The following is a 56,756-nucleotide window of genomic DNA, read 5'->3' on the forward strand; positions in this document are numbered from 1 at the left end:
AAGAGGCGCTTATTGCGCAGGCCAATGTCTTTGCCACGGTGGGTCTCTCAGAAGCTCGTGAATTTGACGAGCATTAGAGACCGGAAATATGACAATAGAATTACCTGCCGGCCAATTTCTCAAGCGCCTTGCCCGTGGCGGTTGGGGTAGACAAAATAGTTACCGCCATAAGAAAAAAAGGGGTAAAAATACGCTTTGCACCCTGCCCAGGCCACAGTGGCGTTTAGCCGATAAACTTCACCACTCCTTCCTCCGGGTCGCGACGCTTGCCCTCCGCGCGCAGGCGTTTCAGATAGCGGTCCCAGTTATTGGTAAAATTTTGCGCCAATTCACGCAGGTATTCCCAGGTATAGATGCCGCTGTCATGGCCGTCATCAAACGCGATTTTCAGCGCATAGCGCCCGGCGGCCGCAATCTGCTCGATGCCTACATGGAGTTTTCCACTGACCAGTACCGGCTCACCGGCACCGTGGCCCCGCACTTCCGCACTGGGGGAAAAGACGCGCAGGTATTCCGCCGGCAGGGTGAACTCGGCATCGCCGAATACCAACTGCAGGCTTTTGTCGGCACGATTTAAACGGACTTTTTGCGGCTTCATTTACAGGATAAAACGCGAGAGATCCTCGTTCTGGCTGAGTTCGCCCAGGTGGCTGTCCACATAGGCGGCATCCACGGTCAGGCTCTGGCTGCCATCATCACCGGCATTGAAGGAAATCTCCTCCAGCAGGCGCTCCAGCACCGTGTGCAGGCGGCGCGCACCGATATTTTCCGTGCGCTCGTTGACCTCGTAGGCCACCTCGGCGATACGGCGGATACCATCCTCGCTAAACTGCAGCGCCAGCCCTTCGGTGGCGAGCAGGGCCCTCTGCTGCTCGGTAAGCGAGGCGGACGGCTCGGTGAGGATCCGCTCGAAATCCGCAGAGGAAAGCGAACCCAATTCCACACGAATTGGCAGGCGCCCCTGCAACTCAGGAATCAGGTCCGAGGGTTTGGACAGATGGAAGGCACCGGAGGCGATAAACAGGATATGGTCTGTCTTGATCATGCCGTACTTGGTGTTGACGGTGCTGCCCTCAATCAGCGGTAGCAGGTCGCGCTGCACACCCTCGCGGGACACATCGGCACCACCACTCTCCTGGCGCTTGGCCACTTTGTCGATCTCGTCGATAAAGACAATCCCGTTTTGTTCCGCGGCGCGGATCGCACGGCCTTTCACATCCTCATCATTGACCAGTTTTGCGGCCTCCTCGTCGGTCAGTTGCTTGAGCGCTTGCCTGACCGGCAGCTTGCGCTTGCGCGTCTTGCCCTGGGACATATTCGAGAACATTCCCTGCAGTTGGCTGGTCATCTCCTCCATACCCGGAGGGGCCATGATCTCCACCCCTATAGGCGCTGCGGCCATATCGAGTTCAACCTCCTTATCGTCCAACTCGCCTTCGCGCAACTTCTTGCGAAACAGCTGGCGTGTGCTGCTGTCCTTTTCGCCGGGTTCTGTGCTGCGCGCCGGCGGCAGCAGGGCGTCGAGGATGCGCTCCTCCGCCGCATCCATCGCGCGCTGTTGGACCCCGACCATGGCCAGTTCGCGTTCCTGTTTCACCGCCATCTCCACCAGGTCGCGTACGATGGATTCCACATCGCGGCCCACATACCCCACTTCGGTGAATTTGGTTGCCTCCACCTTGATAAAGGGGGCATTGGCCAGCTTTGCCAGACGGCGGGCGATCTCAGTTTTTCCCACCCCGGTAGGGCCGATCATCAGGATATTTTTGGGAGTGATTTCGACACGCAGTTCCTCGTTCACCTGCATACGGCGCCAGCGGTTGCGCAGCGCAATGGCGACAGCGCGCTTGGCATCCTGCTGACCGACGATATGGCGATCGAGTTCATGGACGATTTCACGGGGGGTCATCTGGGACATACGGATTCCTGCAAAACATTCGGGCGGGCCGGGCGCGCTTGCAACAGGCGCGCGGCATTTAAAAGGTTAATTCTTCGATGGTGTGGCTCTGATTGGTGTAAACGCAGATATCACCAGCAATTTTCAGGCCCTGTTCAACGATCGCACGCGCGTCCATTTCGGTATTGTCGAGCAGCGCCCGTGCAGCAGACTGGGCAAAGGGGCCACCGGAACCGATGGCGATCAGGTCGTCTTCCGGTTGAATGACATCGCCGTTGCCAGTCACAATCAGGCTGGCACTGGCATCGGCCACGGCCAGCAGGGCCTCGAGGCGACGCAGGGCGCGGTCGGTGCGCCAGTCTTTGGCCAGCTCCACGGCGGCGCGGGTCAAGTGGCCACCGTGGGCCTCCAGCTTGGCCTCGAAGCGCTCAAACAAGGTGAAGGCATCTGCCGTACCGCCGGCAAAGCCGGCGATAACCTTGTCTTTGTACAGGCGGCGCACCTTGCGGGCATTGCCCTTCATGATGGTGTTTCCCAGGGATACCTGGCCGTCGCCGCCGATCACCACTTTGTTGTTGCGGCGACAGGATAAAATAGTGGTTCCGCGATACTGTTCCAATGGAGACCTCTCGGGTTACGCGTGGGCTTCAGCGGCGGGCGCTAGGTGCCACCGGTGCCGGAAATTGCCTTAAAGCTAGGTAAATGAGGACGCAACGGGTTGATTTCAACAACCACAAGTGCAATTGCGATACCGGGAGCCCGCCATCCAAAGCGGTTTCATTTGGCGGGGCGCTTCAATACCAGCGGCATCAGGCTGTGCTCTGCCAGCACCTGGCGCGCCTTGGCCATGCGCGAGCGATTACTGAAAGGCCCGACCAGCACCCGGTGCCAGGTGCCGCGGTTGTCGCTGGCGGACTCCACCTTGACATCCAGGTTGGCCAAAGTCAGCTGTGCACGCAGGCGCTCGGCCTCTGCCGCCTCGCGGAAAGAGGCCGCCTGCAGGATATAGACCTGTTGGCGAGACGCACTGGCTGCAGCCTGCGCCGAACCGGGGGCCGCCTGGTGGCGCGCAGGCCTGGCCACCTTGGGCGGCGGCACCGACACCTCGTTTTCCTTTAACAGGGTGTAGAAATCAAAGCGCGGCTGGGAGGGCGCCTCCGCCGCCGGCTTGGCCATCTGTGGCTTGCCGCCGCCAACGCCTTTACCTGCCCCGGCAATACCATATTGGAGGAGCAAAAATACCGCGAAGCCGCCCACAATATTGCCCAGGGCAAACCACCCCCAGGCGGGTTTGCCCGTGGAATGTTGACTGCGGCGGTTGGTTTTGCGACGGCTCATTGAAGGTCTCTTCCCCAGCTGGTCTGCCCGATCAGCGCATTGTACCGTCAATTCCGGCGGGAGCCCTGTACTCCGGCAACATTCAGGACAAATCCTGCGCATCCATATCCACCGCCCAGCGCAGGCGACGATTTTTGTTCCCTTCGGCCCAGGTGCTTACCCGTGCCAGGAGAGGTTGTAATTGCGCGCGGTGCTGTGCAACCACCTGTACATAAAAGCGGAAGCGCCCGGACTTGCGCTCCAGCAGAGCCGGCACCGGCCCCAGATAGAGCAGTTGCGGAGAGGGCGGCGCCAGGGATTGCATATACCGGCGCGCGCTTTGCAGAAACGCCTCTGCCCAGGCGGGTTCCTCGCACTCTGCGCGCACCAGCGCCATGGTCCTTACCGGGGGCAACTGTGCCGCGGTGCGATCCTCCAGCAACTGGCGCGCAAAATCGCCATAGCCTTTGTCTAGCAACCGCTGCAGCAGCGGGTGCTCGGGGTAACGGCTCTGCACCAGCACGCGCCCGTGCAGACTGCCGCGCCCAGCGCGGCCCGCCACCTGCGCCAGCAATTGCCCGGTGCGCTCCGGTGCGCGGAAATCGGCACTGAACAGGCCGCCGTCGGCATCCTGAATCACCACCAGGGTCACCCTCGGCAGATGGTGCCCCTTCGCCAGCATCTGTGTCCCCAGCAGCAGGCAGGGCTGTCCGTCGCGGGCCGGCGCCAGCAGTCTGTCCAGCGCCTGTTTGCTGCCGGTGGTGTCCCGGTCGATTCGGATCACCGGGTAGCTGGCAAAGCGCTGTAGCAACAGTTCCTCGCTGCGCTCGGTGCCACCTCCGAGGGCGGAGATCGAATGGCTGTGGCACTGGGGGCAACTGTTCACCAGCGGGCGGCGATGGTCACAGTGATGACAGCGCAGCTGGCCTTGACGCCGGTGCAGGGTCAGCTTGCTGGAGCAGTGCGCACAGTCGGCGATCCAGCCGCAGTCGTCACAGGTCAGTGCCGGCGCGAAGCCGCGCCGGTTGATAAACACCAGAGCCTGTTCACCCCGCGCCAGGACATCGCCGATATGGCGCAGTACCTGGGGGACAAAGCCCGCCTCCAGAGGCTCGCGCAGAGTCGGCACCACATGGATTTGCGGCGGGTGCGCGTCGCCGGCACGCTGGTATAGATGCAGGTGCCGGTAGCGGCCGGTCAAGGCATTGTGCAGGGTTTCCAGAGCGGGTGTGGCAGAGCCCAGCAATACCGGCACATTGGTATTGCGCCCCAACACCACTGCCAGATCGCGGGCCGAATAGCGCACACCATCCTGCTGCTTAAAGGAAGCGTCGTGTTCCTCGTCGACGATCACCACCCCGAGCCTCGGCAGCGGGGTCATAATGGCTGAGCGGGTGCCGATAACGATATCCGCCTGGCCTGCGGCAGCGGCGAGCCAGGATTGGGCGCGCTCGCCCTCGGCCAGGCCGGAGTGCAGGGCGGCAATACTGTGATCGGGAAACCGGGCCGCGATACGCCTCAGGGTCTGTGGGGTGAGTCCTATTTCCGGCACCAACAGCAATGCCTGGCGCCCCGCAGCCAATACCCGCTCTATCAGGCGCAGATAAATTTCCGTCTTGCCGCTGCCGGTCACCCCCTCCAGCAAACTGGCGGAGAAACGGCTGCAATCCATCACATCCAACACCTGCTGCTGCTCGCTGTTCAACGCCGGGGCCAAAGAGGCATCCGCCCCAGGCAATGGCGGCGGCACTGTGGGACCGGCAACCCATTCCACCAGCCCGCGCTCCTGCAACCCGCGCCCCGCTGCCATGGAATGGCCCTGTGCTTTCAAGTGCGCACGACTCAGCCTGCCATCGCGCAACAGCTTCTGCAGCAGGGCCTGCTGCTTAGGGGCCCGCGCCAGCGCCGTCTGTGGCAGGCCCTTACCCTCTGTGGTGAGTTGCAGCCATTGCTCGGCCCAATGGTAGGCGGGCTTGCCCTTGCGCAGGGCAGCGGGCATGGCGGCCGCATACACCTCTCCCACGGGTGCCTGGTAGTAATCGGCGATCCAGGCGAGGAATCTGCGGCTGTGCGCGTCAAACAATACCGTACTGTCAATCTGCTCCAGCGCGGGCTTCAGTTCCGCCAGTGGCGACTCCCCCACAATAGCCACCAGCACCGCCACCAGTTTGCGCCCGGCAAAGGGCACCCACAGGCGCTGGCCCGGGGCCAGCGCCTGTGGTGAGAGCCCCTCGGGGGGCAGATAATCGAACAGGCGCCGCAGCGGTACGGGTACCGCCAATTGTAAAATCACCCTTTGCTGAACCGCCTCTTGCACCCTGCCCCCGGTGACTATTGCAAAAGCCCTTAGTGTACCGGCTGGTTCGGTGAGGTACAGGACAGTTATTTTTACTTGCAGACTCTAATTTTTAGAGTAAACTGACAAAACTCTAAATTTTAGAGTTCTCTCAAATAACCGGAGTGATTTTCATGACTGACCTGGATAATATCAGGGACAATCTGGATTATGTCAGCAGCGCCGTACGCAGCGGCACATCGCGGGACGGCATACCCGCGCTGTACTTTCTCTGGGGCCTGTTGATTTTTATCGGCTTTGCCTTACCAGACTTAGCACCGCGCTTTGCTGCAATCTACTGGCTGCCGGCCTCGATTGGAGGGGGACTTGTCAGCTGGTGGCTAGGCGAGCGAGCGGAGCGTCGTCAGGGCATTAACAACACCGCCTTCGGACGCAGATATGGCTTGCACTGGCTGGTGAGCGGCGCAGCCTTCCTGTTGGTCTTTATCTCCCTGATTAGTGGGCAGGGTGAGGCAGGGCCTGAACTATTCCTGCTGGTTGCCGGACTGTCCTACAGCCTGGCTGGTGTGCATCTGGAACGCCCATTACTCTACAGCGGTCTTCTGATGCTGGCCTGTTACGGGGGTATGGTACTTATATCCCCCCCTTATGCCTGGACGCTGACAGGTTTGGTTGTGGGCATCTCGCTTCTGTGGGCCGGCTTCGCACAGCGCACAAAACACAACCGCGGGGACCCACAGTGAAAGCCCTGGGGGCCTTAAACCCTGTTCTGGAGCATCGGATACGCCTCGCCATCTGCGTGCTGTTGGCCAAGTACGGGGAAATCAGCTTTTCCCGCTTTAAGCAGCAATTGGCGGTCACAGATGGCAACCTCGGCGCCCAGCTGCGGCGGCTGGAGGAACAGGGCTTTATCGATCCGCGCAAGGCCCTTATGGAACGCAAACCCGTCACCTGGTACCGCCTCACCACGGAAGGTAGACAGGCACTGGAACAACACCTGGGGGCCCTGCAACAATTGATTTCGACATTGGACTAGGCCCTGCGCCGGGAGAGGGTCCCTGGACTTGAATACCGGCGCTAATCTGGTAGTATGCGCCGACTTTTTAAACGGTCTGGAACCGCACAGGTTCCTGTTCCAACGCCGATGCCGTGCCCGGCAATGATCGGGTGGCGGTATCGAAATGAGGCAATCATGAAAGCAAATATCCACCCGAAATACACCGACATCTCTGCCACCTGCTCCTGCGGCAATGTGATCAAAACCCGCTCCACCCTGGGCAAGGACCTGCAGATCGATGTGTGTTCCCAGTGCCACCCCTTCTACACCGGCAAGCAGAAACAGGCGACCACCGGTGGCCGCGTGGACCGCTTCAAGCAGCGTTTTGGCAGCCGCATCAGCAAATAATACGTACAGCGGATCAAGGCGCTCACCGACTCAAGTGGCGAACGCTGTGAAAAAAAGCACCCAGGGGCCTCCCGGGTGCTTTTTTTCTGTCCGGGTGTTTTTCGTCTGTGCAACTGCACAACGGGGAAAATGATTCGGACCCCTTAAGGTTGTGGGCATTGATGATATGCCTATCCTTAAAAATGGCGTATTTGACGGCTGAGCATTCCAGCTTTGGCCGACTAGTACAGGCCAAATAGTAGGGATTAGCGGTCTAACGTGCCCCCGGCGCTTGTCGCCACAAGCGCCCCCGGTTATTCTCTGATTCCCCGCAGTAACCGGGATAACACAGCGGTGTTGCCCCGACAGTTTTCGAGAGAACAGCCCTCAAATGACGGATTCATTGCGCCAGGCAGCACTGGACTACCACGCACTGCCCAGTCCCGGCAAACTATCAGTTGAACTGACCACCGCCGCCGAAACCCAGGAAGACCTGTCTTTGGCCTACAGTCCCGGCGTGGCCGAACCGGTGCGCGAAATTGCCAAAAACCCCGAGGCAGCCTACCTCTACACCGGCAAAAGCAATCTGGTGGCTGTGATTACCAACGGCAGTGCCATTCTCGGTCTCGGCAACCTGGGGCCGCTCGCCTCCAAGCCGGTAATGGAGGGCAAATCACTGTTGTTTAAGCGCTTTGCCGGTATCAACTCGGTGGACATCGAGGTGGACGCCAACAGCCCGGAACAGTTTATTCAGACCGTTGCCGCCATTGCCAATACCTTCGGCGGTATCAACCTGGAGGATATCAAGGCTCCGGAATGCTTTCATATTGAGGAGGCGTTGATCGAACGCTGTCCGGTGCCGGTTTTCCATGATGATCAGCACGGCACTGCCATAGTGACGGTGGCGGCAATGCTCAATGCGCTGGAGATCCAGGACAAAAAAATCAATGCGGTACGCATGGTCTGCCTCGGTGCCGGCGCCGCTGCAACCGCCTGCTGCAAACTGCTGCTGGCCGCCGGAGCGCGCAAAGAGCAGATCACCATGCTCGACAGCCGCGGGGTGATCCACTCCGGGCGCACCGACATTAATGCCTATAAGGGCGAGTGGGCACGGGATACACAAATGCGCACTCTCGACGATGCCATCACCGGCGCCGACGTATTCCTCGGGGTATCCGGCTCAGACCTGCTCTCCGCCGAGCAGTTGCAGCGCATGGCGCCCAAACCGGTGGTTTTCGCCTGCTCCAACCCGAACCCCGAAATCAAACCGGAACTGGCCCACAGTGTGCGCAGCGACCTGATCATGGCCACCGGGCGCTCCGACTACCCCAACCAGGTCAACAACGTGCTCTGCTTCCCCTTTATTTTTCGCGGGGCACTGGACGTGCGCGCGGCGCGCATCAATGAACAGATGAAGCTGGCGGCGATCGAGGCCATTCGCAAAATTGCCCACCTGCCGGTACCGGACTCCGTACGCGAGGGCTTCGGCGGTGTGGAGCTTACCTTCGGCCCCGGCTATATCCTGCCCAAGCCCACAGACCCACGCCTGCTGCCGGAAGTGGCCGCCGCCGTGGCCCGCGCCGCCGTGGATAGCGGTTGCGCATGCCTGCCCTATCCGCAACACTACCCTCTGGAAACCCTCTAGCAGGCTGTTGAAAAAGGCCTTTCATGGCCTTTTTCAATCCGGGTTTGCGGCGCACAGAAATCCTCCTCTCAACCCGTTGGAACAGGCATTTGCCGCACCCGCGCCAACGGACTTCTTGAGCCACACCGCGCCCGTCGATAAACTGCCTCTCTGTTACAGCATCAAAGTTGCCCAACATAATGATTCACGTGTATGTGCTGACCAATCAGCACCAGCAGTTCCTGAGTAAAAGTGGCGAATGGCTGGACGGCCGTGAGCCGAATAAACTGTTCCGCAGTGAGCACAAGGATGTCACCATCAACCAGATGTTCGAGGCCAATACCCGTGATGTCAGCCTGCGCATTGAGTTATTGCAGTGCGACCTGAACAATAAGGGCCAGCCCCTGATTCCGACAGAGGCGCTGGCAGATGCCTCAGGCGCCGACCCCCAGGACGAGCCGGAAATTCCACCGGCGGCGCCGGAGGAAGTGCCCCCGCAGCACAATCCGGAACTGAACCCACAACCAGCGCCCGAGGTCGCTCCGGAGCAGACACCCGAAGTCGTACCAGAGCCAACCCCGGTGGAAACGCCCGCACAACCCGACGAACATGTATCCAAGTCGGAATCGACCGCCTGAACAGCTGCGCTTTCAGCTCCGGCAAAAGCCACCTGACACAGCAACGAAAGAGCGCGTCCCGGAAGTACCAAGGAGATTCGAGTGCCTATTCCCCACCTAGCCGCCCTGGCACAGGCCCAGCCTGTGCAACTGCTCAAGGGCATACGCCGCGGCCTGGAAAAAGAAAGCCTGCGGGTTGCCCGCGACGGTACCCTGGCACAGACGCCGCACGCGCAGACACTGGGCTCGGCGCTCACCCACGAGAGCATCACCACCGATTTTTCCGAAGCGCTGCTGGAGTTCATCACGCCGCCGGTAGCCACCCCGGAAGAGGCCCTGCGCATTCTTGATCGCATTCACCGATATACCTATAGTCAGATCGGCGATGAGCGTCTGTGGGTCAACAGCATGCCCTGTGCCATCGGCGCGGATAAGGATATTCCGGTGGCGCGCTACGGCGACTCTCACAGCGGCACCATGAAAACCATCTACCGCCTGGGCCTGGGGCTGCGCTATGGTCGTGCCATGCAGACCATCGCCGGCATTCACTACAATTTCTCCCTGCCCGACGGATTCTGGCTGTGGCTGCACGAGTTTGAAAACAGCAGCGAATCCCTGCGCAGCTTCAAAACCCGCCGCTACTTCGACCTGATTCGCAATTTCCGCCGCAACTACTGGCTGCTGATCTATCTGTTCGGCGCAGCTCCAGCGGTATGCTCTTCGTTTGTGGAGGGACGCCAGCACAAACTGGCGCCGTTCAACGAGGACAACCACACCCTGCATGCCCCTCACGCCACCTCGCTGCGCATGGGGGACCTGGGTTACAACAGTGATGTACAACAATCCCTGATTGTTTGCTACAACGACCTGCCAAGCTATCTATCCACCCTGTGCTCGGCCATCAGCTGCCCCTACGATCCCTACCGGGCACTGGGTATAAAGGATGCAGAAGGCCACTACCAACAGCTATCCGCCGGCATACTGCAGATCGAAAATGAATTCTACTCGCCCATCCGTCCCAAAAACCCGACCCAACGCGGCGAGACGGCGCTGTCTGCACTGAACAATCGCGGCGTCGAATATGTCGAGGTGCGCTGCCTTGACCTGAATCCCTTTACCCCTCTCGGCATCGATGCTCAGCAAATGCGCTTTCTCGACAGTTTCCTGTTGCACTGCCTGCTGACACACAGCCCCAAAGCCAGCGATGCCGACTACCGAGCCACCCAGGAAAACCAACAGCGCATCGTCTATCGCGGCAACGAGACGCAATTGCCGTTAAACCACAATGGAAATACACGCGCCCTCGGCGATTGGGCTCTCCAACTGCTCGGGGAAATAGACACCGTTGCCGGGCTGCTCGACAGCGCCTGGGACGGCGATCAGCACCGCAGCGCCGTGGGTATACAGCGCGCCAAGGTCCTTGGCGAGACGCCCACGCCGTCACAACAGATACTGGCGGAATTGGAGACGCAGCAGCTGAATTTCTTCCAGTGGGCCATGGAAAAAGCCGAACAGCACCGCCGCTATTTTCTCGACCGCCCACTCAATAGCGACGCAGTACGCGAGTTCTCCCGCTTGGCAGAGGACTCTTTGCTCAGGCAGAAGCAGGTGGAAATAGACGATAAAGGTTCTTTTGAAGACTTTCTCAGCCACTACTACGCGCAATACCTCTGTTGCCAGGACTAGTGGCGACTGGCACCGGGTGAGGCGCCAATGAGCCACTTGCGGATAGCGCCATGAACTATCTGGCACACCTGCTGCTCTCCGGACCCGAGGCGCGCTGGCGCCTTGGCGGCCTGCTGGGCGACTTTGTCAAAGGCCCGTTAAATGGCGAGCGGCCAGCAGCCATTGAAGCGGGAATACGGCTGCACCGCCGTATCGATGCCGCGACCGGAACCCACGCCGCCTATCGCGATGCGCTGAAGGTGTCGGACCCCGGGTGGCGCCGCTACGCCGGCATTGCCCTGGATATCTGGTTCGACCACCTGCTGGCACAGAACTGGCGCCAGTGGCACCCTCTTGATTTGGAGGACTTCTGCGCCGGGTGCTGGAGAGACTTTCGCAGCGACAGCCGGTATATTCCCCCCCATGCAAGGGCATTTATGGCGCGTGCGGAGCAATTTAAACTCCTGCAGAGCTACCGCGAGGAGCGGGTGGTCGGCCTTACCCTGGAGCGTGTCGGGCAACGCCTGCGCCACCCGGTCGCCCTGCAGGAGATGCTGCCCGAGCTGAACGCCGGGCGGGAACAACTGGAACACAATTTCAACGCATTACTGACCGACTTGAATCTCGAAGCCGCCCGGTTTCGGCAGCACTATTCAGGACCTGATAAGCCATGATATTACCCAACCCGCGCATTACTTTTCTGCTGGTTTTCCTATTCGTTGTTTTTCTACTCGGCTTCGCCTTTTACCTGGAATACGCGCACGGCCTGGAGCCGTGCAAGCTGTGTATCACCCAAAGGGTGATGCTGCTCGGTGTTGGGCTGGTCTCTCTGATCGCCTTTCTACACAATCCCGATACCATCGGCAGGCGCGTTTACGGGCTTTTGGTCTCCATCTGGGCGCTGGGTGGGCTCTACTTCGCCGGCCGCCAGCTGTGGCTGCAGTCCCTGCCGGAAGACCAGGTGCCCGCCTGTGGTCCCGGTATCAGCTATATGCTCGAAGCCTTCCCTGTGGCCGATGTACTCGGGGCGCTGCTCACCGGTGACGGTAACTGCGCCGAGGTGCTGTGGACCATGATGGGGCTGAGTATTCCAGGCTGGTCCGCCCTTGGCTTTACCGGGCTGGTCCTGTTTGGCGCCTGGCAGGCATTTCGTAAACCCTGACAACAACCGGTGGCAAGCGAGCCGTCCCAGGGAGATGGCTCCACTCGCTCCGTGCAACAAAAACCCAATGGCTGGGCGGCGCCGTCATCCTGTTTGGATGTAAGCGCCCCGGCTGCCTCCTCAGCGACACGTCTTCCCTGCCCTTACCCGGCGCAGTCGCGGGCTTGCTGCGCCTGCTGTTTGGTTTAATGCTCTATGACCGCCCCCCCCAGACTGGCCGGGATCAGCACACCGCTACCCTACCTGTTACCCCTGTTATTTTTGCCTGCTACAGTGGGCGTTTTTCTCTGCATAACCTGAGGATCTCGGACAGGTTCACCCTGATCAGCCTGACCCTGGGGGCCCTGCTGCTGCAAAAATGTCTGCCGGCGGGGCGGGACAGGCGTGACTGAGCTTTTACACGGCCCCCTATTTGCCCTGAGCCTGGGGGCATTTTTACTCGGCGTGGCCCTGTACCGGCATATTACCACGGTACTTTTGCACCCCATTGTTACCGCCAGCCTGGCCGTGGTGGCGGTGCTGGATATTCTGGACATCAACGCTCACGCTGTCGACACTGCGCGCGCTGGAGATCAGTGCGCGGTGCGGTGGCTTTGCCGCACTCGCCACAGGACTCTGCGGCGCAATCACTGCCATAATACTGCCACTGATTATCGGTTTTAATTAGCCCAGTGCTGCGCGCAGACAATGACCTGCCTGCGTGTCCGTCTTCTGGCGTGGTTTGTGCTCTTCGCCTTGCTGCCGGCGGAGGAATCCCTTATCTTGGCGGGGCCTTCGGAACCGGCAATAAAGCTGGTTACAGCGGCAAGAGTGACAAAAGGATATCCTGGAAATGCTGGAAAATTGTAAATCGGCGCGCGAACGCTGGGGCGGTGTCAGCGAAATTATCGACCGATGGCTTCAATCGCGGCAAACTCTGCTGGTGAGCTTTTACCACCTTTTGGAAAAAAAGGAATTCAGTGAGCGTGACCTGGACACCGAAGGCAAGGTGCGCCAGCTGTGCCAACTGTTGGTGGATTACGTTTCAGCCGGTCACTTTGAAGTCTACGAACAATTGATGCGCGAAGGGCAGGCGTTTGACGACAAGCAGGGACTGCAGAAAGCGCATGAACTCTATCGGGATATAGATGCCACAACGGATATCGCTGTCGACTTCAATGACAAGTATCTGGAGACCGACGACCTGTCCAGCCTGGACCCGGATCTGTCTCAACTGGGCGAGGCCCTGGAAACCCGCTTCAGTTCAGAAGACCGGATGATCGCCCTGCTGCACACCGCACACAAAAACTAGCCTGTCCCAGACCGGAGCACCGTGATCGCACGGTGTTTGCCCTTTTCTCGCATTTACCCCACTCCCAGGCAGCCACAAATAGCCGTGGCTGTCATCCAGGCCATATCGATTAATCCACCGCCAGCGAAAAGGGGCGCCCTATGGACGCCCCTGTTAAGTAAAGTCCCGATAGTCAGATCACTCAGACTGCGGTTCACTTTTTTTGTTTTCTTCGCTTTTCTCGGACGCCTCATCACCTGCAACATTGGCTTTGTGGAGCTCCACCTCAAAAATCAAAGTCGCATTGGGGCCAATCTTGCCACCGGCACCGCCCGGGCCATAGGCGAGTTCAGAGGGAATATAAAGCTCCCACTTAGAACCCTCTTTCATCAGCTGCAGGGCTTCGGTCCACCCTTTGATCACACCGTTGACCGGGAACTGAACCGGCTCACCGCGGGCATAAGAGCTGTCGAATTCCTCACCATTGAGCAGGGTGCCCTTGTAGTCCACCTCAACCGTACTGTCGGCGCTGGGGGTATTGCCAGAGCCTTCGGTAATCACTTTGTACTGAAGGCCGGAATCGGTGGTGGTAACACCGTCCTTCTTGGCGTTCTCAGCAAGGAAAACCTCGCCTTCTTTCAGGTTTTTCTCTGCAGTTTCTTTAAATTCTTTCTCTTGTTGAGCCAGCATTTCCTGCTGCTTCTTTTGCATTTTTTCCTGGAAGGCGGCGATGGTCTGCTGCTTCTCTTCATCGGATAGGCGCGGTTCGCGGTCACTGGCGGCATCCTCGAGCGCCATCAACACCACCTGCGGGTCCAGCTTTACATCCTGGGACTGAAGGCGCTTGGCCATATCCTCGGCAATGATATAGCTGACCTTCTTCTCCTGGGTGTCCAGGGCAACTTCTTTTTCTTGCTTGGCCCCCTGCTTGTCACAGCCGGTCAGCACCAGGCCAAGGGCAATTGCTGCAGCCAAAGGGTATTTATTCATGGGTGTTGTCTCTTTGTCCGTATTGCGTTTATGGATTCGCGCTTGACCTTGGCCCAACGCCATCGGCGGTTTCCCAAGCGTCCCTGTATCGGCCCGAAGCCGCTAGGCGCACCTTTTCCACCGGTGCGCACAAGTCTAACCCAAGGCGACTCCCAGTGCATACCGCAGACGCGCACACTGTGCTGGACACCACACCCCCCCGAGGGTTCCGGTTGCGCCTGCCCACCGGGTTATGCTTGCCAAAATGAAAGGCCTGCGCTTTTTTCACTGCGTTCGGCATACATTTTTTTTATAAACAGCGCTATTATCAGTCACTCACCGGTAGTTGTTCCGGACTGTTAGAGATTCTTTCCGGTTTCGGAGCGATGCACAGTGCGCACGCCGCTACTTGAGCGACGTCGTTCGTGTTTAGGCAAGGCAAGTGCACTGCCCGGATGTGCCAATCGATAATAAACGTCAGGACATTTACTCATGGCTGCCAAACGAAAAGCTGTCAATCCGGTCGCAGAACTGGAAGCTCAAATTTCCAAACTCACTGTAAAGCTGGATAAAGCCCGCAACAAAAAGGTTACCGATGCCGAAAAAGCGGTTTTAAAGGCCGGAAAGGCTTTGACCACGGCAAAAGACAAACTGGCCGGGGCCAAGGCCAAACTCACCGGCGCCCGCACCGCGGCCAGGGCTACCAAGACCGCCGCTACGCAAAAGCGGCTCGATAGCGCCAAAGCCAATGTCGAGAAGTTCAGCGAAGCGCTGCGACTCGCCAGGGCCTCTATGGCGGAAGCAAAAGCGTTGCAAACCCGGGCGAAAGCTGAGCGCAAGGCAGCCGAGACCGTGCGCAAAGCCGCAGCCACAGCGGAGAAACAGCTTGGCAAGGCCCGGCCTAAGGGCAAGGCCAAGCAATCCACGCCGGTGAAGAAAGCCACGGCAAAAACCACCGTCAAAGCCGCTAAAACCACTGGCGCAAAGCCCGCCAAAAAAGCCGTCGCCAAAAAACCCGTTGAGAAAAACACCGGAGCGCGCAAGGCTGTGGCAAAGAGTGCGGCGCCCAAAGCGAAAAAGCCGGTAACCAAGACCGAAAAGTCAGCACCACCGGTGAAAAAAGTTACCAAACCCACCGCCAGCAAAGCGGCTGCCCCCAAACCCAAAGCACCGGCAAAGCCCGCGAAAGTAGAAAAATCGCCGAGTGAAAAGCCCAAGCCGACCGAACCCGGTCAAGCGTCGGTACTGCAAAAGGCCAAGCCCGATGTGGAAGCTATCGCTACCCCCAAGCAGGAAATGCCGTTGGAATCCACTCCCCCGACGCCAGGCATTACGCCAGCTACTCCTGCCAACAGCCTGTTTTCCGCTGAAGAGCGCAGCAGTGAGTAATTTATCCGCATAGGTCAACCCGGCCCTGTTGGTCAATTGAACGCCACCTCAGAGAGGACGCAAACGCCAAACAACTGTTGCGCTTGTGCGCCTCCCCGGGGTGCTGGCCGGCGGCGGACTATCCCGACGCTTTGTAATATTCCGGCAATCCTTTTATTCAACCGCTCTGATTGCCCAAGGCACATCCCACACACTGCTTTGGCAGCCAGGGAGAAGAGGGCTCACCCAGCATCCAGGTCTTCCGAGCTTGCCAGATAGCTTTCTATCAGGCTCGCCCAGCGGGCCTGTTCTTTTTCTAGCAGACCGTATTGATGAGCGGCCAACTCCAGAGCCGGGCGATCACCAGGCCAATCCCCGACGCAGTTTGTCCACAGCATTGCCAGTTGCAAGCGCTCCAGTTTGAGTTCGTAGCGCTTGCACATCCCATAGAGCCCCAGAGTATAGGGGCGCAGATGGCCCAGCAGACGGCGCAAATGACGCAGGCTGCGAATCATTGATCGCCTCGGTGCCAAACTGCGATCGACCACACACCAGCGCTCATCACTCAACTGGTGCCCACAGACAGCGGCATAGCTCGCCCATAACATCATACATATGTCAGCACCCCGCCTGTCCTGACAATCGAGCAGGAAGCTTTCCACATCATTGTGGCGATAAAATACCAGGCTGAACTGCCATAGGGGATTTTTCTGCAGGGGAGATGGAGGTGCGGTTTGTGTCACGTTAAAATCCCCACTTCTTTTCGACTGGCGCCTTCTTAAGAGGGCAGCGGTTATGCCCGATTCCGCCGAATAGGCTAGCATCCATCGGCCTGTTTCCATGAGGTTTTTCAGTGATCAATTTGCAAGGTGTCTCCCTACAGCGAGGTGCACGAGAACTGTTGCACAGCGCGGATTGTCGCATTTTCCCCGGCCACAAGGTGGGGATTATCGGCGCGAATGGCTGTGGTAAGTCCACCCTGTTCAAGCTATTGCTCGGCCAGTTGGAAAGTGATGCCGGCCAGGTGGATTTGCCGAGCACCTGGCGTATCGCCCATATGGCCCAGGAGGTCGAGGCCAGTGACCAGCCCGCCCTCGATTATGTCCTCGATGGCGACAGAGCACTGCGCCAGTTACAAAATCAGCTGGCGGCAGCGGAGAGCTGCAGTGATACCAGTGGTCACAAGTTGGCAGAACTGCACGAGCGTATGGCGGGTATTGATGGCTACAGCGGCCCAGCGCGGGCAGCGCAATTGCTCAGCGGTCTGGGTTTCTCCCACAGCGAGCAACAACGGCCAGTACACAGTTTTTCCGGTGGCTGGCGCATACGACTCAACCTCGGGCGCGCCCTGATGTGCCCGGCTGATCTGATGCTGCTGGACGAGCCCACCAACCACCTGGACCTCGATGCCACCCTGTGGCTGGAGCAGTGGCTGCAGCGCTTCCCCGGTACACTGTTGATTATTTCCCACGACCGGGATTTCCTCGATGCGGTGGTCGACGGCATTGTCAGTTTCGAGCAACAAAAACTGGTGTTCTACAGCGGCAACTACAGCGCTTTTGAGCGCGCTCGCGCCGAGCGTCTGGCCCAGCAGCAACTACAGTACGAAAAGCAGCAGGCCGAGCGTGTGCATATGGAGGATTTCGTGCGGCGCTTTCGCGCCAAGGCCAGCAAAGCCAAACAGGCCCAGAGCCGTTTAAAGGCGCTGGAGCGCATGGCCCGGATCGCTCCCGCGCATGTGGACTCCCCCTTCCACTTCACCCTGCCGTCGGCGGAGAAAACCTCCAATCCCCTGATCGATCTGCGTGAAACAGACATCGGCTACACCGGTAAGGTAGTGATCAATAAAGTGCAGCTGGGTATCCAGCCGGGCCGTCGTATTGGCCTGCTCGGCCCCAACGGCGCAGGCAAATCCTCGCTGATCAAGACCCTTGCCGGACAACTTTCCCCCCTGAGTGGCGAGCGCCAGTGCGGGGAGCATCTGGCGATTGGCTATTTTGCCCAACACCAACTGGAAGCCCTCGACACTGCCGCCTCCCCGCTACTACACCTGCAGAGGCTCAGTGCCGATGCCAGCGAACAGTCCCTGCGCGATTTTCTCGGAGGCTATGGTTTTATTGGCGATCGGGTGTTTGAGACCGTGGCCGGTTTTTCTGGTGGAGAAAAGGCACGACTGGCCCTGGCGATCCTGGCCTGGCAAAAACCCAATCTTCTGCTGCTCGATGAGCCCACCAACCACCTGGACCTGGAAATGCGCCACGCCCTGACCCTGGCGCTGACGGAGTTTCCCGGCGCTGTGGTGCTGGTTTCCCATGATCGCCATCTGCTCGCCAACACCGCCGATGAATTTATTCTGGTGGCAGATGGGCGCGCCGAACTCTATAGCGGTAACCTGGAAGATTATAAGCAGTGGTTATTGGGCTATAATCGCGAGAAAAAACGCCGCGGGGAAAAAACACCGGACACTGCCGGGGACAACACCGTCCCGGTCGGGGACAAAAAAACCCAGCGGCGCACCGCCGCTGCACTGCGCGAGCAATTGAAACCCCTGGCAAAAAAACTGAAAACCCTCGAACGCCAACTGTCTTCGGCAGAGAGGCAACTCTCTCTAACCCGGGAAAAACTTGCCGACGAAAGCCTCTATAACGGCGGGCAGCATGAAGAAATCGCCCGACTCAATAAGGTGCAAGCCGAACAAAGTGAGAAGCTCGCTGCACTTGAACTGGAATGGCTGGAAATTTCCGAGCAATTGGACGAATTACGCGGTGAATAACTTTCGCCAGAAAAGGGTGTCCATACGCACTAAAATAAGAGCAGACCGGTACAGACCACATCCTGCCAGCCAACTCCGTGAAAGTTATTCACTGGCCCAGCGCGCCGATTTGCTCCTCTATGGAAACTCAGGCTATCGGATACATCCATACTCATCCACGGCGATACCAATCGGGGTATTCGGACATTGATCCAGATAGGTGGGCACCCCATCAAAATCTGAATCCAAAGGGCATCCATCGAGGTGCACATCGATTCCAACAGGCGTTTGCGGACACTGATCGGTTGCATCGATAACGCCATCGGCATCCTCGTCATACCAGAAGTCCGGATATTCAACCCATTGGTAGCCTATCGCAATACTGGCAAATCCATCCACTCCACCCTCTTCTATGCCTTGAAAAAGACGCACGTCCGCACGCGCCTGCCAGCGCGGCCCCAAGCTGTATTTAATGCCGAGACCGAGATTAAACATCGTCTGGCGATCATGCCAATTGCAATCGTCTCCCGGATATTCAAGTTCGTAGCGGCAAACATCCGGATATTCATCCTCCCTGTCCCCGTAGTAGCGATCCGGTGCATCATCGAACTCTATACGGATCTCACCGATACCAAAGGCAACATAGGGTTGCCAGCAAAAGTTACCGCAGAACTGTCCGGCGAACTGGTAGAGCAAATCCAGGTGATAATTGTATACTTCCACCTTCTCGGGAATTTCCTTAATATTTACCGTAAAGTAGTCAACGACGCCCTCCATAGCCCAGTAATTAGTCATATTGAACCCAAGGCCAACTCCAACGCCGGTGGAATCGCGCAGTGTCAAATCCCGAGTGGTATCGCCCAGGGTTAAATCCTGAAATGGTGTACCGTCGAGACGATCCTCGTTGAACCAGTATTTACCGCCTTTCGCATAGAGATTTAGTGTTCCCACAAAGTCAGCATAAACTTCCACACTCAATACAGTAAAAAAAAATACAACATAGCGGAGCTTTGCAGCTACCATTTGATCATTTTCCATCCGCGGCACCAAATTCTATTTTAAATCAGCATCTGCCAAAATGACTCGACAATTTATTGATGCAAATGACAGCAAATTGCACTCACTCCATCAAACGTGAGTTTCACTCCCTGCCCAGCTCGAACCTCTATTGATCAAACTGAGTAATAAACTGCCAAGTTTGTAATGTATCAAGTAATTTTCCGCCATCGACTGTAGATCGATACAGATCAAAAAATAAATTTTGGTGACACATCACGCCTGGATTGCTCAGGAGGAAATTAACGAACCGGAAATCCCTGTCTCATTATCAGCTTGATAGAACTGTGATCAGTATTAGCATCATAGACTGGAAAAAGCGAATAACAGTTGCAAACAGGGCCAGCGCAAACAATCCCGGCGCCAGATATAGGTACCCGGCCAGGGACACTTCAATTGATCCCATATGACAGATAATAGATACGACGCATACACTGGAAACATCTCTTTGCGCTGGAAGAAAATAGAAAGAGGACTACCAAACTATGGTAATATTATTTTACGATGCAAAACAAATGATAAAATAAATATTGAAGCGACAAAATTCTATCACACATCTTACTGAGGCAAAGAAAAGCTGCAATAAGTGTGATCGTCAGATACGCACTAAAAACTTCTCTTCTGAAAATCCAGATGAATACAAAAGGGTCTAGTGATCTCATCACGGTGCAAGTTGACCCCTATGCATTCCCGCCCCTAGTCACCCAACCCCTAAGAAAGTCTAAATAATAGACTATCCGGCCTTCCATTTTTGAATAGCATAGTATCCCGTTTTCCTGGCACCGGAAAAATAGATAAGCCTTAATCGAATGAGGTGTGAAATATCTCTTCTCGCAGTGGCGATACCAACACCCCAAAAAGATGACAAGCTCTGGGCTGTTGGTTTATTTTCCTTTTTTACCTCAGCATAAAGCCACATCTGCCGATGATTAAGACTTTGTATAACTTTTAAGCCTCCAGGAATATTTTCAGTATCAAAAGTGACTCCATAAAATCGAAACTCAATCTCCTTCATTGCCGGTGCCCCTCCCTCCATCTTCAGATCAAGCCACCGCGCCAGATCCAAATAGCCCGTTATCCGCAAAAACCAACACATCAATGCTGGTGACATACTGGCCAGACTGATGAAATGCGATAAATTTGGAGCGCTTGTCCCCTGGTACCAATTTTTGACCCCTCTGGGGTTGGCATGAATATGTTTTGCAATAATTTTTATTGCAGAGTTGGTTTCTGAGAACCCTTCCCGTAGAATTCTGGCAATAGAGATTCTTATTTTCTCGTCTCGTTGAGATGGAATAAACTGGTCCTTTTTTTCATATGACATACCAAGTTACCTGTGCCTATTATTATTGAATATGCAATTTATATAAACCCTCAGTCAAATATACAGGTCTCTAAGATTAAATAAACCGACCGCGGTGGATAGGAATGCATGAGAAACAGAATTCGCACAGCTATAAGAAAAATTATCCCTCGATTTTCGCAGCTATGTATATTCGCATGTCTACAGATCATCAGAAATACTCAACCGAAAATCAAGAGAATGCCATACGAAAATACGCTAAGCGGCATAATCTCCAGATAGTTTCCCATTATGCTGATGAAGGAAAAAGTGGCCTGGACATCAATGGTCGTAAGGGGTTGCAACAACTCATTGCAGATGTGGAATCAGGTCAGAGCAAATTTGACACTATTCTCGTTCTGGATGTAACCCGCTGGGGTCGATTCCAGGACGCTGATGAAAGTGCTTATTATGAATATCGCTGCAGAAAATCTGGTATTGAAGTTCGATACATTGCTGAGCAATTTGAGAATGATGGCAGCCCTATCTCAGACATTATCAAAGGAGTTAAACGGGCAATGGCTGGCGAGTACAGCCGCGAATTATCAGCCAAAGTCTTTGCGGGTCAATGCAACCTGATTGAAAAAGGCTTCCGCCAGGGCGGACCCGCCGGTTATGGTATCCGTCGCATGCTGACAGACGAACATGGCAATTCAAAGGGCTTGCTGAAACAAGGGGAGTATAAGTGTTTACAGACTGATAGAGTCATACTGGTACCTGGTCCCGATGCAGAAATCCAAGTCGTTTACTCCATCTATCAAGAATTTGTGGATGATCAGATGAGTGAGCGGGAGATTGCGGATCACCTTAACCAGCAGGGAATCACTACTGACCTGGGTCGCCAGTGGACGCGTGCAACTGTCCATCAGATCCTCACCAATGAAAAGTACATCGGTAACAACGTTTACAACCGCACCTCTTGCAAGTTGAAAAAGCAACGTGTCAAAAACGACCCTGATATGTGGGTTCGATCAGATGGAGCTTTCGAGCCTATCATTGATCCACGCTATTTCTATATGGCCCAGGGTATTATCACTGAGAGAAGCCGAAAACTCTCTAGTGAGGTGTTGCTGGCCAAGCTACGTGAGCTTCATACTCAAAAGGGCTGGCTATCGGGCATTCTGATTGACGAAACTGATGATATGCCCCCCAGTAGTGCCTATCGATACCGCTTTGGAAGCTTGATTCGGGCCTATACCATAATTGGCTATATCCCAGAACGAGATTATCGGTTTATAGAAATCAACCGCCATCTTCGAAAGATGCATCCCGATATAGTTGAGCACACCATGCAACATATCGAAAAGGTTGGTGGTTCTGTCTATCGAGAAGAGACCACGGATCTCGTGATGGTGAATAATGAAATTAGTGTTTCCATCGTTATTTGCCGGTGCTTACAAACGGTCACAGGGAGAAATCTCTGGAAAATCCGCTTAGATAAATCCCTAAAGCCTGATATTACCATTGCCGTCAGGATGGACACCAACAATGCAGATATCCTCGACTATTATCTGCTACCCAGCCTCGATATCCAAAATCCCCTCTTCAAGCTTCGCAACATTAATGGCTTAGCTCTGGATGCTTATCATTTTAATAACCTTGAATACTTCTTCTATATGGCCAAGCGTGCCAATATTCAGGAGGCCGCATGAACCAGGGAATTCGCAAATCTAAAATAAAAAATATCCGGATTCAGGATATACATATCTTGAATCCTAGATTCAGAAACAAGAAAGTTTTTGAAGAGATCACCGAGAATATCACCAAAGTAGGCTTGAAAAGACCAATCACTGTCACGCAATACACCTGGGCAAACGATAAGCCATATGTATTGGTTTGTGGCCAGGGGCGCCTTGAGGCGTATATGGCCTGTGGCCAATCGAAGATACCCGCTATGATCATCAAGGTTGAAGAGGAAGAGGCCTTAACCATGGGCTTGGTAGAGAATTTGGCGCGCCGCAAGCACACTTCCCTCGATCTCTTGAAAGGTATTCGGGTCCTAATGGAAAAGAGATATACCCCCAAGCAAATTGCACAAAAGACTGGGCTTACTGTGGAGTATGTGAAACCTATTGTTAAACTACTCAAAATGGGCGAAGAGAGGCTGCTCGCAGCCGTAGAGTCTAGTCAACTCCCCCTTGACATAGCAGTGAAGATCTCCGCCTCACCTGGAGAAGAGCAATTGGCACTACAAGAAGCCTATGAAAATGGCCAGCTAAGAGGAAAAAAATTCTATATCGCCCGCAAGATTATCGAAGCCAGACGCAACAGAGGAAAGACTTTAGTTGATAATTCAGGACGCCAGAATACAGCAAAAAAAACCATGTCTGGCCGCGATGTCCTGAAACTCTATAAAAAGGAAGCAGACCGAAGGCGTTTACTCATCAAGAAAGCAGAATTCGTTAACGGCCAACTTCATTTTATCGTTGAAGCACTACGGACTCTCTTCCGTGAGGAAGAATTTGTCAATCTTCTTGAAATCGAAGCGCTGATGACATTGCCGAAATCCATATCCGATATAATAGAAAGGAAGGCGCTGGGGAATGACTGAAAATAGTATAATTAGCATTGATGATGGCGGTGTTAAAATGGCTTTTATAAATTCAACCGTTGACTTGAGGATAGAACAACTGATTCCCACCAAGCCTATTCCAAAAACGTTACTTACCAGTAAAAAATATTTACAAATTCTCACATCAATAAAAGCAGTAGGTATTATTGAGCCCCCAGCCGTAATTGCAGAATCAAATGCCAGTGATTTATACATCATTCTCGACGGCCACTTAAGAATTGAAGCCCTTAAAGAAATCAATGAATCCAAGGTTACCTGCCTGATCTCCATCGATGATGAGTCTTTCACCTACAATAAACACATTAATCGGCTTACCGCTATTCAGGAACATCAGATGATTTTGAAGGCGATCAAACGCGGTGTTCCTGAAGATAAGATCGCCCGAGCACTCGGTGTTGACGTTAAAAGTATCATCCAAAAGAGAGACCTTCTGACCGGAATATGTCCAGAGGCAGTGAATCTATTGAAAGATAAACACGCACCAGCGGGTACTTTTCATATCCTGAAAAAAATGAAATCCATTCGCCAGATACAGGCTGCCACTCTAATGAATGATGCAGGGACGTATTCAGTTTCCTATGCCAGAGTGCTCTGGACAGCCACACCGAAAAGCCAGCTTGTTAATCCGGACAGACCCAAGAAAATCAAAGGCCTAACCGAAGCGCAAATAGACCGTATGGAAAGCGAGATGGCCAACCTGGAGAAGGAATACCAGCTGGTAGAGGAGAGCTATGGCACTGATGTCCTGAACCTGACGCTCGCCAAGGGATATCTCACAAAACTGCTCGATAACGCCCAGATAGTCAACTATCTGGCACACCGGCAAACGGATATTTTTAATCAGCTCCAACGCATATCAGAGATCAATTTTCTGGATGAATCTCTCTTGGGAAACCGGCAGTGATATGTAATTAACCAATTCCAGTATTATTTACGGAAAAAAAGCCCTGTGAGCGGCATTTACCAATAAGGCAGGAGGAAAGAATACCCCTCTGCCAGAATCGCATAAGGAGTGGATGCCGATTATGAGCCTACAGGGATGTGTTCATAGCGCGTCCTGGGAGAGGGGTATTCCCCCCTTCTGATTTGGCAGTAGATTTGTGCGCGACCCTCCTGTTATATCAGCGCTCTACTTTTACAGTGCCGATACCGACGTGAAACTTAAGGGGGTTGGGCTTGAGGCCACTGGCGAGGCTCCGGGAAAAGGCTGCCTCGCCGCAATAAGTCCCAGTATTGCGGGTTTAGTCAAATGAAAGAAAGCTGGCCCGCTCGGAGGGATTCGAACCCCCGACTTCCACCTCCGGAGGGTGGCGCTCTATCCAGCTGAGCTACGAGCGGGTAGTGTGGGGCCTGGACCATCAACCCCTCTGGCCTTAATGGTAAGGCCAATACCCCGTAATCCGCCTCCCGCCTTCAGAAAAACATACTGTCCACGGCTGGGGTAGGAAGTGACTGCCAATACAGGGTGGGCGGAGTATACAGAAGCGCTGCGGGGTGTGGAAGGCATTGTGTCGGGTCAACCGGCCTTTGGCAAGGACTGGTGGTGTGCTTATAATGCGCGGCGTGGAATTATGCCGCGGTATGGGCTCAATTCAATTCAGTCCTTTGAGGGGGTAGTATGAAGAGTATTTTGGGTATCGTGGCGGCACTGACCGTCAGTGCGGCTGCGGCAGTAGCCCAGTCTGTTGATCAGGAGATTGCCGAGCGTATTGCTCCGGCAGGCAAAACCTGTATGAAGGGGGAGGAATGTGCAGCAGCGGTAGCGGCGGCACCGGAGAGCGCCAGTACCGCTGGGCGCAGTGGCGAGGAGATCTACAACGCGAGCTGCTTCACCTGCCACGCCGCAGGCGTAGCGGGCGCACCCAAGCTTGGCGATGTGGCCGCTTGGGCTCCGCGTATCGCCAAGGGTATGGATACGCTCTACACCAACGCCATCAACGGTATCAATGCCATGCCGCCTAAAGGTCTGTGTATGGATTGTAGCGACGACGAAATCAAAGCCACCGTTGACTATATGGTGGAAAAAAGCAAGTAACCGTACGCGCTGCCTGGAGGCCGCCCCTTAAGCGGCCTTTTTTCACCGGTATCGGCCAGATAGGCACTGTCTATTGGCATGGGGCCCTTTCCCTGTGAGGATACCAAGTGCTGGTGGCGGAACATGGATAAAGGTATCGCGTTGCCCGCACTTCAATCAAACATACGCAACAGCGACCCCAGGGTCTCCTCTCCCTTTGTCTGGTTCTGTTGCGGCGTGGTTTTACTGAACCCTTCCCGTATCACATCCTCCTCGGGCAGTTCATCCAAAAAACGGCTGGGCGTTGTGTCCTGGGTTTCACCAAACTGCTTGCGCTTGCCCGCCAGGGTCATGGTGAGGGTGCGCTGAGCGCGGGTGATACCGACGTAGGTGAGACGGCGCTCCTCTTCAATATTGTCGTCCTCGATACTGTTGCGATGCGGCAGCAGGTTTTCCTCCATGCCGATCATAAACACATGGGGGAATTCCAGGCCCTTGGCGGCGTGCAGCGTCATCAGGCTGACCTTATCGGTGGCTTCCTCTTCCTCCTGACGCTCCAGCATATCCCGCAGGATCAGCTTGGAGATAGCTTGTTCCAGGCGGATATCCTGCTCCAGTTCATCATCGGTGCCCTCCATGATCTTATTGAGGGATTCCAGCAGCCAGTACACATTCTCCATACGCTTCTCGGCCACTTTCTCGCTGCTGGCGTTTTGCGCCAACCAGCCGGCGTAGTCGATATCCTCAAGCATCTCGCGCAGGGCATCGCTGACCGAGCGTTCATGGCAGTTGCGCTGCACACCTTCGAGCCATAGCGCGAAGCGGTTGAGGCGTTCGTAGCCCTGTCCACTGATATGTTCCTTGAAGCCCAGCTCGGAACAGGCTTTGAACATAGAGACCTCGCGATCCCTGGCATAATGGCCCAGGGTTTCCAGGCTGCTGGTGCCTATCTGGCGGCGCGGGGTATTGATAATGCGCAGGAAAGCGTTATCGTCATCGGGATTCACCAGTAACCTGAGGTAGGCCATCACGTCTTTGATCTCGGCGCGGGCGAAAAACGACGTGCCCCCGGACATCTGGTAAGGGATTTGGTGTTCCTGGAGCTTCAGCTCCACAAGGCGCGCCTGGTGGTTGCCACGATAGAGCACGGCGAAGTCCATAAATTTGCAGCCGCGACGGCTTTTTTGCAGATAAATCTCGTTGGCGATGCGCTCGGCCTCGTCATTTTCGTTGATCAACTTGATCACGCGGATCTCTTCCCCCAGGCCGCGGTCGGACCACAGCGCCTTGTCAAACTCATGGGGATTATGGGCGATCAGCTGGTTGGCCACTTTGAGTATACGACTGGTGGAGCGGTAGTTTTGCTCCAGCTTGATCAGGCGCAGACCGGGAAAGTCAGTCTTGAGGGCCGTCATATTCTCCGGGCGCGCGCCGCGCCAGGCGTAGATGGACTGGTCGTCGTCCCCCACCACCGTGAGGCTGCTGCGCCCCCCCAGCAGCAGTTTCACCAGCAGGTACTGAGCATTGTTGGTGTCCTGGTATTCGTCCACCAGCAGGTAGCGGATCTTCCTGCGCCAGCGCTGGAGCAGCTCCGGGTCCCTGTCGAACAGCTGCACCGGCAGCAGGATCAGGTCGTCGAAGTCCACTGCGTTGTAGGCCTTGAGGGCTTCGCAGTAGCGATCATAGGCGATGGCAATGGCCTGCTCGCCGGGGCTCTGCGCCTGCTCCAGGGCGCGGCGCGGTGTACGCATATCGTTCTTCCAGTTGGAGATCTGGTTCTGCACCCGCTCAAGCAGATCTGTATCCAGGTCGCCATCGCGCAGCATCAGCTCCTTGATCAGCGCGCGGGCGTCTTCGGCGTCGAAGATGGAGAAGCCCGGCTTAAAGCCAGCGGCGCGGTACTCCTTGCGCAGGATATTCAGGCCCAGGTTGTGGAAGGTGGATACGACGAGACCATGACTCGCCTTGGAGCGCTTGCCATTCGGCCCCGCCAGCAGCTTACCCACCCGCTCTTTCATCTCCCGGGCAGCCTTGTTGGTAAAGGTGAGGGCGGCGATATTGCGCGCGGCGTAGCCACACTGCTCGATCAGGTAGACGATCTTGCGGGTGATGACGCTGGTCTTGCCAGAGCCGGCACCGGCCAGTACCAGACAGGGGCCGTCGACATATTTCACCGCTTCAGACTGGCGGGGATTAAGTTGGGTCATATAGGGGGCTACATCATTATTGCACGACGGAAAAGCAGGGGATTCTATCAGCCTTGGCTCGAATCCTCCCAGCGCCAGTAAGAACGTTCGCCTCGGCGTGTACTTTGACAGTGGGATTAGCTATAACTGCGCCCTATTCTCTGCTTGTGTAATCCCATGCAACAACCCATTGCCGGTTATCACCTGGATGAAGAAGATCACTGGGTGGCCGAGCTTGCCTGTGGCCACTGCCAGCATGTGCGCCACAACCCGCCCTGGACCAACCGGCCCTGGGTGATCACTGAGGCGGGGCGCGCGTCCAGGTTGGGCATTCAACTCAATTGCAGGAAATGCGATGCGGGGCTGCCGCCCGATACGCTCAAAAAGGCGATACAACCATGACAAGAATCTGGGTCGATGCCGATGCCTGCCCGGTGGTCATCAAGGAAATTCTGTTCCGCGCTGCAGAGCGCACTGCAACAGAAATGACCCTGGTAGCAAACCAGGCAGTCAGAGTGCCGCCGTCCCGTTATATCCGCTCTCTACAGGTGACTGCGGGCTTCGATGTGGCCGATAACGAAATTGTGCAGCGCTGTGGAGCGGGGGACCTGGTGATTACCAGCGATATCCCCCTGGCAGCAGAGGTGATCGATAAAGGCGCCGAGGCCCTAAACCCCCGCGGGGAACGCTACACCAAGGCCAATATCCGCGCGCGCCTGAATATGCGCGATTTTATGGATACCTTGCGTTCCAGCGGCGTGCATACCGGTGGCCCACCGGCGCTCAATCAGGCGGATCGCAAAGCCTTTGCGGACCAATTGGACCGGTGGCTGGCGAAAATCCGTCAGTAAAAAACAAGTATAGTGGGCCCAGGGTTTGAGCGAGCCCGGATGCTGTAGTTTAAGTTGTCGGCCCTTGGAGGAGGGCTACAATGAGTGAAACAAAGAGTTTCGGCCAACACTAATTTAAAAAATTTCAGCAATAAGTACCGTTAAATCGATCTTACTAATACTGCCTCTCTTCAAAACTTCAATGGGGGGGTGAAAGGGGAACAGGTCGGGGGGGAGAATGGGTATATAGGTTTCTGTGTGCGGTGCGATAAGATCAATTTTTAGCCGTTTACATTCCCCTTGGGTTGAAAGTCGCTTGTTGACTAACAATTTTACTTCTCGATATTTATTGGCAATTTCTATATCGGACAATTGATTTTTATTATCCATATCAGACCCTATGGCCCTTCCACTGCATGTCACTTGGATTTCAGCAATATAGCGGAACTTCTTCGAAAAACGCTGATCAGCTCCCCAGATGTGACAAACACCAGGGCCGGGAGGGTGATGCGGAGAGAAACACACCGGGAACGAGAGTACATTCTGATCACCTTGACCTCCAATAGTTCCGTTGATACTAAATACCAAATCCTGACCAAAATCGCCAATCACATCGACGAAAGCAGTAAATTTGGTATCTCCAGAAGGCTGAAAATCTGACCTATTCAATGTGTGTAATGTCCCACCGACATAAACAACCTCTGCGAGCGTTTTTCCTGCAAATACGGTGAGGAACAAGGCCAGTAGAATTTTGTCAACTTTCATTAATGGTAGTCCTTTAAGTTGATCTAATAGGCTAACAGCTCGTTGGGCTATGAGGTATTTTTATAATCGCTTTAGAATATATGGTGCACAAACCACGAGTTACTGCCAACTCTAGTGTTCAACAAGCCTGATCAAGCAGCGCACTGGTCGGCTGTTGGCAGCTCCTCTCTATCCCTGTCTCGATTGGTTGACTGTTTGCCGACAACAAATCAACCAGATACGCTGCTTTCTTTCAAACCCTCAAACACCAGATTCGGTTATCACTCTCGGAGGAGGGTTGCAATGTGTGAAACAAAGAGTTTCGGCTAACACTAACTTAAAAAATTTCAGCAATAAGTACTGTTAAATCGATCTTACTAACACTGCCTCTCTCCAAAACTTCAATTCCGGGCCAAAAGGGGTCGGGGTGAGTGCGTGTGGGTATATAAGTTTCTGTGTGCGGTGCGATAAGATCAATTTTTAGCTGTTTACATTTCCCTTGGGTTGAAAGTCGCCTGTTGACTAACAATTTTACTTCTCGATATTTATTGGCAATTTCTATATCGGACAATTGGTTTTTATTATCCATATCGGACCCTATGGCCCTTCCACTACATATCACTTGGATTTCAGCAATATAACGGAACTCCTTTGAAAAACGTCTAGCGCCTATCCAGACTTGACAACCACGAAAGTAGGGATCAGGGTTACCCCGATCATGGCACACCGGGATCGAGAGTACCTTCTGGTTACCTTGACCTCCAATAGTTCCGTTGATATTAAATACCAAATCCTGGCCAAAATCGCCAATCACATCAACGAAAGCAGTAAATTTGGTATCTCCAGAAGGTTGAAAATCTGACCTATTCAACGTGTGTAATGCCCCACCGACATAAACAACCTCTGCAAGTGTTTTTCCTGTAAATACGATAAGGAACAAGGCCAGTAAAATCTTGCCAACTTTCATTAATGTTAGTCCTTTAAGTGGATCTAATAGGTTAACAGTTTGTTAGCCTATTAGGTATTTTTATAATCGCTTTAGAATAGATGATGTGCAAACCACGAGTTACTGTCAACTCTAGTGTTCAACAAGCCTGATCAAGCAGCGCACTGGTCGGCTGTTGACAACTCCTCTCTATCACTGTCTCGATAGGTTGGTTGACTGTTTGCGGACAACAAATCAACCAGATACGCTGCTTGCTTTTAAACCCTCAAACACCAGATTCGGTTATCACTCTCGGAGGAAGGTTGCAATGTGTGAAACAAAGAGTTTCAGCTAACACTAACTTAAAAAATTTCAGCAATAAGCACTGTTAAATCGAACTTACTAATGCTGCCTCTCTCCAAAACCTCAGGGAAGAAACCGAAAGATGGAGCCCAGATTTCAGGGACTGTGGTGGGAGGAGGGGGTATATAGGTTTCTGTGTGCGGTGCGATAAGATCAATTTTTAACTGTTTACATTCCCCTTGGGTTGAAAGTCGTTTGTCGACTAACAATTTTACTTCTCGATATTTATTGGCAATTTCTATATCGGACAATTGATTCTTATTATCCATATCAGACCCTATGGCCCTGCCACTGCATGTCACTTGGATTTCAGCAATGTAGCGGAACTCCTTTGAAAAACGTCTACGATATGCCCATGAAGAACGACATCGGTCGGTGTAGTAGGTACTTAAACATACCGGGGTATTGACTACACGCTGATCACCTTGACCTCCAATAGTTCCGTTGATACTAAATACCAAATCCTGGCCAAAATCGCCAATCACATCGACGAAAGCAGTAAATTTGGTATCTCCAGAACGTTGAAAATCTGACCTATTCAACGTGTGTAATGCCCCACCGACATAAACAACCTCTGCGAGTGTTTTTCCTGCAAATACGGTGAGGAACAAGGCCAGTAGAGTTTTGCCAACTTTCATTAATGGTAGTCCTTTAAGTTGATCTAATAGGCTAACAGCTCGTTGGGCTATGAGGTATTTTTAAAATCGCTTTAGAATATATGGTGCATAAACCACGAGTTACTGCCAACTCTAGTGTTCAACAAACCTGATCAAGCAGCGCACTGGTCGGCTGTTGGCAGCTCCTCTCTATCCCTGTCTCGATTGGTTGGTTGATTTTTTGCCGACAACAAATCAACCAGATACGCTGCTTTCTTTCAAACCTTCAAACACCAGATTCGGTTATCACTCTCGGTGGAAGGTTGCAATGTGTGAAACAAAGAGTTTCGGCTAACACTAACTTAAAAAATTTCAGCAATAAGTACTGTTAAATTGATCTTACTAATACTGCCTCTCTCCAAAACTTCAATGGGGGGGTGAAAGGGGACCAGGTCGGGGGGGAAAGTGGGTATATAGGTTTCTGTGTGCGGTGCGATAAGATCGATTTTCAGCTGTTTACATTTGCCTTGGGTTGAAAGTCGCCTGTTGACTAACAATTTTACTTCTCGATATTTATTGGCAATTTCTATATCGGACAATTGATTTTTATTATCCATATCGGACCCTATGGCCCTGCCACTGCATGTTACTTGGATTTCAGCAATAAAGCGGAATTCCTTGCTAAATTCTTTAACATATCCCCAACTTTGTATACAACCACCATAATAGGGGCCAACAACGACACCCATATTAAGACACCTCGGTATCTTGAGTACATTCTGGTCACCTAGACCTCCAATAGTTCCGTTGATACTAAATACCAAATCTTGACCATAATCGCCAATCACATCGACGAAAGCAGTAAATTTGGTATCTCCAGAAGGTTGAAAATCTGACCTATTCAACGTGTGTAATGCCCCACCGACATAGACAACCTCTGCAAGTGTTTTTCCTACAAATACGGTGAGAAACAAGGCCAGTAAAGTTTTACCAATTTTCATTAATGATAGTCCTTTAAGTTAATGGTATTCCTTTAAGTGGAGCTAATAGGCTAACAGTTTGTTGGGCTATAAGGCATTTTTATAATCACTTTGGAATAGATGATGCGCAAACCACAAGTTACTATCAACTCTACTGTTCAACAAGCCTGATCAAGCAGCGCACTGGTCGGCAGTTGGCAGCTCCTCTCTATCCCTGTTTCGATTGATTGGTTGACTGTTTGACGACAACAAATCAACCCCTTACGCTGCTTTCTTTCAAGCCCTCAAGCCCCTGATTCGGTTATCATTCTCGTAGGAGGCTTGCAATGAGTGAAACAAAAAGTTTCGGCTAGCACTAACTTAAAAAATTTCAGCAATAAGTATCGTTAAATCGATCTTACTAATACTGCCTCTCAGCAAAAGTTCACTACTTGGGTGAGAGGGGTCGTCGAGGGGAGGGGATATATAGGTTTCTGTGTGCGGTGCGATAAGATCAATTTTTAGCTGTTTACATTTTCCTTGGGTTGAAAGTCGCTTGTTGACTAACAATTTTACTTCTCGATATTTATTGGCAATTTCTATATCGGACAATTCATTTTTATTATCCATATCAGACCCTATGGCCCTGCCACTGCATGTCACTTGGATTTCAGCAATGTAACGGAACTGGTTTGAAAAAATTCTACTATATCCCAAAAATACACAATGGTCACCTTCAGGATAACAAAAAAGCACAGGGGCGTTGATTACACTCTGATCACCTTGACCTCCAATAGTTCCGTTGATACTAAATATCAAATCCTGACCAAAATCACCAATCACATCGACGAAAGCAGTAAATTTGGTATCTCCAGAAGGTTGAAAATCTGACATATTCAATGTGTGTAATGTCCCACCGACATAAACAACCTCTGCAAGTGTTTTTCCTACAAATACGGTGAGGAACAAGGCCAGTAAAGTTTTACCAATTTTCATTAATGATAGTCCTTTAAGTTAATGGTATTCCTTTAAGTGGAGCTAATAGGCTAACAGCTCGTTGGGCTATGCGGTATTTTTATAATCACTTTAGAATATATGGTGCACAAACCACGAGTTACTGTCAACTCTAGTGCTCAACAAGCCTGATCAAGCAGCGCACTGGTCGGCTGTTGGCAACTCCTCTCTATCCCTGTCTCGATTGGTTGGTTGACTGTTTGACGACAACATATCAATCAGATACGCTGCTTTCTTTCAAATCCTTAAACACCAGAATTGGTTATAACTCTGAAGCTTTCAGCGGGAACACAGAACAGAATCGTGAGTATCCAATGCCAATACTGATACAACCAACCACCAAACGCCTGCGGTTACGCCAGTGGTGTGAGGCTGATAAATCCGCTTGCGCTGCAATGAATGCCGATCCCAGGGTAATGGCGTTTTTTCCTACCCCACTGACACGGTCGGAGAGTGACGCGGCTGTCGCGCGTAGCCGCACACAGATAGAGAAATATGGCTGGGGCTGGTGGGCACTGGAACTTAACGAGAACGGGAAATTTCTCGGCTTTGCCGGTATAAAACCGGTCCCCGATGATCTGCCGTTTGCCCCCGCGGTAGAAATTGGCTGGTGCTTGGCCCATCCTCACTGGGGCAAGGGCTATGCCATTGAAGCCGCGCGCGCATCCCTGGCGGTGGCCTTTGAGCGTTTGCAACTTGCCGAAGTGGTTTTCTTTACTGCCCTGCCAAATCTTCGCTCCCAGCACTTGATGGAGCGCCTTGGTATCCAGCGGGATACCCTGGTGTTTGCACATCCCCAAGTTCCCGCTGAAAGCCCGCTGTCGCGTCACTGTCTGTATCGGTTGGCAGCAAAAGACAGTTGCAAAGCGGTCGCGGCGAAATAATTACACAGCTACAAATCACTTTTATTTTCCTGGAGAGCCTTTTTTATGAGGTCGGAGATGGGTGCGTTAAGTCATTGAGGTCCTTTCGTCAGCAGATAAACCAAATTCTTTCCTGCTATGGCGTATTGGGGAGGGGCAAGGCGTTAATCAGTGGGCCATGGGCAAAAAATTCAATCAATGATCATTCCACATCTAACGCATGATAAATGATAAAAAAATAAATTTAAATTAATTTAAACACAAAAAACTGCAAGCTCAACATAAGGAAGAAAGTACAATCAATGATCCATACGATTACCAAGTAGATGGATATACTTAAAGCCGAGGAGATATACAAGGCTGACAATTATTACTACCAATAATACACTTCAGGGCTGAACCCACACCTTACTATATATTTATTTTAACTAAATCTCTCAATTCTTTGAGAGTGAGCGCCGCATATTTTTGGACACATATTTCGTTATTTTTAATGAGCATGATTGTAGGCAAACCTTTAATATTATATTGATTCATAATTTCCGAATCAAAAGAAGCATCAATTTTTACAACCGTCAAATTTTCAGAATATTCTTTTGAAATTTTATTAAGTGCGTCATTCATTAACAAACAAGAGCCACACCATCTAGTCCAAAAATCGAGGAGTGCAAAATTGTGAGTCTTTAATACACTCTCTAATTCATATTTTGATTTAATATTGATGGGATAACCGAGAGACTCAATCTGTTTCTTCTTGTTTTTGAATATAATGGCCATTTTATAGTGGCAAGGTAGTTAATCGTTGTGATTAATAAAGCAAAAATTAACCATAAAAGAAATTTCAGTGGTAATAGATAGGATGGGCATTTATCTATCAGCTCTTCGATTTTATTAAGTCTTAAAGTTACAATATCTCCAATGCTCAAAATCTATTCCTATATAGCTAATATTTCCGGCACTTGCCAGAATCTCAGCACTCGGTCAGTCCGGTGCAGCTCATTCTCGTTAAACTTCTCCTGCACTGCCGCAGTGCAGTCCAGCTTCATCCAGTAGGCACGGACAAGACCCGTGTGGTGATCCACCCTTCTAATCACAAACGTAGTTGAGTGAATACTTCTTTAAATTGTACGCCCGTACCCTTCAAGGCACTGAAACATGAACCCTTATAATCAGAGCTGTTATAAGCCATGTGATTTTAAAGGTTTATTTTTCTATAATTGATGGAAATTGAGCACGCGGAAAAAAGCCAGAAGATCCCGCGCGACAACTCAAGCACTGACAAACGTGATTTATAGCTCGAACATCCCCGTTCGGGTTGCAGGCTGCTGAAAATGCATTTCAATCCTTGCTAAGGGGCTTTCTGCTCGGCGATAAAGCGCTGTATCTGCGTTTCCAGCATGGAAAGCGGCAGGGCGCCATTACTGAGAATGGCGTCGTGGAATGCCCGCAGATCAAACTTGTCCCCAAGGGCCTTTTCTGCCTGGGCGCGTAGCTGGCGAATTTTGATCTCACCCATCTTGTAGGAGAGCGCCTGTCCCGGCCAGGAGATATAGCGGTCCACTTCCGCACGCACATTGGCCGGCGATAGGGAGGTGTTGTCAGAGAGAAAATCCAGGGCCTGCTGGCGGGTCCAGCCCTGGGAGTGGATACCCGTATCGATTACCAGGCGGGCGGCGCGCCACATTTCATAGCTGAGGCGCCCAAAGTGCTCATAGGGAGTGGTATACAGACCCATCTCCTTGCCGAGGCGTTCCGAGTAGAGAGCCCAGCCTTCACCGAAGGCGCTCAGGTAAAGGTTGCGGCGAAAGTCCGGTACATTTTCCAGCTCCTGGGAAAGCGCGTTTTGCAGGTGGTGCCCCGGTACCGCCTCATGCAGGGTCAGCGCCGGCAACTCATACAGGGGACGCTGGTCCAGTCCGTGGGTGTTCAGCCAGTAGGCACCGCCGCGGATACCGCCAATGGCGGCGGGGTTATAGGAAGCCGTGGTGTAGTTGGGGGCTATCTCACTGGGCACCGGCACCACACCATAGGGCGTGCGCGGCAGCACATTGAAAAATTCCGGCAAGCGGTAGTCGATACGCTTGGCGATATAGGCGGTTTCCTTCAAAAGTGCTTCCGGTGTGTTGGCATAAAACTGCGGATCTGTACGCAGGAAGTGGGTAAACTCCTCAAAGCTGCCCTTAAAGCCGGATTCTTTGATCAAGGCTTCCATTTCCGTGCGGATGCGCCCCACCTCTTCAAGTCCGATGCGGTGGATCTGCGCCGGGCTCATATCCATGGTGACATAATAACGAATATTGTGGCGGTAGTACTCGCTGCCATCGCGTATCTGTTCTGCGCCAATGGTCTCGCTGGCAGCCTTGCGATACTCTCCCTCAAGGAAGTCGGCAACGCGGGCAAAAGCCGGGATGGCCACTTGCCGAATTGCTTCTGTACCGGCATCGCGCAGGCGTTGTTGTTCTACGGCTGGAATAGATTGAGGCATTTCCGCGAAAGGCTTGTACAAACTGCTCTCGGTGGGGTCTGAGTAGACCTGTGCACGCACTGTGGGCGCTATCCCTTCCACCACAATCCTGGGCAGTACAAAGCCGGTGCGTATGCCCTCGCGCATATTGGCGATGTTTTCATCGAAGTAGCGGCCGAATGCTCTAATCCGGGCAATATAATCCTCGTAGTCGCTGACCCGGTGCATGGCCAGACCCCGGTTGGCATTCAGTGCGCTGCTGTAGAAGCTGGAGAAGGTGTTCAGGGGAACCCGCTCCAGGAACAGCGTCTTGCTTTCAATACCGCTTTCCAGTACCCACGCGAGCAGTTTACGGTTGATCCTGTCCGATTCAACCAGGTCCTTTGCATCCACGGCGTTGAGGCGATTGAGGAACTGGCGCTCGGCCTCCAGGCGGCGCGCGCGATCCTCAGCGGTCACCCCCGGCAGCTGTCGGTTATAATCCCGCACACCCATACGCCCGGCGGTGATAGGGTCTTCGCGTAAACTGTATTTCCAGTGGTCCTCAATCACACTGTGCAGTTGCTCGGTGGCTGTAGCGGCCCAGCCCGCCGGGGCAAGAATACAGGTGACCACTAGGGCACCGGAGAATCGAATAAGGCGGTTGCCCAGGGTGCTGCCAGATTTCACTGTTCTCTCCATTATTCTGTTCAAATCATTTCGTAACCATAACATGGGTGGCGTAATCGAGGGCTGCTTTTTTGCGATCGGAAACTACTTGCGGATTTCCGGTCGCCTGGAGAAAGACAATAATCTTTACGGCTGGTTATAATACAGCGTTTTAAACACCCTCTATAGAGGCAAAGGTAATTGTATCGAATCAGTGTTTGTTCACCTGATTCTCGGTATAAATCCTCTTATTGGCTTGAAAAGTATCGTAAAAGTTACGATGTGATTGATAGGAGACTGCATCTGACCTTAGATTATATTCCCTAATCCAGCTGACCAACATTTCCAAATTTGCGTCTTGGGCTTCTTGAGTCTTGTACTTGTGCGGCTCCCAGGGGCGATTCCTGGCGTTGACGATACATTGTTCAACGCCGAGGTCCATAAATATTATTTCCGTGGCTTCATGCTTCAGAAGTACCAGTAAATCAGTGTAGCATCCCTCAACCACCCATCCATTCTGCTCCTGCAGAAAACTATTTATCCTTATCCGTGATTCTTCAATAGGTCTTCTTTGAGGTGGCGATATTGGCAGCCATGCCAAAAGATCCAGATCCAAATGGGCCAAACCCTCTTTACCTGCAATATGTCTGGCAAGTGTAGATTTCCCAGAACCGGAATTTCCAAAAATTAAAATTTTCCTCATCACAACCTCCAGGTTTAATATCACAAAACCCCATGGATAACTGTAGACAAATCGCAGCCGCCAGAAAAGGCGAGCAACTCGTTATGGGCACAGAAGCTAAAAGTGGGACTGGGGTTACCTGCTAAGATATGAACTCTCTAAGTTGGATTTGGTTGCCATCAGGATCAACCATATTGCACACTTTAAATAAAGGGTTTGACCACTCTCCCTCCAATGCTTGACCACCCAATTTTTCAGCTTTGCCTCTTGCTTTATTAAGACACTCTGCGGTAAGAAATATTTTTATGGTATTAAGAGTATGCGCCGATACTTCAAAGGGTGGTGCATGCACAACAATATTCAGTTGATCATTACCGATACTGACAAACTCTTTTGTTTCCCGCAATAAATTCACCCAAAACATTACAATATAGAAATTAGATAAATTCTTGAACTTTTTTGAGTAAACTATAACTCCACTTTTTGGGGCTGTGCTCATTTTTTCCTCCGCATCAAGCTAAAAGCTGTTCTTATGCACTGAAGTATACACAGTGTATAGACTGGGCACAGTGGATGATACTTATCAAGTTGCCAGATTCCTGCTTGTCGATACGCCGGACTTGAACTGCACATATTAGTTCAGCAACCATTATCATTGAGTCAGGAAGCAGTTTTGTCAATGATATAAAATCCAAAACTTGGAAAAAATGTACCAAAAACTCTGCTTATGGTTAAGGATACACGCCTTGACCCGCCTGAGTTTTTGTACACTCTCTTACCTCACAGAATTATCAAAGTCCTCTGGGTTGGCAGCAGTTACTACTCGGTATGTTTGACTTGCCATTATCCAGCGTTTGCTTTCTAATAATCTACCTTTTCGAAAGATGCTTTATCGCAAAAACCCATACCCTCACGGGTATATGTTCCAGGAGTATATGCAATTGGCGAACCGCTCATATCTGTACAGCCTCAGCAACCAACCAATCTCCTATACAGACCGACCTGAATCGATTTCTGGCTTATCAGAGTGGCCATATAATGTTCCGCTGTCATACCGCATCCTTTTGTCGGGCAACCCGAAGCTTTGTGCTTCACTGGTTTCAGACGGCTTTGAAAGTGATTCACCCGATGATAAGACACAGCTCTATGCGATAAGCGGTGACTTTGAGGCGGGATTCATACGATTCAAAAAGTTTATCGAAGTCGTGCGACTACTTGCCGCAGAAAAGTCTGCACCTCTGTTGTCCATGCTGGATGAAACGGTGGATTTCCTTCAGCAGCATCAGGATCGCTATCTACTGCTTGAGACCATTGAGCTGGACTGTATGGAGGAGGAAGAGGAAGCTGCACTGCGCGCCTGTGTTGAAGCTGAAGTTACTGCTTGCCGTGATGTCGGGGCCGCTATCGATTCACTCCCAGGAGATCCCAGAATGGCCGCGGATATTCTCCAAGGAGCGGCTGAAAAAGAGAAAGCTCCACCCCTTAACGTATTTTATAGAATCCTGTTCAACGATAATTTCGACTGTTTAGATAATGATACTCCCTTGGGACTATACTGGAGCGATGTTCTTTATTGCGAACTCGAAAATAAGGAAGAGTTTGATGAGTTTGTGTAACTTTACCCGATCTCACTTGGGGTATCACCCCAACGGGCTGTGATATAAGCAGGGTTGCATAAATGTGTAACCCCGGAGATTGTTGAGTTTTTTCATATCTCCGGGTAATTTGCCGACGCGCATCATACCGTTTCCACAACCCGAAGATCATCCAGGAACTGACGAAAACTGGGTGCGTAGTATCCTAAACGATAGTCTTCGGCCTCCTCAATAGTTTCGATTGTATCAGGGCATTCATCATCACCTGGATAGTGAACGCATTCGTGATCGAAAAGGAAAATCTGGCCGAACCGGTCCTTGCGGAGGCACAGCATTATCGTATTTCCGCCTTCGTCAACTCCGATCGACAATAGCGCCTTCGGGACCCATGAGTCAACAGGTGAATTGAATGCCCCCTGCATTTCATCCAGGCTGTACATACGCCTGGGTATCAGTTGTGCACCTCGCTCATCGAGATATTCAACAGGCGTCTCAATGACGCGCCCACCACCGCAACATTTCAAAAAGTGTTTCAACTCCTGGGGAAGTGTCAAATCCATCCTGCGCTCGAAAGCTGAAAGCGCTTCATCTGATGCCGCCTTTCCGCCCTCCCCCCTAATGACTGCAACAAACTCTTCCAGTGTCATATCGATATTCTCTATAGTGAAAAAGATGGAGATACTACTTCATGCCGGCTACTCCAGTCTATCGAGGCCCTCTTAAATACACGCTCTTCTTACATAAACGGTGCAGTGGTGATAACAAAGATCCCGGTAAGGTGATACGCACTAACCGGCACGAGGCAATACTTCAGGCGATGAACCGCAAAATGGAAACCAAAGAAGCCAAAGCGGTATATAAACGATGTAAGGCCATTGCAGAACCGTCTTTTGACCAGATCAAGAACTCAGAATTCCGAGGTTTCAGTGTCCGGGGCAAAGAAAAAGTAGCCGGAGAATTTTCATTGGTCTGCAGTGCTTATGACTTCAAAAAAATTGCCAAATCGATTTCCACAGGATCAATCTGTATTGAAGAAGCGAAAAGACTGAAAATGGCCATATAAAGGGCAAAAACTGGAATTTCCTATCCCAAATAGCCAGAATATAGGTTAATTTTTAAACGATTGAAAAAATATTGAAGCTCTCATTTGTGTTATGGGTAGTTTTCGGACGGCCTCCTAGGGTACCTTCTTTCAGGATCACCCCTGATTCTACCAGCCAGCTGTTGACTTCAGTAAAAGTAGCTCGACCAATTTGATGCTTTTCATAAAGGGCATCTTCTATACCTTTTTCACTGAGGCCGTACCACTGTTGAAGACAGTGAATACCAAGCATGGCTTCCAGTGTGTAGGGTGGACGACCATTTTAGCGTTTAGGGTAGTAAGGCTCAATGAGATTGATGAGCCTATGCCAAGGCAGTAGTTTTTCCAGTTTTGCCAAAAATCGTTCCTTGCGAGTTGTTCGATGTTTCTAGACAAACTCACTATCTGCAAAGCTAAGCTGCTGGGCATGAGAAAATCATCAGTGGCTGAACTGTTCTGAGATTAACTCGTGCTTGTGAACTTATTCGCATACTCCAAAGGCAAGGCGGCCATTTCTGATAATAAGAAATATGAATCATTTTGGTCAGGCTGCCTTTTCAAAGCAGCCGGCATTGAAAATACCTTCCCGAGAATCATACGCTTTGATTTTTTGTATGTAAACCAGGTTCAATTGTTTAAAAACACGCGTAAGCAGATCGCTGATAACGCAGGAATTGAACATCGAGCACAAACAGATGCAAGAATACTATTTTGCTTTTTTATATTCACTGAATATTACTTAAACTCTAGAAGTTCAGACCTGCTCAACTATCAGTCTCTTCATCCGATAACGCTTAAAACCAACAAGACCGATGGCAACAAACGTCTGCAGTGCGCCGTACATCAGAAGAGAAATAAGGACAATATCACCTACCGGGTCTGGTTGACCGGCAACTACTGGAAACAACAATACCTTCAACATCAAACCCAGATTGATGTTCCGTACCACCACTTCCATATCTACCGCTGTAGCATCCCACCGAGAAAGACCTAAAGTTCCTCTGAATAGTAGCGACCTCAACAAGGTCATCACCAAAATCAAGAAAAGAATCAAATAGATATTCTTCATTCCAAACGCTTCTAGGTCCAAACGGTCTGCCTGGGAGGCGCCAACGATGATCATTAGCAGGCCGAACATGGAAATACGAATAGCCCATCGTGAAAGTAGAATGGCCGTGTCTGGAAATAAACGTAGATAAAGCATACCCAGTGACAATGGTAACAATAGGGTTACAGCTATTTCTTTCATTATTTTACCCGTGGGCATAACGAAATCTGCCGGCATATCAGAACTGATCAGCATTTTCAGAACTAACGGCGTGGTAATCAAGCAGAGTAATGTAGTAATCGCCGTGATTGCCACAGACAGCGCCAGATTTCCCCGGGCAAAGTGGGTAAATATATTGGATGTAGAACCTCCGGGAACCGCTGCAATTAGCGCTATTCCAAATGCAATACCACCTGTGAGACCAAATACCGAAATGAAACCAAAAGCAATGGCAGGGACCACCACAATTTGGATCAGTGTTCCACAGGCAACTGCTTTAGGTTCCAGAAGCAATTCCCTGAAATCACTGGGAGTTAGAGTCGCCCCCATACCAATCATTGCCGTTACCAATTGAAAGACAGAAAACCCGTATTCATTTTGAATATAAAATTCACCCATACATCACCTTGTTATTGTTCTAGATGTAGTGATCCAGATATAAAGAATTAGATTTCACTCTTGATAATATACAAAGAAATGCCGGATTTAAAATATCAGCCTTTGTGAATGAGCGTGATATCCGGAATAGAGCATCGGGAAATAGAAACCTCTTGTCAAGCTGATAACGTATTGATTCCCATGTATTATTCCCTTTCTGAAACTTAGGCCCAAAATGTCTGTTTTCTGTCTCATCGAGACAAGTACTTCCTCTTTCAATTCAATAAACTCCAATCGAACCGAATTAAAATAATAAATCCGAGTTATCGTGTTAAATATTAGTCACTTTTTTCATTGTAAAGCTTATGATGAGCAGCCTCTCTCTAACCATTTTTATTTTAATTAGTCATACTTCGGTTCATTAAAAGTAGATAGATACCAGGCGTAATATCGTGCCCGGAAGCTAACTACAAATTATGGGATCATTATGAAACTATCTCGACGCCAGTTATTGCTTGGAGGCGGCGCAGCAGCTATTGCGGCCCCAGGAATTTTAGGAGCACTTACAGCCCCCCGTGGTGTTGAGATCAATGTAGAACGTGATCTGTCCCTGTGGACCCTACAATTGCCAACACAGCCTAGCTTCAAACCCCTTGATCACTCAAGAAAAGTAGATCTCGCTATTATCGGAGCTGGTTATACAGGTTTGAGCTGTGCCTATTATGCGAAAAAGATGCGCCCTGATTGGAATGTCATCGTTTTGGAATCCCATATGGTTGGTTCTGGCGCCAGTTCCAGAAACTCAGGAATCGTCTACGCCCGTCAGGTGGGCATTAATAATCAGGACTTCGCTGATCGGGGATTCGAACGACTAAAAGCATTTATTGATGACCAGCAGATTGACTGTGATTTTATGCCGTCTCCAACCCTGATACTCGCCAATAATTCGTCCCAGGCGGCCACTCTGATTTCTCGAATGACTTCCAATGAACGCTGGATACCCGCCCCTAGACTAAATGAACGTCTTCATAGTCGTTCTTATAATGGCGGTGTCGTATCACCAGGCTATTACAAAATACAGCCAGCAAAATTACTGTCCGGCCATCTAAAAGCAGCATTCGATGTTGGTGTTGAAATTTTTGAGCAATCTCCAGCCACGAAGATTTATCATGGTAAGGTAGTCACCATAAACACACCAGGGGGCGATGTGACTGCATCCCATGCTATGGTTGCCACCAATGCCTACAGTTCACGCCTCGGTATCTTCCCTCACACGGCTTTTCCAATTCATCAATACACCCTGGCAACACGGCAACTGACGCTCGATGAAATTAACCGGTATGGCCTGGACCAGTGGACGACACGTTTCGAGAAAGTCACTCTACCTGTAACCTTCAGCTTAACACCTACCCGCCATTTCTTTATGCGAATGGTTCTGGGTTATGAAAAGTTTGATTCTCAAGTATGGCATAGTCCTGAGGGCGCAAAAGCCACTGCTCTCAATTTATTTGAAAAACGTTACCCTAATATCCGTGAACTTCAACCAGACATCGCATGGCATGGCGTTACCGGACATACGGTATCGGAAAAACCTGTGTTCAGTGTTATTGGTGAAAACAATGTTCATATCGGTATCGCTTACAACGGACTCGGGATTATGCCCGGGCATAATATCGGCTATCTTAGTGCCAGCCGGATAACAGGTAATCCAGATCCTGATGTTCAGTTCCTGGAAGACACAGCAGGCTCCCTACCAATTCCAAGAGACTACTACCGCAACATGATGCTACAGAGCGTGATGAAACTTGCCTCACCAGTCTAAATAACCATTAAAACTAAAAACAGAATTAATAAAGAACTGGCAGAAAATATATGGGAACAATCATTAACTCTCTAAGAAATCCAAAAGTATTAGTTTTTTTAATGATTATTGCAGTACCCATGATCCTCTTTTCCAAATGGATCGTACCTTATGCAAACCTGATGCTTATAGATGGTATCAGCGACCCGGAAGGTGCCCGTATACTACTAAGCCATATGACTTCTGAGCAGATTACAGAACACCTTTGGTTCACTAACACATTGGACCTCATCCTGCCATTTGCCGCTGCCTCACTGTTCACCAGCGCCGCCATGAATGCATTTGGCAAGTTCGGATGGATACTGGCTCTCCCCCCGCTGGCCGCACTTCCCCTGGACTTGGTAGAGGGTGTTGTACAGACCTTGGCACTAATAAATACTGCTGACCTGCTGGATATCAAGGCATATACAACACCGGTCAAGTCCATGGGTTATAAACTGGGATTTCTGATTTCACTGGTAGCTTTAATAAAGTGGATAATAGTGAAAATCATGAAGTTCATCCAACCAAAGGCATCGTAAAAACCACTCAGAATATCAACGCTATTTTGAAGATATTGATCGGTGAGCTCCTGAGAAAGCACACAGATCAATCATTCATTCCATTCAAAGCTGACTGTACTTTTTCCGGTAATTCAGGGGTGTTAAGCCCGCCATTCTCTTGAAGCCCCGATCAAAAGAGCTGGAATCCGAGTACCCCAGCTTCTGTGCCAGCTCAGTAATCGTTACATCCGTATCTGACAGATATTCTTTAGCTCGTATAAAAACGATATCTTCTTTCAAGCTGTAAAATGAAGTGCCCAGTTCACTTAAACGACGGTGCATTGTGCGGCGACTCATTCCAAGGGTTGAAGAAATCTTATCTGCACTGACCTCTCGATCCTCAAGATTGACGCCAATCTGAAACCTCACCTGATCCACCAGCGAACTGCTGTGGGCAAGGTATTCTGGTGTGGATCGTACATGGCTTTCCAGCAACTCCAGAAGTTTAGGGTCTGAACCGGTGATGGGATAATCCAATAACTCTCCTGGAAAACTGATACCACTGAAATGGTGATCAAAAATAACATCACATGCCAATGGAAATGTTGATTCGTTCAAGCTGTCGGAATTTCCATGCTCAAAATAGATACTATTTGGTAACCAAGTTTGCTCGCTGAGCATATTCCTGATCATCAGCACAAACTGGACAATAGTTCCTTCCACGTCCTGTTGACACTCTGTCACTGTCGCATGGTGTATCTTGTAGGTAAGAAAACACTCACCACTAGCTTCTCTAAAATTTGCGGACGCTCCTGGAGATGCGAGCATGATGTACTGACTAAGTAAAGACAGTGCTGCAGAAAATACAGGTGCATTGGATAGAATGTAGCCCAGCACACCTTGATACTGGGTTTCAGGGTTGAGTGCCATATTCGCCGACAGGAAACGACAGCCAGTGTGCTCAGATGCTAATTCCATAAGCGCCAGGTATTTTGACATGCTGACGCTGGCATTTTTTTCGTCCAACATTACGGAAGCATCTATACCCAACTCATCGTAGATGGTTTTTACATCAACGCCCTGTCGAACCAGCGCCTTATGAAAACGGTGCACATTATTTTTTTTCAGAAGTCGTTGCTGACGACGCATGAACGGTTTCCTGGAATGATAGTGATAGTACTCTCTTACTCACTTCTGCACCCTTACTTCCTACTGGTAAGTAAGGCAATCCATGTAACTACAGGCGACTAAAAATTTTTACATTGTATCACCTTATCCATGAAGAAAAACAGCGCTATGACTTATATCACTCCTCACCCCTTATTGCTGCCTCAATTTGCATACTTTCCGTTACTGCTGGAACAGCACTGAGAAACTAACTTCTTTAGTATCTTTTCCACCAGAGAACAATAACAAGTCTGTATTATCAGCAGTCATGAATAACAATGATGAAAAAAACCGGCGCCTGGTAAGTTCAATATTCCCTTGAACAGGCAGGGGTTACTCACACCTTATGAATCTCCGTTGTTCACAAAACCGAAATATACGACGCATTAGATCAATCAGAGGCAATAACTCCCTTACTGGTTACCCACGAAGGCCACGGAGCATTTATGAGCGATGCAATGAGCCGGACAATTGGCGGTATCGGAACAATGGTGGTCGTACCCGCTGCCGGTGTTATCCATGCTGCTAGTGGTATTGGTGAAGCATCCCTGGATAGTATTCTCCTTTTGGCCATTGTTGGCGGGATTCGCAGTGAGAGTAATTTCAAGCACCAACTTCATGATATTGACCAGCATAATATGCTGGAACCGATTACCAAGGGTGTTTTAAGATTGGTACTCTTTCCGAAATTATTTCTAGTTTCTATGAAGCCAATCACTTGGCTCCGTACTGACAGTCCGGCCGAGTATTTATTGAAGTTTCTGTCAATATTCAAATCGGAACCGGACTTATTTCTGATCTTGCAAAGTTTAAAAAATACACCAGCTGGATTATTCTGAACGACAACAGTAATTTCCAGATATAGCCTAGACCGTACTATCGTAATACGCGCTGCCTGGAAGGACATGATCCAGTAACCGGGAAAAGTGCAGGCATGAAACGAACAGGGCCCGCCAAATTGGCGCCAGGCAATTCTTCTCTCCATTCATGAAAACAATAACACTGCGGAAGGATCCAATAAAAGTGTCATGAAAATGCCGTGTTTATGCAAAGGGTATCGGATTTGGACCAAGTTTCCTGAAATTTAGTGACCTGACTTATTTATTCGTCACTACAGCAATTTTCCTCTTGCGGTCTACAAAGCAGTTGGATAAGTGGAGATCCCATCGAGGATGTGTTTCTCAATAGGAATAAGCGAAAAGCCAGTTGATTAAAAAAGTAAAAACCCGAGTGAAATCTGGCTTACCCGTAATTATTCAGCAGTCTATCAAGAGTGCTCAATGATGCTTTTGTAAAATGCCCATGAAGCAGACCGGAACCGATTGGTTGCGGCTCAACCCGGATATTGGTTTTTTGTCCGGCCTCTGGGTTTCAGTGTAAAGAGCAACCGGCTTCCCTCCCGCTGCCCCACTGGCGGATCCGACACGCCTTGCAACATCTGCAAGCGTCGCCCCACGATCATTGGGTAACCCCAGATACAGGCCAGGCGCGCCTGGCCTTTACGCGATCTACCCTTATCCGTTATACCTGTTGATAAACCTTTAAAATCTACGCCAGCCTTGCAGTAAATTTTCGGCGGGGGCGTTGCCCCGATTATCAAGCTGATTAGCGTAAGTGAGACCCTCCATGCACTCTATAACGGCTTCCTGGGGTATTCCACCACTCTTAATCCATTCCCTCTGTGTTGCATAAGGCCTATTGACACCTGCCCGGTCGAAATGGTCATTTGCATCAGAAAAATTACCGGTACGCAACGCAATGGAAGTATCAATCTTATAAAGGTTTGTATTCAATATCTGTTGCGCGAATGTAGGATCAATTTTTGCAATTAATCCATAACCACCTGTGGATACCCACTGGCTTTCATACTTAGTTTGCAGTCCTGCTTTTGAATGCTTGGCCGCAAATGCGTTGTTCACATGTTCCATGAGTGAAACAGCCCCTAAAGCATCCCAAGGCTGAAAACCAGATATTCGAATCACGGCAGGCTCTCTAGTGTCGAACCGGTAGGCATAGGGCGGTAAATTCTTGCCATTTATTATTCTACCAACGCGCCGCCTAACTCTATTTACTTTTTCGTTTAGAAAATCATACTTAGCCATCTGGCACCTCATATGTTGGAATAATTCGAATCATCATGAAATTTTTAACGACTTAGATTCGAATCTGAAGCGCATTCCTAAAACCCAGTTCAATTCATACACCGGAGTTTGGATAGCGACTCTCAATCAATTAGGCGCGCATTGAAGCAGAAAAATTCCTATGCAGACAGAGTAAAAGATCGGTTTTTAAATCCACTCTGGCACTATTTTTTGATGTGGCATTGGCGTTGGATCATACTTGAACAGGCACAGAATACTAATTAAATTTTATCTGCTAATGGTCTGTCAATTCGTTAAGTCTCTGGGGGGCACGGCACAGGGAAGACCAACACAACCTTTTGGAATCCAGCCAACTTCACCCAGTTGCACTGGCATTCCCGGAATAACCATCAAAATGATTGTGGAATCCCACATTGATAGCCGATTTGATCATTGTTGGCTTTTGTGTGCCGCGCCCTCTGAATGGGTGTGATCGCCGGAGCGTCGATTATGTTATCGGAATCGGCAAAAGCTATTTCGCCACACGACGGAGCGCCTGTTCAGCGGACCGCATGAGCGCTGTCCCCGGCGTGCAGCAAAAGCATGGGGATTTGGGGAGTTGCGCCGCAATTCAGCTGAGTGCACTATTTATTGAACAAAAATCTATTGCCTGAATACCCGAAACAAGATTGTGCGACTGCCCCTGAGCATAATAAGTTTGGTGAAATATTCAGGCTAGGGCCATCACATGTACACACCCAGGAGTTACAGACCGGCTTGGATTAGGGAAACAGACGAAGGCCATCTCTGGTAAAAAACCCGACTGAACAGAAAACTGCAGCTTGAAAAGCCGCAGCCCACGGAATACAGCCGGATTTTATACAGAGCGTCAATTATGCCTGCTCTATGACCTGATCAATACGCCCAAAAACAGATTGACCATTCCTGTCAAACATTTCAATGGCAATGGTATTGCCAAAATCCATAAACGGTGTGCTCGGCGAGCCCTTCTGGATGGTTTCAATCATACGGATCTCGGCGATACAACTGTAGCCGACACCGCCCTCTGCCACCGGTTTACCGGGGCCGCCGTCCAATTTATTGGACACGGTACCGGAACCAATAATGGTGCCCGCACAGAGTGGACGGGTTCTGGCAGCGTGGGCGATCAGCTGACCGAAATGAAAGGTCATATCCATACCGGCATTGGGCTCGCCAAACTTTTCTCCGTTCAGCTGTGAAACCAGCGGCAGATGCAATTTGCCCTCACGCCAGCTATCGCCCAATTGCTCGGGAGTGACACACACCGGCGAGAAGGCGCTGGAGGGTTTGGACTGGTAGAATCCGAACCCCTTGGCCAATTCTGCAGGAATCAAGCCGCGCAGGGAAACGTCGTTCACCAGCATTACCAACTTGATATGTGACAGCGCATCCTCAGCGGACACCCCCATAGGCACATCATCGGTGACCACGGCAATTTCCGCTTCGAAGTCGATACCGAAGCCATTGCTCTGTGGCATCTTCACCGGCTCGCGCGGGGCCAGGAAGGTATCGGAGCCACCCTGGTACATCAGCGGGTCGCTGTAGAAACTCTCCGGCACCTCGGCACCGCGGGCCTTGCGCACCAATTCCACATGGTTTACATAAGCACTGCCATCGGCCCATTGGTAGGCGCGCGGCAGAGGCGAGGCGCACCGGGTCTGATCGAACGCTTCGCCCTGGATTTCACCGCTTTGCAGGCGCTGGTACAGTGTCTCCAGTTCACCGCGCACTACTGCCCAGTTGTCCAGTGCGCTCTGTATGGTCGTAGCGATATCACCGGCTGCCACCATACGGGTAAGATCGTTGCTGACGACAACCAGTTGGCCGTCGCGGCCGGATTTCAGACTGGCTAACTTCACTGTGCCTCCCCTTCAGTTTTTTTCCACAAAATCTTCTTCCCCATGCATCCAGGCGGCATGCCTTGGGGCTTTTTTCGTACGCGACCACTCTTCCAGCATCTCTTCGGCCACCCGCTTCAGCTCCTTGTGCATGCCGGGCTTGGCGGTATTGGCGGCCAGCTCAATACGATGACCGTTGGGGTCGAAGAAATAGATCGACTGAAAAAGCGTGTGATCGGTAGGGCCGAGCACATCCACACCGGCCGTTTCCAGTCGCGCTTTGGTCGCGAGCATGTCTTCCATAGACTCCACTTCGAAGGCGATGTGCTGCACCCACTGGGGGGTGTTTTCATCGCGCCCCATCTCCGGGGAGTTGGGGATTTCGAAGAAGGCGAGCACATTTCCCATACCCGCATCCATAAACACATGCATGTAAGGGTCCGGCTCACCGGTTGAGGGTACCTCGTTTTCGGCAATGGCCAGCTGAAAGTCCATGCCGAGAAGATCGCGATAGAATTCTACGGTCTCCTTGGCGTCCCTGCAGCGATATGCCACGTGGTGAATGCGCTTGATGCCCATTGAAGCCTCCGGGTTTTATTCCTTTTCTTTAATGACGCCGCGCTTAAGCTGGTCGCGCTCAATGGATTCGAACAGGGCCTTGAAATTGCCCTCGCCAAAGCCTTCGTCTTCCTTGCGCTGGATAAACTCGAAGAATACCGGGCCGAGCATATTGGCAGAAAAAATCTGCAGCAGCAGGCGCGGTTGGCCGCCTTCGGTAGTGCCATCGAGCAGGATACCACGGCTCCGGAATGCCTCGGTTGGCTCACCGTGGCCCGGCAGGCGCTCTTCCAGCATTTCGTAGTAGGTGTCCGGCGGCGGAGTCATAAACTCCATGCCCTGCTCTTTCAGGCGATCCCAGCAGGCGATCAGGTCGTCACAGGCAAAGGCGATATGCTGGATGCCCTCGCCATTGTACTTCATTAGAAACTCTTCGATTTGACCACCGCCACCGGCTGCCTCTTCATTCAGCGGTATGCGGATCTTGCCATCCGGCGCGGTCATGGCTTTGGATAGAAGACCAGTGTATTCGCCCTTGATATCGAAGTAACGGATCTCGCGGAAATTAAACAGATCCTCGTAATACTTGGCCCAGTAATCCATGCGACCGCGGTATACGTTATGGGTCAGGTGGTCCAGAGTGTGGAAGCCACAGCCTTCGGGGTGGCGGTCCACGCCTTCTTCCCAGTGGAAGTCGATATCGTAAATGGATTCGCCTTTCTTGTAGCGATCGATCAGATACAGGGTGGCACCACCAATACCTTTGATCGCCGGCAGGTGCAGCTCCATAGGGCCAGTCTGAACATCTACCGGCTGGGCGCCTTTGCGCAGGGCCTCTTCGTAGGCGAACTTGGCATTCTTCACACGGAAGGCCAGGCCACAGGCGGAGGGGCCGTGCTCCTGGGCATAGTAATCAGCGTGGCTTTTAGGCTCGTAGTTGGTGATAAAGTTGATATCCCCCTGGCGCCACAGCTCCACCTCTTTGGAGCGGTGACGGGCGACTTTCTCAAAGCCCATGGCAGTAAAAACAGTCTCGAGAATGCCTTTTTCCGGTGCGGTAAACTCCACAAATTCAAAGCCATCGAGACCCATCGGATTTTCAAACAAGTCGGCCATGCAGTCCTCCGTCTCTTATCATCGCGGCGCCTGAAATCGAGGCTGCGATGGTTGATTTAAAGCGCAAAGAACTTAGTTGCACATGTAACTAATGTCAAGGGGTTCACAAAGCGAGGCCGGCTGGTACCAACCTGGCTTGGGGGGTCATGAATATCGTATCAACAGCGCTTCCCTTGCCACAAAACCAGCAACAGGCAAGTCGGTGTCACACTCAGAGAGAACAGCAGTTAGGGCAGGATAGGGATTCGGGCGCACGCAGGCGTGTTACCAATCTGCAACACGCCCGAAACCATTAGCGCTCCTTGGGGGTACACTTGCCAGCATCGGTACTGCACATGTGGCCCTTATGGAATTTACCCGCCATTTGGTCGCACTGGGATTTGGTGACATCACTGGCACAGGTATTCTCCCCGTGCTGGCAACAGCCCATCTCCGATTTATCCATTCCCATGCCTTCGCCCATCCCCGCCTTCTTCTGCCCGCAGGCAGACAGGGTCAGTACTATCACCGCAGCCAGTATCCCGATTGAAGTTTTGAGTCGCATATCGGCCTCCTTTTGTTAATTCCGCACAGCGGCTGGTATAGAGATATTGCAACATCTGCCACGCATGCTTTGCCCGACCTGCGCAGACAATACTCACCAGCCGCACCAACCCCACACCTGGGTGTGACGCTCACACGCCACCCCACGGATTTACCGGGTCATGCAAAGACTGTAGCTCACAGGGGCAGTAAAACTGTATGACTGGGCGGACATTTTATTGATTTCCTCCGACTTCGCCAGACAAAGGGCAGCCCCCCCCTTTTTGTATCCGCCAGAGCCGGTACAATCGGCCCCCGTTTGCGGGGCAGTGCCCCTCTATTCGATTAAGGATCGCCTATGCTGCTCGCCGCAGTCGCCATCATCGCCGGATTTGTTGTGCTGGTCTGGAGCGCCGATCAGTTTGTAGAAGGTGCCGCAGCTACCGCCAGGCACGCCGGCATGCCCACACTGCTGATCGGCATGGTGGTGGTCGGCTTTGGAACCTCCGCCCCGGAAATGGTGGTCTCGGCCATCGCGGCCCTAAATGGCAGCCCCGGCCTGGCGCTGGGCAACGCCTATGGCTCCAATATCACCAATACCGGCCTGATCCTCGGCCTGAGCGCACTCATTATTCCCCTTACGGTGCACTCAAAGATCGTGCGCAAGGAGCTGCCGCTTTTGCTGGCCATTACCCTGCTGAGCGGTGCTTTTTTGTGGGACGGCAAGCTGGCGCGCTGGGAGGCCATTACCCTGTTGGGCGGTTTCTTTGCTTTGATTGGCTGGAGTATTTTCTCTGCACTGCACGGCAAGGGGGATCGAATGGAGGGGGACTTGGCAGGAGAGTTGGAGACGCACGCCATGCCCTTGGGCCGGGCCCTCTTCTGGGTAGTGACCGGGCTCCTGCTGCTGATCGCCAGTTCCCACATACTGGTGTGGGGGGCGGTGACGATTGCCGAATCCCTGGGGGTCAGCGACCTGATTATCGGCCTCACCATTGTCGCTCTGGGCACTTCACTGCCGGAACTCGCCGCCACAATCGTGGCGGCGCGCAAGGGGGAGCACGACATCGCCATTGGTAATGTAGTCGGCTCAAACATGTTCAACCTGCTGGCCGTGGTGGGCATCGCGGGCACTATCACGCCCATGCCGAGCGTGCCGCCGGAAGTGCTCACAAGGGATTGGCCGATGGTCATCGGCCTGACCATTGCCCTGTTTGTGTTCGCCTACGGTTTCCGCGGCCATGGCCGCATCAACCGCTGGGAGGGTGCCGCACTGCTGCTGGCCTACCTCGGGTATACCGGCTATCTGATTACAACAATTACCAAAGCCGCGCTGTGATTGCACCGTCGGGCGGGCATCCCCTCTGCACCGGGGTCCTGGATTGCAGAATTTGCCCTGCCACCACTGATTGCGGACAGCTATCCCCCACAATATACGCCGCTCCGCGTGGAGCTGTTATCCCTTGTGTCGCTCCTCCAGCCGGGTCAGGTGTGCCTGCAACCGCTCTATTTCTTCGAGCAGTTCGATAGCCAGGGCCGCGCCGGCAAGATTCACGCCAAGATCCTGCTCCAGGGTATAAACCCGGCGAACCCGGCGCACACAAACACCACTGAAACGCCAGGGGGCGCCGGTGCGGCTGGGCTCGATAATCCCCTCCTCCACCAGGGTCATAATGCGCTCCGCCGACATACCGCAGGCACGGCAAAGTTCGCTCAGGCTCATCTCGCTCTCTTCGTCCAACAACACACCCACCACCTGCTCGAACTTTTCGCCACTCACCTTCAGCCCCCTATGGTTTTGCGTGGGTTGAACTCGAACGCCTCGCCAAACCGCCGGTAGACCTCGCGCTGGGCATCGGTACTGGCCGGAGGTGTCACTGTCTGCAGTACGACAACCATGTCTCCAGCCTGCCTGGCCGGGATTCCACGGCCCTTGAGACGTAGCTTTTTACCATTGGCACTGTTGGCGGGAATAGTCATCTTTACTGGCCCATCCGGGGTAGGCACCTGTATCTTGGCCCCAAGTGCGATTTCCCAGGGCGCCAGGGGTAAATCCAGAAACACCGTCTTGCCTTCGGTATGATAGAGCGCATGGGGGTTGAAATTGATTTCCAGATAGAGGTCACCGGGTCCGCCCGAGCCCATACCCGGCTCGCCCTGTCCCGCCAGGCGAATCTGCTGGCCCCCGGTAATGCCCTTGGGAATCTTGACATTGAGAGTACGTTCACGCAGCTGTGGGCGCCCGTTTGCACCAAGCGTCGGGTGCTTTAGGGTGATCTGGCGGGTACCGCCACGGTAACTGTCTTCCAGATCAATCGCGATACGAGCATAAGTGTTCTCCCCCTGGGCGCTGTACTGGTGCCGCTGCCGGCCACCATAGGTCTGGCTGAATCCGCCCCGGCCGAAGAGGCTTTCGAAGAAGTCGCTGAACGCCTCAGGGTCCGCATTGGTGTAACCACCGCCGTGGAATTCGAACCCTTCATCCCAGCCCGGCGGCGGACGGAAATCCTGGCCGGACTGATAGCCGGCGCCAAGCTGGTCGTAAGCGGCGCGCTTCTCCGGGTCCTTGAGCACTTCGTAGGCTTCGTTCACCTCTTTAAAATGCTCTTCGCCATGCTCCTCACTGCTGACATCGGGATGATATTTACGCGCCAGCTTGCGGTAGGCACGCTTGATCTCGGCCTGATCCGCACCCCGTTCAAGACCGAGTATTTTGTAGTAGTCCTTGTATTCCATGGCTTTAATAAAAGCGTATGATCCAGATCTTCGCCACGATGGCAGGGTAAATAGACTGGCGCCAGTACAACGCTACCTCTACAGGGCTATTTGCGGTGAAACACTGCTACACAACCGTAAAGTCCCCGATTGGCGGGAGGGCCCGACAGCCTGAATAGGCCACAGCCGGTTTTGGGTGCATGCCCCTCGGGAAGACGCCGACGCGTGCGGGCATTGGAAATACAGGCAGCGCTCCATAGCAGCGCAGGTCATCAAGCTACCAATCAAATGGATTATGGAGGGCCGCTCTGACTGCAAGGTGATGCATTAATCACCAAAGCCTCCAGAAACAACCGCAGCGCCGGGTGCTCTGCAGCACTTTTTTTGTAAGTGACCGCATTCAGGATGCGGTAGTGGAAGTGCTCCGCCAGCAGGGGGATCAGTTTGCCAGCCTCCACATAGCGCCGCGCCAAATATTCCGGCAGAAATCCGATGTAACAGCCGGAGAGGATCATCGCCAGCCGTGCGGCCATATGGTTAGCGGTGGAGCGATTGGGGAAGAGACGGTATAAGTGAGCAGCCCCGGAGAACACGGCGTGGCTGGGGGCGGCCAGTGTCTGCTGAGTGAGCAACTCTTCACTTAACCGGTCGGTATTGGCACAGGGGTGGTTGGCGCCGCAATAGAGGACGGATTGGTGATGAAAGAGGGGCTGGTATTCCAGCCCGGGACGGCGTGAGTGCAGGGGGTTGATGCCCACGTCAGCGCGATTGGCGAGAATCTCCAACTCCAGCTCCTGGGGGGCGGCCAGCTGCAGCTCCAATTGTAACTGGGGAGCGCGGTTTCGCAGGCGACCGATGGTACCGGGCAGGTCCAGCCGCGGGATTTCCAGTAGGTCATCCGGCATCACCAGGCGCAGGGTACCGGTCAACTGGGACTGAATGGCGTTTACCTGGCTTTTGAAAGCAGCCAGGTGGCCGTCCAGTTCCAGAATGGCCCGGTAGAGGCCCTCACCTTCCGGCGTCAACTTGAAATCGGCCCGGCCGCGGGAGCGCAGGCACAACTGCATCCCCAGGCGTGCTTCCAGATCGGAGAGATGTACGCTGATGGTGGAGCGGCCGATGTTCAGGGCCACCTCCGCCGGGGCCAGACCACCGGCACGCACTACCTCGCGAAAAACCCGCAACAGGCGCAGATCCATATCGCTAAGGCGTCCGCTCAGGGCGTTTTTGGTCTTGCGCATTTGACGGATTTTCCCTGTTGTTGCAGTCTTTTTGGCGTAGATTGTCTGCACTTTTCAGTCTGTGCGAAAAGCAATTGATGTATAAGATGGGTTAAAATTTGATAAATCTAAATTTTAGTTGCAAAAATATTACTATTTTCTGCGTTTCACTGCCGCCAGAATCGGCGCAACACGTTCACTAATCACCGTTTACCGGGAGTTTTCTCGTGAAGCTGGCAAATCCAGACCTGTTGAAATTTCAGAACTATATCGATGGAGCCTGGCGGGCTGCTGAGCGCACTATGGCGGTGTGTGATCCTGCCAGCGGCGAGCTGCTGGGCAATGTGGCCGATGGCACGGCAGCGGATGCAGAGGCTGCCGTGGCCGCTGCCACGGCAGCCTTGCCGGAGTGGCGCCGCCGCACTGCGGGTGAGCGCGCTGCCACCCTCAAACGGTGGTACCAGCTGATTGTGGAAAACAGCGAGGATCTGGCACGTATTCTTACCCTGGAGCAAGGCAAGCCCCTGGCGGAAGCCCAGGGCGAGATCCTCTATGGTGCCTCGTTTATCGAGTGGTTCGCCGAGGAGTGCCGCCGGGCCTATGGACAAACCATTCCCACCCACAACCCGGCCATGCGCTTGAGCACTATCCGTCAGCCAGTGGGAGTAGTCTCCTGCATCACCCCATGGAACTTCCCCAACGCCATGATTACCCGCAAGGCGGCACCGGCGCTGGCCGCCGGGTGTACCGTGGTGATCAAGCCCGCCCAGGAAACCCCGCTGTCTGCGCTGGCACTGTGTCAGTTGGCGGATGAGGCAGGTCTGCCAAAGGGAACCCTCAATGTGGTGACTGGTAGCGATGCAGCGGGCATCGGCAGGGTGCTGACCCAGGACCCACGCGTGGCAAAATTCACGTTTACCGGTTCCACCCCCGTGGGCAAACTGCTGATGGCCCAGTGTGCCAGCACCGTAAAGAAAATGTCTATGGAGCTCGGCGGCAATGCGCCGTTTATCGTATTTGACGATGCGGATATGGACACGGCGGTAAAAGCCTGTATGGCCACCAAGTTTCGCAATGCGGGCCAGGTATGTGTGGCCACCAACCGCATCTATGTGCATCAAGCCGTACATGATGAGTTTGTTGAGAAGCTGCGCAGTGAAGTGGCCGCACTGAAGATCGGCCACGGTACCGAAGCGGGGGTCAATATGGGCCCGATGATCTTCCGCCGCGCGGTGGAGCGGGTACAGAACCTGG

58 protein-coding genes, 1 tRNA gene and 1 pseudogene (2 of these 60 cut by a window edge) are annotated in these 56,756 nt (G+C 52.2%); 26 read left to right on the top strand and 34 right to left on the bottom strand.

Translation table 11 applies throughout. The features are described 5' to 3' along the window. The 6 genes from Q1A48_RS00485 to Q1A48_RS00510 form a co-directional block, all read right to left on the bottom strand. A protein-coding gene (locus Q1A48_RS00485; RefSeq protein ID WP_299939707.1) for an alkaline phosphatase crosses the window boundary here: on the bottom strand, positions 1-37 show its 5' end (the start). It extends 1,511 nt beyond the left edge of the window; only the first 37 of its 1,548 coding nucleotides appear in the window; its start codon is at positions 35-37; the stop codon falls past the left edge of the window. Positions 38-223: 186 nt separating this feature from the next. Beyond that, the gene (locus tag Q1A48_RS00490) at positions 224-598 is read right to left on the bottom strand and encodes a DUF971 domain-containing protein (RefSeq protein WP_299939709.1); all 375 of its coding nucleotides are present in this window, start codon (positions 596-598) and stop codon (positions 224-226) included. Next, positions 599-1,918, bottom strand: coding sequence for an ATP-dependent protease ATPase subunit HslU (gene hslU / locus Q1A48_RS00495; RefSeq protein WP_299939711.1), 1,320 nt, complete (start codon positions 1,916-1,918; stop codon positions 599-601). It abuts the gene before it with no gap. Positions 1,919-1,976: 58 nt separating this feature from the next. After that, entirely contained in the window at positions 1,977-2,516 is a 540-nt protein-coding gene (gene hslV / locus Q1A48_RS00500) for an ATP-dependent protease subunit HslV (protein ID WP_299939713.1), read from the bottom strand. Between the two features lie 158 nt (positions 2,517-2,674). Continuing rightward, positions 2,675-3,235: an SPOR domain-containing protein gene (locus Q1A48_RS00505; protein ID WP_299939715.1), complete on the bottom strand. Its 561-nt coding sequence runs from the start codon at positions 3,233-3,235 to the stop codon at positions 2,675-2,677. Between the two features lie 82 nt (positions 3,236-3,317). Beyond that, complete coding sequence (locus Q1A48_RS00510) at positions 3,318-5,531, bottom strand: primosomal protein N' (protein ID WP_299939717.1); 2,214 nt, start codon at positions 5,529-5,531, stop codon at positions 3,318-3,320. A gap of 152 nt (positions 5,532-5,683) precedes the next feature. Here Q1A48_RS00510 and Q1A48_RS00515 point away from each other — a divergent pair, with 152 nt between their 5' ends. From Q1A48_RS00515 to Q1A48_RS00555, 9 genes are all read left to right on the top strand, one after another. After that, entirely contained in the window at positions 5,684-6,253 is a 570-nt protein-coding gene (locus tag Q1A48_RS00515; RefSeq protein WP_299939719.1) for a hypothetical protein, read from the top strand. Then, positions 6,250-6,546: a transcriptional regulator gene (locus Q1A48_RS00520; RefSeq protein WP_299939722.1), complete on the top strand. Its 297-nt coding sequence runs from the start codon at positions 6,250-6,252 to the stop codon at positions 6,544-6,546. The genes Q1A48_RS00515 and Q1A48_RS00520 overlap by 4 nt, the downstream gene beginning before the upstream one ends. 156 nt (positions 6,547-6,702) lie before the next feature. Continuing rightward, complete coding sequence (gene rpmE, locus Q1A48_RS00525; protein ID WP_299939725.1) at positions 6,703-6,915, top strand: 50S ribosomal protein L31; 213 nt, start codon at positions 6,703-6,705, stop codon at positions 6,913-6,915. Positions 6,916-7,285: 370 nt separating this feature from the next. After that, entirely contained in the window at positions 7,286-8,539 is a 1,254-nt protein-coding gene (locus Q1A48_RS00530) for a malic enzyme-like NAD(P)-binding protein (protein WP_299939727.1), read from the top strand. Positions 8,540-8,718: 179 nt separating this feature from the next. Then, on the top strand, positions 8,719-9,156 hold the full coding sequence (locus tag Q1A48_RS00535; RefSeq protein ID WP_299939729.1) for a hypothetical protein: 438 nt from the start codon (positions 8,719-8,721) through the stop codon (positions 9,154-9,156). An 81-nt stretch (positions 9,157-9,237) separates the two neighbouring features. Beyond that, positions 9,238-10,821 carry a glutamate--cysteine ligase gene (gshA, locus tag Q1A48_RS00540; RefSeq protein WP_299939731.1) on the top strand — a complete coding sequence of 528 codons (1,584 nt, stop codon included), beginning with the start codon at positions 9,238-9,240 and terminating at the stop codon, positions 10,819-10,821. A gap of 50 nt (positions 10,822-10,871) precedes the next feature. After that, complete coding sequence (locus tag Q1A48_RS00545; RefSeq protein ID WP_299939733.1) at positions 10,872-11,474, top strand: ACP phosphodiesterase; 603 nt, start codon at positions 10,872-10,874, stop codon at positions 11,472-11,474. Next, complete coding sequence (locus Q1A48_RS00550; RefSeq protein WP_299939735.1) at positions 11,471-11,962, top strand: disulfide bond formation protein B; 492 nt, start codon at positions 11,471-11,473, stop codon at positions 11,960-11,962. The genes Q1A48_RS00545 and Q1A48_RS00550 overlap by 4 nt, the downstream gene beginning before the upstream one ends. Before the next feature lie 164 nt (positions 11,963-12,126). Continuing rightward, entirely contained in the window at positions 12,127-12,354 is a 228-nt protein-coding gene (locus tag Q1A48_RS00555; RefSeq protein ID WP_299939737.1) for a hypothetical protein, read from the top strand. Positions 12,355-12,397: 43 nt separating this feature from the next. On the opposite strand, the gene Q1A48_RS00560 is transcribed toward Q1A48_RS00555, so the two are convergent. Continuing rightward, complete coding sequence (locus Q1A48_RS00560; RefSeq protein WP_299939739.1) at positions 12,398-12,598, bottom strand: hypothetical protein; 201 nt, start codon at positions 12,596-12,598, stop codon at positions 12,398-12,400. Positions 12,599-12,794: 196 nt separating this feature from the next. Here Q1A48_RS00560 and rsd point away from each other — a divergent pair, with 196 nt between their 5' ends. Beyond that, positions 12,795-13,253 (top strand): sigma D regulator, encoded by a 459-nt coding sequence (gene rsd / locus Q1A48_RS00565; protein ID WP_299939741.1) that lies wholly within the window; start codon positions 12,795-12,797, stop codon positions 13,251-13,253. A 177-nt stretch (positions 13,254-13,430) separates the two neighbouring features. Here rsd and Q1A48_RS00570 read toward each other — a convergent pair whose 3' ends face one another. After that, positions 13,431-14,222: an FKBP-type peptidyl-prolyl cis-trans isomerase gene (locus Q1A48_RS00570; RefSeq protein ID WP_299939743.1), complete on the bottom strand. Its 792-nt coding sequence runs from the start codon at positions 14,220-14,222 to the stop codon at positions 13,431-13,433. A gap of 471 nt (positions 14,223-14,693) precedes the next feature. Here Q1A48_RS00570 and Q1A48_RS00575 point away from each other — a divergent pair, with 471 nt between their 5' ends. After that, positions 14,694-15,590, top strand: coding sequence for a hypothetical protein (locus tag Q1A48_RS00575; protein WP_299939746.1), 897 nt, complete (start codon positions 14,694-14,696; stop codon positions 15,588-15,590). A 221-nt stretch (positions 15,591-15,811) separates the two neighbouring features. Here Q1A48_RS00575 and Q1A48_RS00580 read toward each other — a convergent pair whose 3' ends face one another. Then, positions 15,812-16,312, bottom strand: a complete 501-nt coding sequence (locus Q1A48_RS00580; RefSeq protein ID WP_299939748.1) for a TIGR02444 family protein — start codon at positions 16,310-16,312, stop codon at positions 15,812-15,814. Positions 16,313-16,422: 110 nt separating this feature from the next. Between Q1A48_RS00580 and Q1A48_RS00585 the strand changes: the two genes are divergently transcribed. Further along, complete coding sequence (locus Q1A48_RS00585; RefSeq protein WP_299939751.1) at positions 16,423-18,342, top strand: ATP-binding cassette domain-containing protein; 1,920 nt, start codon at positions 16,423-16,425, stop codon at positions 18,340-18,342. A 132-nt stretch (positions 18,343-18,474) separates the two neighbouring features. Here the strand turns inward: Q1A48_RS00585 and Q1A48_RS00590 are convergent, their stop codons facing one another. Both Q1A48_RS00590 and Q1A48_RS00595 read right to left on the bottom strand, forming a co-directional pair. Then, a complete protein-coding gene (locus tag Q1A48_RS00590; protein WP_299939754.1) occupies positions 18,475-19,359 on the bottom strand; it encodes an outer membrane beta-barrel protein in 885 nt (294 codons plus the stop codon). Positions 19,360-20,110: 751 nt separating this feature from the next. After that, on the bottom strand, positions 20,111-20,701 hold the full coding sequence (locus tag Q1A48_RS00595) for a hypothetical protein (protein ID WP_299939757.1): 591 nt from the start codon (positions 20,699-20,701) through the stop codon (positions 20,111-20,113). A 104-nt stretch (positions 20,702-20,805) separates the two neighbouring features. Here Q1A48_RS00595 and Q1A48_RS00600 point away from each other — a divergent pair, with 104 nt between their 5' ends. From Q1A48_RS00600 to Q1A48_RS00610, 3 genes are read left to right on the top strand one after another with little or no spacing between them, the layout of a single operon-like run. Then, the gene (locus tag Q1A48_RS00600; RefSeq protein WP_299939760.1) at positions 20,806-22,371 is read left to right on the top strand and encodes a recombinase family protein; all 1,566 of its coding nucleotides are present in this window, start codon (positions 20,806-20,808) and stop codon (positions 22,369-22,371) included. Beyond that, complete coding sequence (locus Q1A48_RS00605) at positions 22,368-23,270, top strand: plasmid partitioning protein RepB C-terminal domain-containing protein (RefSeq protein ID WP_299939762.1); 903 nt, start codon at positions 22,368-22,370, stop codon at positions 23,268-23,270. The genes Q1A48_RS00600 and Q1A48_RS00605 overlap by 4 nt, the downstream gene beginning before the upstream one ends. Beyond that, positions 23,263-24,195, top strand: coding sequence for a plasmid partitioning protein RepB C-terminal domain-containing protein (locus tag Q1A48_RS00610; RefSeq protein WP_299939764.1), 933 nt, complete (start codon positions 23,263-23,265; stop codon positions 24,193-24,195). Before Q1A48_RS00605 ends, Q1A48_RS00610 begins: the two co-directional genes overlap by 8 nt. 357 nt (positions 24,196-24,552) lie before the next feature. Here Q1A48_RS00610 and Q1A48_RS00615 read toward each other — a convergent pair. After that, positions 24,553-24,629: transfer RNA gene (locus Q1A48_RS00615), tRNA-Arg, on the bottom strand. 280 nt (positions 24,630-24,909) lie between these two features. Here Q1A48_RS00615 and Q1A48_RS00620 point away from each other — a divergent pair. Then, complete coding sequence (locus tag Q1A48_RS00620) at positions 24,910-25,326, top strand: cytochrome c5 family protein (RefSeq protein WP_299939766.1); 417 nt, start codon at positions 24,910-24,912, stop codon at positions 25,324-25,326. Between the two features lie 152 nt (positions 25,327-25,478). Here the strand turns inward: Q1A48_RS00620 and rep are convergent, their stop codons facing one another. Continuing rightward, the gene (gene rep / locus Q1A48_RS00625; protein ID WP_299939769.1) at positions 25,479-27,512 is read right to left on the bottom strand and encodes a DNA helicase Rep; all 2,034 of its coding nucleotides are present in this window, start codon (positions 27,510-27,512) and stop codon (positions 25,479-25,481) included. A gap of 156 nt (positions 27,513-27,668) precedes the next feature. Here rep and Q1A48_RS00630 point away from each other — a divergent pair, with 156 nt between their 5' ends. Further along, positions 27,669-27,893 carry a DUF3565 domain-containing protein gene (locus Q1A48_RS00630; protein WP_299939771.1) on the top strand — a complete coding sequence of 75 codons (225 nt, stop codon included), beginning with the start codon at positions 27,669-27,671 and terminating at the stop codon, positions 27,891-27,893. Next, complete coding sequence (locus Q1A48_RS00635; protein ID WP_299939774.1) at positions 27,890-28,342, top strand: YaiI/YqxD family protein; 453 nt, start codon at positions 27,890-27,892, stop codon at positions 28,340-28,342. Before Q1A48_RS00630 ends, Q1A48_RS00635 begins: the two co-directional genes overlap by 4 nt. Before the next feature lie 114 nt (positions 28,343-28,456). On the opposite strand, the gene Q1A48_RS00640 is transcribed toward Q1A48_RS00635, so the two are convergent. The 5 genes from Q1A48_RS00640 to Q1A48_RS00660 all read right to left on the bottom strand — a co-directional run bounded on the left by Q1A48_RS00640 (position 28,457) and on the right by Q1A48_RS00660 (position 32,904). Further along, a complete protein-coding gene (locus tag Q1A48_RS00640; protein ID WP_299939776.1) occupies positions 28,457-29,086 on the bottom strand; it encodes a hypothetical protein in 630 nt (209 codons plus the stop codon). Positions 29,087-29,402: 316 nt separating this feature from the next. Next, a complete protein-coding gene (locus tag Q1A48_RS00645; protein ID WP_299939779.1) occupies positions 29,403-30,032 on the bottom strand; it encodes a hypothetical protein in 630 nt (209 codons plus the stop codon). Between the two features lie 320 nt (positions 30,033-30,352). Further along, on the bottom strand, positions 30,353-30,991 hold the full coding sequence (locus tag Q1A48_RS00650; protein WP_299939781.1) for a hypothetical protein: 639 nt from the start codon (positions 30,989-30,991) through the stop codon (positions 30,353-30,355). A 320-nt stretch (positions 30,992-31,311) separates the two neighbouring features. Continuing rightward, a complete protein-coding gene (locus tag Q1A48_RS00655) occupies positions 31,312-31,950 on the bottom strand; it encodes a hypothetical protein (protein ID WP_299939784.1) in 639 nt (212 codons plus the stop codon). 339 nt (positions 31,951-32,289) lie between these two features. Further along, positions 32,290-32,904, bottom strand: a complete 615-nt coding sequence (locus Q1A48_RS00660; protein ID WP_299939787.1) for a hypothetical protein — start codon at positions 32,902-32,904, stop codon at positions 32,290-32,292. Between the two features lie 332 nt (positions 32,905-33,236). Here Q1A48_RS00660 and Q1A48_RS00665 point away from each other — a divergent pair, with 332 nt between their 5' ends. Then, the gene (locus tag Q1A48_RS00665; protein ID WP_299939790.1) at positions 33,237-33,806 is read left to right on the top strand and encodes a GNAT family N-acetyltransferase; all 570 of its coding nucleotides are present in this window, start codon (positions 33,237-33,239) and stop codon (positions 33,804-33,806) included. Between the two features lie 390 nt (positions 33,807-34,196). On the opposite strand, the gene Q1A48_RS00670 is transcribed toward Q1A48_RS00665, so the two are convergent. The 4 genes from Q1A48_RS00670 to Q1A48_RS00685 form a co-directional block, all read right to left on the bottom strand. Next, a complete protein-coding gene (locus tag Q1A48_RS00670) occupies positions 34,197-34,562 on the bottom strand; it encodes a thioredoxin family protein (protein WP_299939793.1) in 366 nt (121 codons plus the stop codon). Positions 34,563-35,133: 571 nt separating this feature from the next. Next, positions 35,134-36,918 carry a DUF885 family protein gene (locus Q1A48_RS00675; RefSeq protein ID WP_299939796.1) on the bottom strand — a complete coding sequence of 595 codons (1,785 nt, stop codon included), beginning with the start codon at positions 36,916-36,918 and terminating at the stop codon, positions 35,134-35,136. Positions 36,919-37,108: 190 nt separating this feature from the next. Further along, positions 37,109-37,600 carry a shikimate kinase gene (locus Q1A48_RS00680; RefSeq protein WP_299939799.1) on the bottom strand — a complete coding sequence of 164 codons (492 nt, stop codon included), beginning with the start codon at positions 37,598-37,600 and terminating at the stop codon, positions 37,109-37,111. A 121-nt stretch (positions 37,601-37,721) separates the two neighbouring features. Continuing rightward, positions 37,722-38,078, bottom strand: coding sequence for a hypothetical protein (locus tag Q1A48_RS00685; protein WP_299939801.1), 357 nt, complete (start codon positions 38,076-38,078; stop codon positions 37,722-37,724). Positions 38,079-38,514: 436 nt separating this feature from the next. Here Q1A48_RS00685 and Q1A48_RS00690 point away from each other — a divergent pair, with 436 nt between their 5' ends. Next, positions 38,515-39,195: a hypothetical protein gene (locus Q1A48_RS00690; protein ID WP_299939803.1), complete on the top strand. Its 681-nt coding sequence runs from the start codon at positions 38,515-38,517 to the stop codon at positions 39,193-39,195. A gap of 122 nt (positions 39,196-39,317) precedes the next feature. Here the strand turns inward: Q1A48_RS00690 and Q1A48_RS00695 are convergent, their stop codons facing one another. Continuing rightward, positions 39,318-39,821: an SMI1/KNR4 family protein gene (locus Q1A48_RS00695; protein WP_299939806.1), complete on the bottom strand. Its 504-nt coding sequence runs from the start codon at positions 39,819-39,821 to the stop codon at positions 39,318-39,320. 41 nt (positions 39,822-39,862) lie between these two features. Here Q1A48_RS00695 and Q1A48_RS00700 point away from each other — a divergent pair, with 41 nt between their 5' ends. Beyond that, complete coding sequence (locus Q1A48_RS00700) at positions 39,863-40,237, top strand: transposase (RefSeq protein ID WP_299939809.1); 375 nt, start codon at positions 39,863-39,865, stop codon at positions 40,235-40,237. Positions 40,238-40,352: 115 nt separating this feature from the next. Here the strand turns inward: Q1A48_RS00700 and Q1A48_RS00705 are convergent. After that, a pseudogene (locus tag Q1A48_RS00705) lies at positions 40,353-40,688 on the bottom strand (transposase); the annotation flags it as partial. 321 nt (positions 40,689-41,009) lie between these two features. Next, positions 41,010-41,921, bottom strand: a complete 912-nt coding sequence (locus tag Q1A48_RS00710; protein WP_299939812.1) for a bile acid:sodium symporter — start codon at positions 41,919-41,921, stop codon at positions 41,010-41,012. A gap of 466 nt (positions 41,922-42,387) precedes the next feature. Here Q1A48_RS00710 and Q1A48_RS00715 point away from each other — a divergent pair, with 466 nt between their 5' ends. Together Q1A48_RS00715 and Q1A48_RS00720 are read left to right on the top strand one after the other, a co-directional pair. Continuing rightward, positions 42,388-43,722, top strand: coding sequence for an FAD-dependent oxidoreductase (locus Q1A48_RS00715; protein WP_299939815.1), 1,335 nt, complete (start codon positions 42,388-42,390; stop codon positions 43,720-43,722). Between the two features lie 50 nt (positions 43,723-43,772). Then, positions 43,773-44,282 (top strand): hypothetical protein, encoded by a 510-nt coding sequence (locus Q1A48_RS00720; protein ID WP_299939818.1) that lies wholly within the window; start codon positions 43,773-43,775, stop codon positions 44,280-44,282. Between the two features lie 84 nt (positions 44,283-44,366). Here the strand turns inward: Q1A48_RS00720 and Q1A48_RS00725 are convergent, their stop codons facing one another. After that, complete coding sequence (locus Q1A48_RS00725; RefSeq protein ID WP_299939821.1) at positions 44,367-45,392, bottom strand: AraC family transcriptional regulator; 1,026 nt, start codon at positions 45,390-45,392, stop codon at positions 44,367-44,369. A 434-nt stretch (positions 45,393-45,826) separates the two neighbouring features. Between Q1A48_RS00725 and Q1A48_RS00730 the strand changes: the two genes are divergently transcribed. Beyond that, positions 45,827-46,249: a thiamine pyrophosphate-binding protein gene (locus Q1A48_RS00730; RefSeq protein ID WP_299940388.1), complete on the top strand. Its 423-nt coding sequence runs from the start codon at positions 45,827-45,829 to the stop codon at positions 46,247-46,249. A 702-nt stretch (positions 46,250-46,951) separates the two neighbouring features. Here the strand turns inward: Q1A48_RS00730 and Q1A48_RS00735 are convergent. The 5 genes from Q1A48_RS00735 to Q1A48_RS00755 form a co-directional block, all read right to left on the bottom strand. Continuing rightward, the gene (locus tag Q1A48_RS00735) at positions 46,952-47,512 is read right to left on the bottom strand and encodes a hypothetical protein (protein WP_299939823.1); all 561 of its coding nucleotides are present in this window, start codon (positions 47,510-47,512) and stop codon (positions 46,952-46,954) included. Positions 47,513-48,384: 872 nt separating this feature from the next. Further along, a complete protein-coding gene (locus Q1A48_RS00740) occupies positions 48,385-49,392 on the bottom strand; it encodes a fumarylacetoacetate hydrolase family protein (protein ID WP_299939826.1) in 1,008 nt (335 codons plus the stop codon). A 12-nt stretch (positions 49,393-49,404) separates the two neighbouring features. After that, the gene (locus Q1A48_RS00745) at positions 49,405-49,950 is read right to left on the bottom strand and encodes a VOC family protein (protein ID WP_299939828.1); all 546 of its coding nucleotides are present in this window, start codon (positions 49,948-49,950) and stop codon (positions 49,405-49,407) included. A gap of 15 nt (positions 49,951-49,965) precedes the next feature. Continuing rightward, positions 49,966-51,045, bottom strand: coding sequence for a 4-hydroxyphenylpyruvate dioxygenase (gene hppD, locus Q1A48_RS00750; protein ID WP_299939831.1), 1,080 nt, complete (start codon positions 51,043-51,045; stop codon positions 49,966-49,968). Between the two features lie 292 nt (positions 51,046-51,337). Then, the gene (locus Q1A48_RS00755; protein ID WP_299939834.1) at positions 51,338-51,589 is read right to left on the bottom strand and encodes a hypothetical protein; all 252 of its coding nucleotides are present in this window, start codon (positions 51,587-51,589) and stop codon (positions 51,338-51,340) included. Positions 51,590-51,925: 336 nt separating this feature from the next. Here Q1A48_RS00755 and Q1A48_RS00760 point away from each other — a divergent pair, with 336 nt between their 5' ends. After that, complete coding sequence (locus Q1A48_RS00760; protein WP_299939837.1) at positions 51,926-52,906, top strand: calcium/sodium antiporter; 981 nt, start codon at positions 51,926-51,928, stop codon at positions 52,904-52,906. Between the two features lie 117 nt (positions 52,907-53,023). Here the strand turns inward: Q1A48_RS00760 and Q1A48_RS00765 are convergent, their stop codons facing one another. The 3 genes from Q1A48_RS00765 to Q1A48_RS00775 form a co-directional block, all read right to left on the bottom strand. Beyond that, positions 53,024-53,347 carry a chaperone modulator CbpM gene (locus tag Q1A48_RS00765; RefSeq protein WP_299939840.1) on the bottom strand — a complete coding sequence of 108 codons (324 nt, stop codon included), beginning with the start codon at positions 53,345-53,347 and terminating at the stop codon, positions 53,024-53,026. A gap of 2 nt (positions 53,348-53,349) precedes the next feature. After that, a complete protein-coding gene (locus Q1A48_RS00770; RefSeq protein WP_299939842.1) occupies positions 53,350-54,303 on the bottom strand; it encodes a DnaJ C-terminal domain-containing protein in 954 nt (317 codons plus the stop codon). A 272-nt stretch (positions 54,304-54,575) separates the two neighbouring features. After that, positions 54,576-55,523 (bottom strand): LysR family transcriptional regulator, encoded by a 948-nt coding sequence (locus Q1A48_RS00775; protein ID WP_299939845.1) that lies wholly within the window; start codon positions 55,521-55,523, stop codon positions 54,576-54,578. A 206-nt stretch (positions 55,524-55,729) separates the two neighbouring features. On the opposite strand from Q1A48_RS00775, the gene Q1A48_RS00780 reads away from it, so the two are divergent. Next, positions 55,730-56,756, top strand: the 5' portion of a protein-coding gene (locus tag Q1A48_RS00780) for an NAD-dependent succinate-semialdehyde dehydrogenase (protein WP_299939848.1). It continues 419 nt past the right edge of the window; the window shows 1,027 of its 1,446 coding nt (coding positions 1-1,027); its start codon is at positions 55,730-55,732; its stop codon lies beyond the right edge, outside the window.

Source organism: uncultured Microbulbifer sp. (genome assembly GCF_947489355.1).
Classification (GTDB): domain Bacteria; phylum Pseudomonadota; class Gammaproteobacteria; order Pseudomonadales; family Cellvibrionaceae; genus Microbulbifer.

Excerpts from the sequence above, each read along its gene's own strand:
- Q1A48_RS00490 (WP_299939709.1), bottom strand. The coding sequence starts at position 598 with ATGAAGCCGCAAAAAGTCCGTTTAAATCGTGCCGACAAAAGCCTGCAG.
- hslU (WP_299939711.1), bottom strand. The coding sequence starts at position 1,918 with ATGTCCCAGATGACCCCCCGTGAAATCGTCCATGAACTCGATCGCCAT.
- Q1A48_RS00505 (WP_299939715.1), bottom strand. The coding sequence starts at position 3,235 with ATGAGCCGTCGCAAAACCAACCGCCGCAGTCAACATTCCACGGGCAAA.
- Q1A48_RS00515 (WP_299939719.1), top strand. The coding sequence starts at position 5,684 with ATGACTGACCTGGATAATATCAGGGACAATCTGGATTATGTCAGCAGC.
- rpmE (WP_299939725.1), top strand. The coding sequence starts at position 6,703 with ATGAAAGCAAATATCCACCCGAAATACACCGACATCTCTGCCACCTGC.
- Q1A48_RS00530 (WP_299939727.1), top strand. The coding sequence starts at position 7,286 with ATGACGGATTCATTGCGCCAGGCAGCACTGGACTACCACGCACTGCCC.
- Q1A48_RS00535 (WP_299939729.1), top strand. The coding sequence starts at position 8,719 with ATGATTCACGTGTATGTGCTGACCAATCAGCACCAGCAGTTCCTGAGT.
- Q1A48_RS00545 (WP_299939733.1), top strand. The coding sequence starts at position 10,872 with ATGAACTATCTGGCACACCTGCTGCTCTCCGGACCCGAGGCGCGCTGG.
- Q1A48_RS00550 (WP_299939735.1), top strand. The coding sequence starts at position 11,471 with ATGATATTACCCAACCCGCGCATTACTTTTCTGCTGGTTTTCCTATTC.
- Q1A48_RS00560 (WP_299939739.1), bottom strand. The coding sequence starts at position 12,598 with ATGGCAGTGATTGCGCCGCAGAGTCCTGTGGCGAGTGCGGCAAAGCCA.
- rsd (WP_299939741.1), top strand. The coding sequence starts at position 12,795 with ATGCTGGAAAATTGTAAATCGGCGCGCGAACGCTGGGGCGGTGTCAGC.
- Q1A48_RS00570 (WP_299939743.1), bottom strand. The coding sequence starts at position 14,222 with ATGAATAAATACCCTTTGGCTGCAGCAATTGCCCTTGGCCTGGTGCTG.
- Q1A48_RS00575 (WP_299939746.1), top strand. The coding sequence starts at position 14,694 with ATGGCTGCCAAACGAAAAGCTGTCAATCCGGTCGCAGAACTGGAAGCT.
- Q1A48_RS00590 (WP_299939754.1), bottom strand. The coding sequence starts at position 19,359 with ATGGAAAATGATCAAATGGTAGCTGCAAAGCTCCGCTATGTTGTATTT.
- Q1A48_RS00595 (WP_299939757.1), bottom strand. The coding sequence starts at position 20,701 with ATGTCATATGAAAAAAAGGACCAGTTTATTCCATCTCAACGAGACGAG.
- Q1A48_RS00600 (WP_299939760.1), top strand. The coding sequence starts at position 20,806 with ATGCATGAGAAACAGAATTCGCACAGCTATAAGAAAAATTATCCCTCG.
- Q1A48_RS00605 (WP_299939762.1), top strand. The coding sequence starts at position 22,368 with ATGAACCAGGGAATTCGCAAATCTAAAATAAAAAATATCCGGATTCAG.
- Q1A48_RS00610 (WP_299939764.1), top strand. The coding sequence starts at position 23,263 with ATGACTGAAAATAGTATAATTAGCATTGATGATGGCGGTGTTAAAATG.
- Q1A48_RS00620 (WP_299939766.1), top strand. The coding sequence starts at position 24,910 with ATGAAGAGTATTTTGGGTATCGTGGCGGCACTGACCGTCAGTGCGGCT.
- rep (WP_299939769.1), bottom strand. The coding sequence starts at position 27,512 with ATGACCCAACTTAATCCCCGCCAGTCTGAAGCGGTGAAATATGTCGAC.
- Q1A48_RS00630 (WP_299939771.1), top strand. The coding sequence starts at position 27,669 with ATGCAACAACCCATTGCCGGTTATCACCTGGATGAAGAAGATCACTGG.
- Q1A48_RS00635 (WP_299939774.1), top strand. The coding sequence starts at position 27,890 with ATGACAAGAATCTGGGTCGATGCCGATGCCTGCCCGGTGGTCATCAAG.
- Q1A48_RS00640 (WP_299939776.1), bottom strand. The coding sequence starts at position 29,086 with ATGAAAGTTGACAAAATTCTACTGGCCTTGTTCCTCACCGTATTTGCA.
- Q1A48_RS00645 (WP_299939779.1), bottom strand. The coding sequence starts at position 30,032 with ATGAAAGTTGGCAAGATTTTACTGGCCTTGTTCCTTATCGTATTTACA.
- Q1A48_RS00650 (WP_299939781.1), bottom strand. The coding sequence starts at position 30,991 with ATGAAAGTTGGCAAAACTCTACTGGCCTTGTTCCTCACCGTATTTGCA.
- Q1A48_RS00655 (WP_299939784.1), bottom strand. The coding sequence starts at position 31,950 with ATGAAAATTGGTAAAACTTTACTGGCCTTGTTTCTCACCGTATTTGTA.
- Q1A48_RS00660 (WP_299939787.1), bottom strand. The coding sequence starts at position 32,904 with ATGAAAATTGGTAAAACTTTACTGGCCTTGTTCCTCACCGTATTTGTA.
- Q1A48_RS00665 (WP_299939790.1), top strand. The coding sequence starts at position 33,237 with ATGCCAATACTGATACAACCAACCACCAAACGCCTGCGGTTACGCCAG.
- Q1A48_RS00670 (WP_299939793.1), bottom strand. The coding sequence starts at position 34,562 with ATGGCCATTATATTCAAAAACAAGAAGAAACAGATTGAGTCTCTCGGT.
- Q1A48_RS00680 (WP_299939799.1), bottom strand. The coding sequence starts at position 37,600 with ATGAGGAAAATTTTAATTTTTGGAAATTCCGGTTCTGGGAAATCTACA.
- Q1A48_RS00685 (WP_299939801.1), bottom strand. The coding sequence starts at position 38,078 with ATGAGCACAGCCCCAAAAAGTGGAGTTATAGTTTACTCAAAAAAGTTC.
- Q1A48_RS00690 (WP_299939803.1), top strand. The coding sequence starts at position 38,515 with ATGCAATTGGCGAACCGCTCATATCTGTACAGCCTCAGCAACCAACCA.
- Q1A48_RS00695 (WP_299939806.1), bottom strand. The coding sequence starts at position 39,821 with ATGACACTGGAAGAGTTTGTTGCAGTCATTAGGGGGGAGGGCGGAAAG.
- Q1A48_RS00700 (WP_299939809.1), top strand. The coding sequence starts at position 39,863 with ATGCCGGCTACTCCAGTCTATCGAGGCCCTCTTAAATACACGCTCTTC.
- Q1A48_RS00710 (WP_299939812.1), bottom strand. The coding sequence starts at position 41,921 with ATGGGTGAATTTTATATTCAAAATGAATACGGGTTTTCTGTCTTTCAA.
- Q1A48_RS00715 (WP_299939815.1), top strand. The coding sequence starts at position 42,388 with ATGAAACTATCTCGACGCCAGTTATTGCTTGGAGGCGGCGCAGCAGCT.
- Q1A48_RS00720 (WP_299939818.1), top strand. The coding sequence starts at position 43,773 with ATGGGAACAATCATTAACTCTCTAAGAAATCCAAAAGTATTAGTTTTT.
- Q1A48_RS00725 (WP_299939821.1), bottom strand. The coding sequence starts at position 45,392 with ATGCGTCGTCAGCAACGACTTCTGAAAAAAAATAATGTGCACCGTTTT.
- Q1A48_RS00735 (WP_299939823.1), bottom strand. The coding sequence starts at position 47,512 with ATGGCTAAGTATGATTTTCTAAACGAAAAAGTAAATAGAGTTAGGCGG.
- Q1A48_RS00745 (WP_299939828.1), bottom strand. The coding sequence starts at position 49,950 with ATGGGCATCAAGCGCATTCACCACGTGGCATATCGCTGCAGGGACGCC.
- hppD (WP_299939831.1), bottom strand. The coding sequence starts at position 51,045 with ATGGCCGACTTGTTTGAAAATCCGATGGGTCTCGATGGCTTTGAATTT.
- Q1A48_RS00755 (WP_299939834.1), bottom strand. The coding sequence starts at position 51,589 with ATGCGACTCAAAACTTCAATCGGGATACTGGCTGCGGTGATAGTACTG.
- Q1A48_RS00760 (WP_299939837.1), top strand. The coding sequence starts at position 51,926 with ATGCTGCTCGCCGCAGTCGCCATCATCGCCGGATTTGTTGTGCTGGTC.
- Q1A48_RS00770 (WP_299939842.1), bottom strand. The coding sequence starts at position 54,303 with ATGGAATACAAGGACTACTACAAAATACTCGGTCTTGAACGGGGTGCG.
- Q1A48_RS00775 (WP_299939845.1), bottom strand. The coding sequence starts at position 55,523 with ATGCGCAAGACCAAAAACGCCCTGAGCGGACGCCTTAGCGATATGGAT.